Source organism: Colwellia sp. E150_009, assembly GCF_053543955.1.
The window spans coordinates 1-57,134 of the sequence record NZ_JBHFOM010000008.1 but is presented as its reverse complement, the minus strand read 5'-3'; the positions used below and the strand labels follow the sequence as shown (position 1 = coordinate 57,134).

The window sequence follows — 57,134 nt, the reverse complement described above, 5'->3', positions numbered from 1 at the left end:
TTCTAATGTTTTTTCACAATAAGCAATGTCTGCTTTGTTGCTTGATACCAAGCCTGCTTCTTCTAACGGTTTTAATATAGATTCATCGCCTTTGATTAATTCGTTAGGCTCGAACGATGCGCCTAAAATTGACACTGCTATTAATGTTCGTACCACTAATTGTTTTTTAGCCATGATATTGGCTCCTTTATTTTTCGTTTTGATGTGAGTTAAAACCATCTCGTAAACATCAACGAGATGGTTTGTTTTTTGGTGTTTACTAACTACTGATTAAAACTGCTTAGGTTGCGCTGTTTTGGTAGTATTTGATTGCACCGCCAACATCAATATAACGGCCACCTGTGCGCATAAATGCTAAGAAACCAACTTGACCTTTACGTGAGTACGCGCTGTCGGTAAAGCGGAATAATAGAATTTGCGAAACATCACGAACAATGTATTTAGAAAAATCACCAAAGGCTATCGACTTAGCATCGGCTTCCATTGTTGGTAGTTGTTGATTAACAGCATAAGGACGGCCCAATATTGCATTTGGCTCACCTGACTCAATGCCAGGTAACCAAATTGGACGCCCAGTGGTGTCTTTTAGCTTTTTAATTACTTTTAATGAAGTGTCGTGCATCATAAAACCACATTTACCACTGCGACGGTATGCTGGATCAACACTGTGTTCTAAATCAACCAAATCATCATAAATTATTGATGCAGTTTGACCTGTAGTGCCAACTTTACCCGCAGTAATGTCGGCTAATAACCCATGGGGTTGACCTGTGCCGTTACCATTTATAAAAGCGTCTTCACTTGTGCGGCCAATACGATTTCCAATTTGCTCATTAATATAAGCTTCAAGATTAAACATATTGTCTTGTAATAATTGGAACGGTACCGCAATTACTTTAGAGCTAACCATGTGCGTGTCGATATTACGAACACCAAACGTGGTGTCGGCATCGCCAGCCGTAGCGTTTTCTGCTAACCATTCGCCTGTTTCAGCCGTGGTATTTGCTGTTGGCCACGGAATAGTTGAACCTGTGGCCGTTGGAATTACCGTTGCCATTTGGCGCATACCGCCAAAATCTTTCATTGCTTGTGAAATGCCTGGTGCAATTTCATCACCGGCTAAATAACCACCTTCTGAGCCTGTTCCTGTGCTCATTGTGTTTTTAGGGCTATCAATACGCGCTTGAACGGCAGCACGTTGTTCTTCGTTAAGTGCTGACATTCCACCGCGCAAGTACGCGTTAAAACCTGCTTTTTCGTTGGCGATTTGGTGCTCTGCTTCATCTGTTGAAATGCCGTTGTTATCTGCACGGCTATTTACAACTTGTTTAGATTTAGCGCTGATGTCTAACACTTTTTGTTGACGATCAATGCCCGCATCCAGATTATCGATTTCTTTAACTAAACCGTCATATTGTTTTTGATGATCAGTAGTCCACTCTGAATCTTGTGGGTGGTCTTTAACTAATGCGTTTAGGGTTACAGCCAATTGTTTACGCTGCTCTCGTTGTGCTTGGATTGACATAGGGTATTTCCTCTATTTTTGATATAAAAAAAGCACCTGTTACTAAAAGTAATTAGGTGCTTTGGTTTGTTGCCAGCGCAAACTAGCCAGTTTTAAGCAACATGTTGGCGAATCGCTCTAACCGTTCACGTTGCTCGAATTTGTGTTCTTGTTCGGGTTCATGTTTAGGGAGTTTTGGCGCGTTTTTATATGCGGTTAAATCCCACGTTTTATTTGATAGTTTGTTATCAGTGCCATTTTTACGTTGAATAATACTGTTAACAAAGCCATGTTCTACTGCTTCTTGAGCAGTAAACCATGTTTCGGCTTCCATCCAGTCGCGTATTTGTGTTTCATCTGCATTGGCTTTGTTCACATAATCGGCAACAATGGTGTTGTCTACTTTGTCTAACATGTCTGCTGATTTACGCATTTCTGATGCGTTACCAAAACCCATTGTCCATGCGTAGTGGATCATATACATGCCAGATTCGGCTATTTCAATGGTGTCTCCTGCCATAGCAATGCGTGTTGCTGCACTGGCTGCTACACCGTCTATGTGAATGTGAATTTTTGCTTGGTGAGTTATTAAGCTACTGTGAATAGCAGTTGCTTCAAAAACATCACCACCAGGGCTGTTAATGAAAACATCAATGTCGGTAGCGTCAGGAATGCTAAGTAATGCTGTTTTAATCATTTCAGCCGAAACGCCCCACCACGGGTCAATAACGTCATAAATTAGTAACGCGGGACGATTTTCACCTTCAACGGCGAGCGGTGATTTTTGCTGTAGTTTAAAATCAGGCTTTGCATTGTTTTGGCTATTACGTTGAATTAACGCCATAAGTCTGCGACTGTTATTCATTAGTTTTCATCCTGTTGGTTACTGTTAGACGAGGCAATTGGGTCGTATGGTTCGTCAAACTTGCTATTTTTTATTGCGGGTAAATTTTCTAATTTTCGAACTTCGTTTACTGTCATCCATCCTGGACCTTGTGAGCCACCAACCGCCTGACGATAAGCTTCATTACGTTCTTTTAAGGTTAAACGCATCAGACTTGCTGTAATGTATTCAGCAAATTGAGTTTTGTTAATGAATAACTTTCGATTAATTTCTTGTTGGAACCTGTTTAGGTGTGGCCCAAGTGTGTAACGAAGAAAAGATAAACCTATTTCGCCAATGCCGCTGCCCCAACTAGTAGATTTTTGCTCTTGGTTTACCATAAAACTAGGTAGGCCGAATGCCCTGGCTACGTCAGTTATTTGAAATTCACGTGATTCTAATAATTGTGAATCTTTAGCTGATAAACTTAATGTTTTTATGTCAGTGCCGCTGTCTACAACTAGTGGGTATTTAGAATTTTCAGTACCACCATAGGTTTTAACCCAAGCCTCACGAAACGATTGCTTTTGTTCATCGCCCCATTTACCTTGTTTTATTACTGCTACACGTTGCGTTGAACCCGATTTGAAAAATTCACCGCTGTGTTGTTCCATGGCAATTTCAAGACCAATGCTATTAAAAGCACCCCATTGAATAACCGACATAGATTTTAACCCGTTAAAACCAAATCCAGGAAAATGTAGAATATCGTCTTGATCAAAACCTTTTGCTTGACCGTTGAGTTGGAAAAAATAGGTTAGACGCCCTTGCCTGTTCTCAATGGTTACACCTACGGGGCTAATTGGTAGTATTTCTTCGATATCACCATCGTAATTACGTAGTAATACGGCATAGCCGTCACCATGTAATAAGACTGAGGCAACAATATACTCCCAAAAAGCCGCGGCACTCCAAGCCTTGTTTGGTTGAAGATTAAATAGTTGTGATAAATTATGGTTAGCTATTCGTTGTTTATCACCGTTTTCAAGTTGGTCAAATATATGTACGGGCATCTGTGCTATTGCACCAGAAATCAGGCGTACACAGGCAAAAACAATTGAAACTTTCATTGATGTTTTAGGTGTAACACTTGGCCCTGCAAGCGATGGCATCATGCCAAAAAGTTCACCTAATCGATCAATGTCAGTTATGCTAATATCATTGGCGTCTGCAATGTTTTTAACATTAGCTATGTTGGTGTTTTGTTCGCTGTCAGTATTTTGTTTACTGTTGCGACTGAAAAGCTTTTTAAACATTAGAGTTCCAAAAATTCTTGGTTAGAGCCATCTTCTTCGTCTGGAGTCCAAGCTCCGATGAATGATTGCAGCATTGCTATTGCCGTATCTATTTTATTGTCTTTGTGTTCTTTTACTGGGCGAATGTATTTACCGTCCATTGTTTCTTTTGCTATTACATTACCTAAACACCAGGTTAAAACGGGGCAACCTGTATGATGTACACGCTTTTGTCTCAGTAGGTTTTCAAATTCACGCATTGCTGGTGAAAAGTTTGTATAGTTTTGAGCAATTTTAATAGGTTCAATACCTGTTTTGTTATGTACACGTTGCGCGATAGGTGCAGCACCCGCAGGGTCATAAAACAAACCTGTTACAAAACACTCTTCGTTGTCTGCTTCTATGGCACGTTCTACTTCGTCATAATCAATGCTTGAACCATCACATTCTATTAAGTGTTCAGCTTCAATCCAGTCACGGTAAATATCTATTTCGTCTGCTTTCGCTTCAGTTACATATGTGCGAGGGAAAAAGTAGTAATGCGTTTTGCCGTTAATTTCTCTTGTGAAACAATTCACATCAGCGGTTAAATCATCAGATTCTGATAAATCTACGCCTTTAGTGCATTCTTCACCGTAAAATTGTTCTGTTCGTAATTCATGATCAGCTGCTGCGTTCCAATCTTCCATGTTTAACCAAGACTCACGAGCACCAACCCACAAGTTTAAATGCTTAGTTTTAAATGCGTTTTGCTTGCGTGCAGACTGTTTAGCTTTATTAAGCTGAATTTTTATCCCGTCAATATCGACTGATACGCCATAGTTGGGATTAGCTTTTATTAATGAGTTTTCATCTTGCCAGTCGTCTTCCTTATCCATTGTGTAAATGATGCAGAACACAGATTCATCTGTTCGTGTTCCTTCAAGAATTTCTTGGCATTCTTTCCAGTGTTGCCCGCATGGACCAAACCAATTAGAGCCTGCTGTGGAAATTATCCATTCAAGCGGCTGTTCTCGTGCTCCCATGCCTGTAACCATTGTGTCACGTTGACGTTCATCAGGGTGTTCGTGATATTCATCACACAAATAACAACTAGGTGAACCACCATCGCCAGGATCACCAATTAATCGTTCAAACTTACCACCATCTGCAATGCTAGAAATTTGCTGAGCAAGTAATTCTATTTTGAATTTACGTCTAAAAATTGGCTGTTTGGCCGCCATTTTATGCGCGGGCTGAAATACTTCGTTGGCTTGCTTTTGGTTAGTTGCACCGCAGTAAACTTCTGCACCGGGTTCATTGTCATTCGACAACATATACAAACCAATTGGAGCAATCCAAGTTGATTTACCATTTTTACGTGGTACATAAACAGCAGCAGAGCGAAAACGTCGGCGCTGAGTTTTTATGTGTTTCCAACCAAATATTTGAGCAGTACACCATTTTTGCCAAGGACTTAATGATATTAATGATTCTTTGCCTGTTGCCCTTGCCCATTTCCCTTTTACATGATTAAAAGTTTCAATGAAGCGAATAACTTTGTTTGCTGCTTCAATATCAAAATAATAGGGGAATTCTTCTGTGCCTGCGCGTTCTAAATCTCTACTTTCGCGCTCTATTGCTAAACGTTCATACTTGTTAGCAATACGTTTGCCGCTTATTACATCAGCAGCATATTGTTCTATATCAGCAATATGATCTTTCTGAAATGTTGGGTAGTTATTTCGCATTTAGTAAAGATCATCAAAAAGACCGGGCTGTAAATTGTCAAAACGTTTATCTGTTGCTGGACTGCCACCAAGTTGATTAATTAAACTATTAAGTTTACGCCAATCGTCATTGTATTGTGCTACACCTGGTCGAGCTTTAAACTGTTCACCATTACGGCCAACCGTTTTATATTGCCAACCATCCACATCTAACTTTGCTTTAGTGGTTTCCATTCTAGCAACAACAATACAATATTCTTTGAAGAACCTAACAAAGTGTGCTTTCAACCGATTAATTTTCACATAGGCAGGAATATCAGTTTCCCAGACCTTTTGCTCTGGTTTAGACATTCCACGCGGACGCGATTGGAGCGCGATTTTTTTCGCCTCTTTATCACTCATTTCCGCCTTTTCTTCTGCACCAGGAAAAGCAACAACTTTAGATGTTGTATCTTCTGCTAGTTGTGGGTATCTACCTGCCATATAATTTAACCAATTCGTCCTATACTAAGTGGGCTTTTTCTTTTCAAAACCGCCTCGCAAAAAAGTTATCCTACAAAGGCGGTGTACGCTGGGAAGCAATGAACTATTGATACCCCCCTGTTTTCTGTGTTTGTAACGATTCTTGTAATGTTTTCTCTCTATCACATTGTTGGCAAATGGTTTGTAGATTGTTATGGCTATCACCACCACCTTGAGCAATAGGTATGATGTGATCACACACGCCATGATTGCCACCATGCAACTCAACGGAAACTAATTCACCTTTCTTTAAATGTATTTGGCAAAGGAAACGATCACGATTAAAGATGAACTCTCGCGTTCTTTGCCATGCTCGACCACCACGGCCTGATTGTTGGTTACTGCCACGCTTACGTTGAAATGGTTTACGATGAGGGCATGTTTCAGCTTTATGAACTTTACGACACTTGATACACCATGAACCCGGCTTGATTGGCATTACTGATCCTTTGTCCAGTCTCTTAATAGTTGCTTATCAAAATTGCACACGCTTATTGATTGATAAAGTTTTCCAATGAGTTTGATTAAGTCTTGGTTGGTAGCTAACGGCATCACGGGAATAAGACAAGGCTGTATTAATTGTTGTGGTGGCTTCACCTTCTGCACCTGAATCAATGTTACTGTTTTTGTCTCTGGCGTCGATAAGCAACCCGATAACAGCAGTAGGGATAGGCTCATTAGCCCAGTCTTTAACTTGCTCATTAGTGTGCTCCAGTACCGTTAAGTCTTGTTCAAATTGTGTTAGTTGAGAACGTAAGTCTTTTAGCATAGCTAAACGTTGAGCTGCTAATAGCTCTCTACTTTCTATTTCTAACAGTGCTAATTTAATTTCATTGTTTGCTTGCTCAACACTTAAGGTAAGTTCTGCAACCTCTGCACTCTTCCTTATAAGCTTTTGATTTTTATTGATAATTACAAGCTGTTGATTTTCTATTGTATTATTTAAGCTGGACGTGTAGAACCATACTGAACCTGCCAACGTCGCAGCAACTACATACTTAGTTACCGGTGCTGACCATAAGCCAGTAATACCGCTTAATATGCTTAACATAATCAATAGTCTCTTTGCTGTGCTTGCCTGTTATGCTGGGCAAACAATGAATAATAGGTTGATAAAACACTGCGCCACCACACTTAGTTTGTGCTGCTAATATATTGCCAAAGCCTGCGTTATAAGAGGCTAACGCTAATTTGTAGCGTTCTGTTTGTGGTCTAGGGCTGCTCCATCCTTGGTTAAGTTGCTTCATGTAAAGAGCTGCTGCTCTAATTGAATGCGCTGGTAACCAAGGATTATTTAATTTAGGATATTTTCTGGTCATGTCGCGCCAAGTGTTTGGCATGAATTGACATAAACCTTGTGCGCCTACTGGTGATACAGCAAGCGGCTTTAATCTGCTTTCTTGGTAACATTGTGCTTTAAGTAAACGCCAATTTGCACCTACTGGTAAATGAATAGCAGCGTTTTTAAATTCTTTGTCGTACTTATCAGGAAAGAGCGAGGCCGACCAAGAGACACACGGCAACAAAACGCAAGCCGTAATACACAGCTTTTGCCATATCATCTGCTTCATTAATCCAACCTATAAACGGAGCTACACCGATAATGCGGTCGAACCACAATAAAGCGAAGCGAACGCCAACCAAAGCGAATAATGCAATGGTTAGCTTAAATAATAATTCAATAAATACTGCTTCAATGCCAAACATAATTAATTGCCTATTCTATTTTCAATTATGCGATCTAACTTGCCATTGATGTCGCGAAGATCAGTTTTAAGTTCTGAACGAGATAAATCTAAACGTTCTTCGATTCTGTTCACCATGTTTTGAGATTCTTCACGTATTTTGCTTAAACGTGCAGATTCTTGTATTTGTTGTAACTTTAAGTAATCAATAGATTGCGTATTTTTATCAACTCGACGGTCAACCGCAGACGCCCACGCAAATACAGAGCCAGCAATGATAATTGTACTTAACAAATGACCAATACTAATGGTTTTGTCTAAATGCCAATTTCTACGCTCATTGCCCCACGAATGAGGAGCCTCAGTTGTACCCGGTCGCTCTTTGTTCACTGTTTAAGGCCCTTAAAATAAAAAACCCGTTACAGCAACAAACCGTAACGGGTGAAACAACAACAATGGTTAAGCTTGAAAAGCACATACAAAAAAGCCCAAGATTTTTAATCTCGGGCTTTAGTGTATAGCTCTGCATAGCTTAACTAGAAATGTACAGTTTATCCGCGCGGATTTCAACACTTTTTACGCGGCATTTTGAATTAATATTCCTTTTGCTAACAAATGCCCTTCTAACCATGCTTCACCACTAACGAGTAATTGTTTTGTTTTAGTTTCGCCTAAACCAACGTTGATACCAATGTTTTTACAAGAACGTTTATTACGATAGTACATCATCACAATAGCTTTGGTTTTAGGTTTAGTAACACCTAAAAGCGCAATAGCTTTATCAACCAACAAGGCTAAATCATCATCAATATCAACGAACTCAAATTCGCACGGTGTGTTTAACGTTAATCCTAAACCTGCATTTGACCATTTGCCCCACTCAGTTAGTAAACTGGTTACCGATGTATTTATCTGCATGAGCCCCCCTTTTTTACTGTTTTATATACCTGTGTCATAGTGTCATAGAGAAAAAAACCGACCGTGACACAAAGTGTGACAGCCACAGCCCTTATCGCTACTGCTCTACATAAGAGTGTCATACTTGTCATAGTGATATGGTTATATACATTATGGAATTGTATTAAATAGAAAATAGAAAATACGCCTGCCCGCTCGTATGCGCGCGCGTGTGTGTGCGAAAGTACCGTGACACACTGTGACACTATGACACCCCATTTATTTATAAGGTCTGTAGCTGTCACTATTATTGTCACTGTCATGGTTAATAAGCTGTTTTTATTATTTTTCATGGATAAACTGCTCCCAAAAGTCGGTTGGAGGGAAATAAAAAGCAGGTCTCTTGCCATTTATTAATCTTTTCTTTTTGACGAAACCTAACCTATGCATGATCAAACCAACCCGTCTTTGTTCTGGTGGTCGCATTGCTTGAGGGTCCATATCAAGCGCTTCGCCCATTATGTCAGCACAAGAATAGTCAAGCCGTCGATTTTTACGTAACCATTCATGTATAAGCGGTTCCCATACATCAGAATCAAATCTATCCTCTTGTTGCTCGGCAAATAAATGATCGTAGCTCTCATCAGGCCACCAAGGCATGTTATCGACCTGGTACATATGTAATGCCTCAGCCCACAACTGATCTCTGTCGCGTTTTATAGCCTCTTGAGAAATTTTAGTACAAGTAACTGGCCAATAACGCCTATTACCGGTTGAGTCTTTTAGGTACCTGTCTTGGTTGGTGGTACCAACAAACACACATTGACGAGGAAACTCTTGTACCATTCTGCCGTAACTTGGCCGATACCTATCTGTTTGAGAGCCAAAAAACTGTTTTGCCTTAGTGTTTTCAGCTTTGTTAAATGAGTCTAACTCTGCTAGTTCTATCCCCCACATTCCCTGCATTTGTTGAAATGAATCTTTTTCACCTAGTACCATAGGCGTGTCAGTAAACCAGTCACCAAACAAATTATGCAACATAGTAGATTTGCCTAACCCCTGCAAGCCTTCAAGTATTAATACAGTATCAACTTTGACTGGTGGCCGAATAACACGAACAACTGCAGAAACTAAAAAAAACGTACCAACTAATGATGCATAATCAGAGTCTTCAACCCCTAAATATTCATGTAACCAACTAACAACACGTGGGTTACCGTCCCATTGCAGCTTGGTTAAATACTCTTTTACTGGGTGAAAGGCATGTTCCTCTGAATGAACAACAATAGCACCCAATACATCACTGACTTTTGGTGTAAAGCCATAGTTTTCAGATAGGTAAATTCTAAGGCGTTCAGTGTCGGTATCTGTCCACTCACCCTCATTTGACATTTTAAAAGGCGGTTTTTTACGCTTCATAATACGATAACTAAAACTACAATAACCCAAAACACCCTGAAAATATGGGTCGTTTTCTAGCACTAGTTTAGTATTACCAATATTAGCTAAGGGCGTACCTGAATTTGTTTTTTGGAAATCAAGCGTCCAATCGTCATTTACCCCCACTGAACGCTGCCGCGCGTTAGCGTTTTTCGGCGGGTTATTACTAACATCACCCATATTGTCGTTAGCAGAAGGTTGGCCAATAACAGAAAGCAGCTGTTCTTTAACTGCCCCTAACCCTAACTGCACGTGTAAATCGTTCCAGTCGTTAAAGATACTTTGGGTCATTATGCTGCCTTTTCTACAATACTTGAGAAATTAGGCACAGCAACTAACCCACCTACTGCTTCAGCAGCTTCATTGGCTTTAGTAATACCAGGATTACCCTTAGTGTTTGCATCATCGTCAGCACAAATAACAAACCGCTTATTTTTTAACTTGGCTTTTAACTGCGTAGCAACAGAAACTAGGTTACCCGCGTCTAACGCTACCGCGCAAGGCCATTTTGTTGCCATGTGAATACTAGCGCCAGTAGCATAACCTTCTGCCACGGCTATAACATCGGAATTTGATGCTTTACCAATAAAATGAAAACAGCCAGATTTTCGTCCATGCTTTAAAAATAACTTGGTACCGCTTGCTGTAATAATTTGAAGGTTCCAAAGCTTTTTGTTGATGTCAATTAACGGAACAACAAGATCGCCCCGCTTAATATGCAAAAAAGAAAACTCGCGTTTATCACTTGGGGGTAACGTGTCGAAAAAACCCTTGATATTAGGACCGCCACTGATCACATCAGTAGTAAAGTTAGGGTTAAAAACAGCAATAACCGCCATTTTAAAACTATACAAACCAAAAGAAGCCACTTTTTTATTAGTTAAATATTGATTAGAAGCAACAGGTTTAGTGAAATGCTCTACTAAATTACTGGAAAATTCAGCAATTACCCCGTGCCACTGCTTGCGCTCGGCTTGTTCTTTCTCTTCTTGCTTTGCTCTTGCCAATGCACGTTCAGCCTTTTGTTGCTCACGTTTAGCTTTTTCAGCAGGTGATAGTTCTGTTTTATCGGGTTTATAACCACCGTCAATTGCTAACTTAAATACGGTAGCAATAGTGGTACCTCCTGAGCCTTTAACGCTGGACCAGGTATTTTTAAAATCTGTAGTTTTATAACTGCCGGCTGTTTGACTCCATTGGTCTGCAATGTCGTAACCTGCATCACCAAACTCATTTTTAATACCCATTAATACCAGCACCCAATCGTCGCGTGGTACATCAGCATTAACAAAATTAAGCGCATTTTGTAAATCGATTAAACTTGGAAGTTGCATTGTTGTTGTTCCTGCTTGTTGTTTTTACTTACCCGCTTTATTTAACGTTCTTCTTTACTGATTCCGTCAATCCATGACTGAGTTATATCTACTGCATTACTAAGTTCTACTTGATGTCCGAACTGAGGGCAAACAGCTTCTAATAACTCAGCATTATTTCGCATTAACTTTTTTTGCTGTTTTAAGCCATTAATTAACTTTTGTTTTTTTTCTTCTTTACTCATATATCACCTGCTACTTACTTAAATTGAATGCCCCGTCTTCGGCTGATAATCTATACAACGACCAAGAAAACAAACTACCAACCAAAGACAAGGAAAAACTATGTACAAATACCGACTAAAATACCTATGCGGAGAAGGTGACGGCAATGAAAAAACCTATCAGTCAGAAACCCCCGTACAAGTAGGTGATGTTATTGAGTTGCATTTTTATCATCAGGTAACCCAGGTTCTAAAACAAAAGACAGGCGTTCGTCTTGATCTGTCCAAATCTTGTCAATCTGTTGAGGAGGCAAAGCTTGTAAGAGAGCAGCTAGAACATCAGCTAAAGTATTAGCCGCAAATCGCGCTACTTCGGCTTCATTGAATTCTCTATAAGGCCACATTAGTGTGGCTTGAGTTCCAATACCTGAATGATTAACTCCCATCGCAGCAATCCACGTAGCAGCGCGTACCTTTTGTTCTAAACTCGGTTGTGGTGTCACGAATCTATCGAGAATTCTGTGATGTTTATCTTCGCTAGGAGGTAAAATTCCAGCCCACACATTACTGTCTATACTGCGTAATTTTTCTATTAATTCATCTTCACTCATATATCACCTGTATATAAAAACATGATCCCAGCGGTAATTTCATCTAAACCTTGTATTAGCTAAAGTTCACTAATACAACGGGAAAGGAAAGCACCATGAAAACCATTCAATTAAGCCGCTTTATCTTCTGGTGGATAAATATCAGGTCTCAGAAAAGATCGATTAATTCCAAGCGAACTTTCTATTTGAAGAACTCTCATTACTGGAATTTTTTTATCTTTCCATTTACCAATAGCTTGCTCTGTAATACCGAGAACCTCAGCTAATTTTTTTTGAGTGCCACCAGCAGCCTCAATACACTTATTAAATTCTAACGACATATAAACCTCCGATTTACTACATAGTAAACCAATAGGTTATTTAAAGTAAACAAAAAAAACAATAGAATAGTAAACTACTAGTTTAGGGTTATGATATGAAAGAGAATTCTGTAACAAGCCGTTTGTGGCAATCAATGCAAGATAAAAATGTGAGCAAAGCCGATCTAGCAAGAGCTGCGGAGGTAACACCACAAGCTGCGGGGCGGTGGTTCAAAACAAACTCTATAAGTAAAGCCTCCTTAAACGCTTGCGCCAAGTATATGGGAGTTTCACTTACTTGGCTTATGACAGGTGAGGATATTCATTTAGATAAAGAAGCTTCCGAAGACAAGCCTAAATACAATATAAATACCCTACCCCAACACCCAGGTTTTTCTGTTTCCAGAATAGAATCTTGGGATAGCAAAACACCTTTAGATGAAGATGAAGTAGAAGTACCTTTTTATATGGAAGTTGAATTGTCAGCAGGAAATGGCTTTGCTAGCCAAATTGAACACAAAGGCCCTAAGTTAAGGTTTTCTAAATCTACACTAAAAAGACAAGGGGTTGATTCTAGTCATGCTGCTTGTGTACAAGTATCGGGTAACTCAATGGAGCCCGTTATTCCTGACGGAGCCACCGTTGGAATTGATACAGCAAAAAGCAACATTAAAGACGGCGACATGTACGCTATTGATTGGGATGGTGCCCTATATATAAAAACGCTTTATAGAATACCCGGAGGAGGCATACGTATTCGTAGCTTTAACATAGATGAATACCCCGATGAAAATTTAACCAAAGAAGAAGTCAAACACATTAGAGTTATTGGTAGAGTTTTTTGGTATTCAGTTTTAAGGTAAATTCAATGGCAAGGTTTAAGAAACGAGGATCTAAACATTGATATTGATAAAAGATAACCGCCTGATGAGTAATTTAAGAATTATCAATCAAAGTTAAGAATTCTGTATCGCTGAGTATTTCAATTTTTTGACCTTTTTCAATCAACTCTTCTGCTTTGCGGTGTTTGCTGCTTTTACTATATCCAACTAGCAAACTTAAATCTTGTTCGCCAACAACGAGCATCGTTGTCTTTTTAGTTACACTTGAAGAAACATTACACCCAACATTACTGGCTTTTTCAGCTGCTTCAATTTTCGACAAAGATAAATTCCCAGTAAAAACTATAGTTTCCCCGAATAAACGCCCTTTTTCGTTGCCTTTTACATTTTTTATTTTTTCTTGAAACGAGGGAGTAACTGGTTTTTTTATATGACTTAACCATTCTTTAATATCAGTTACGTTTTTAAGTTTACTTGCCTCAATTACAATAAAAGCAGCGGCCTTAGCATCTTCCTCAGCATTATGATGTTGAAATTCATAACCCAGCACATTACAAACATTAGCCAAGCCATAACCTGATGATCCAAATTCATTCTTCCATGCCCTACGTGTTATTTTTGCGGAATCTAACCAAATACAATCTATTTGAGGTAAACCGTATTTTTCAGCAACCTTTTTCATGGAGACTCTATCGAAATGAGTATGGCAGATCACATATTTCCCTGATAACGCATCCCTTAACGTATTATCATATCTATAATAGGGAGGACAACCTTTAACATCTTTTTTAGTGATACCGTGAATAGAGGTATTTATCGGAGAAAAATAGTCTTCTGGATCTATCAACCACGAGGCTGAATCAACAACCTCCCCATCAATCACCTCAGCGATTCCTATTTGACAAATAGAAGACATATCCTCATTTGCTGTTTCAACATCTAATGCTAAAAAACTAAGCCCTTTCATGATCAATTCCTTTTAATAAATTTAATTTAATAAAATCATTGTAATGACACAAAAAAACAATTGCAAAAAAATCTTTACTTTCAATAATATAAACCTTTTGTTTACTTTTATGCTATTTTATACTTGCAAAAACACATAACCCTATGGTTTACTATAAACCAAGGATTTACTTTTACAGGTTTTTATTATGCAAACAACACGAACAGAAACAGGTTACCAATTAGACAACATTCATGTTGATGCTAAACCATTTTCGCGTTTGCCTACTCAACAAGCGAGAGCCTTACTATTTATTGCTAAAGGCTTACCGCAAAAAGTTATTGCTAAAGAAATGGGTGTTAAACCTACCACCGTTAAACAAATGTGTAACGAACTTAGCTTTAAACTTTGTACTAACTCAATGCGCGAAACCGTACACCACGCAATACAACAAGGCATTTTACGCTATACGCTTTGCTTATTACTGTGTGTGTTAAGTGCAACCAACAGTGATTTAGACCGAAGTTTTAGAGTAACACGCGTAAACCGAACCACCAGAACTACCCGGGTGCGACGTTTGCGCGAATTACAAAACGATTTATTAGCCGCTTAGGAGTAACGCCATGACCAAAGTTTTTTTATTACCCGTACCACACGGGAAAAACAATAAACGTGTGTTAGAAAAAATAACACGAGCATCATCAGTAAGCCCTTTGCTGTTGGTGTTTCCTAAGAATGCAACAGCGGTTAATACTGTTGACAACCCACCCCCTGAGCCGCCGAAGGCTGCATAACCTAGGGTGTTCCTACGATTAGCTACCGTAAGTAGCTTATTTAAAACACAACAACAAACAGGAAGAATGGAAATGATTAAATTTGTAATGACTGCAATAACCATAGCAATGATCAACCGTTTAAAAAACCGTATAGCACACATAAACCGCACACTTCACGGTGAACAAATTTACGTGTACGAAACCAACACACAATATTGTGTAATTGCCTTGGTTAATACTACTACCCATCAAATATTGGCTAAATTTGCTGTAAATGTGCATTCACGTAGAGATATATGTTTGGCTAAATCTTTTATTGGTTTAATTGAATTAACTCGCGTTTCAAAACAACTACCCTTAATCGCCTAAGGGTAACTTATGACAAACACAGCACATATAACATTAACAATACCGCAAAACTTTTCAGCGGAAGGTGTGGCTTGGCTTTGGCAACATCCTACGTTAGATACTTTTGTTTGCGGTATTTTATGTGACCAAATAACGTTAAAAATTGACGATTTACGACTTTTTAAAGCCATTATAAACGAAACCAACATGATTATTTACGATTCTTGCGGCAGAACAGGAAGGCAAGTATCGCCACACGTTATAGATGATTTTATAGCAAAGTACCAACCCGAAGAACCTAACAACAAAACAACAACTTGAGGATATACCTATGAGTGAAAAAACCATTACCCCTTTTAGCCAAACGCTTTCTTTTTTAGAGAAAGGTTGTTTGGATGCTGAACTTACTGAGCAATTAGCGGAAGTAATTAAAGGTGTTCGTGAAACTGGCAAACAAGGCACCGTTACCATGCAATTAAAAGTGTCTTTGATGAAAGGTACCGAAGATACAGTAACTATTCAAAGCACTGTAAACAACAAAGTACCACAGTTAGACCGTGCACAAACCATTATGTGGTCAACTTACGATGGTGATTTGATACGTAGTGACCCAAGCCAACAGAATTTAGATTTACGTTCTGTTGAAACATCAAACCCAGCAGCCCCTTTAAAGTCGGCTGTTGGCCAAAACTAACCCCTACCCACTATAACCAATTTATTGGAGAATAATTTAATGAAAACAAATGAATTAGAAGTTCAATTTGAGAATGCAGCCGCTACACATATACACGAATTAACCGATAGCGTGCCATTTGTTGCGGTACCTAATAACCACAACTTAGAAAGCGTTGAGCAATTTTTAGATAACCCTGCACGTATTCGTAAAACGTTGAAAGTGTTAACCCCTGACTCATTTATTAAGTATTTTAATAAATATTGTAACGATGACAGCATGGTAGTGCTGAATGATGATAACCAGTCTATTACTGGTTTATTAGATTACCACGCCGTTGAACAACCTTCATGGTGTGATCATAAAGTGCAATATGCTTGCCCTAATTCGCGTGAATGGACTACATGGAACCGCTTTGATAAACATAAATTTAATCAACTAGAATTTGCTGAATTTATTGAAGAAAACATTAAAGATTTTGCTGAGCCGTCAGGTGGTGAACTGTTAGAAATAGCCACTAAATTTAGTGTTGTTAGAACTGCGGTATTTAGCAATAGCGTTAGGCTGCAATCAGGTGAGTTTGAATTTCAGTTCAGCGAACAGAACAACAGCAAAGGTACCATTACCGTACCCGAAAAAATTGCCGTTGGTATTGCGCCTTTTCATAACGGTGAAAAATATCGTATTGAAGCACGTTTACGTTATCGCTTACGCGATGGCCAATTAACTATTTGGTATGAATTAATTGAACCTGAAAAAACATTAGAAGATGCTTTTAATGAAGTTAAAACCGTTATTCGTAACGGAATTGACAAAGTTCTAATGGTAGAAGCTGCTGCTTAACGTTTAGTAGTTACTGACAGCTAATTCATTATGAGTTAGCTGAATTGTAATTATTGAGAGTAAAGTATGCATAAACAAACAAAAATGGATTCTGTATTAGAAGCACTTTTTAATATTTTAATAGGTGCTGGTATTGCCTTGGTTGCTCAGTTTATTTGGTTTCCCATTTTAGGAAAAAGCTTCACCCTTGGTGAAAACTTAGCAACTACCGCATTTTTTACCTTAGTAAGTTTTATTCGTAGTTATGGTATTAGACGCGCCTTTAATGGCCGTAGTATTTACCAATTATTAAAAGTTAAATTAGGACGATAGTAATGAGTACTTCCCTTTCACACACGCCAGTTAATGAAGTTATTGAACTATTAATCCGCAGTTATAACAATGAAGCAGTAGAATTTGATCTCATGGTTGATCAAATTGAAAAACTGCATGATGAAAACGAAAAATATGTTGCTGTAATTAAAGATTATGAAAAAGGTGCCAGTGGTTTATTGGCTGCCGCTGAAAAATCTGATCAAATGCTAGCGCAAGCGAATAGAGAACGTGATCAGGCGATTAATAAAACTAAAGATTTAGAAATTCAATTACGTGCTTTTAAAGAAATAGCATCAACCCCTAAAAAAGTTCGTGAAAAAATTAAAGGTTACCAGGAGCGCATAGAAAAACAAAAAGCTGATATTGAATCACTATCGCATGGTAGTTAAAAAATGACAGATTTTGAAAAAGCAACACTTGAACAGTTAGTTAGTTTTTATTCGAAAAACGAAACTGACATTGAAAGACTACTACAGTGTGAAAATATGAAAAATAAGGCGATTGCTTATGTTCGCTCCTGGAATGAACAACGAATTAAACTAGGGTTAATTCCCTGGTAAAAAAGGTGTAAAAGTTTTGAGAAAACAGATAAAAAAACGCAGACAAACTGCAAAGCAACAAAAGCTGCTATGGCAGTTTTATCATAATAAATCAAAGTTGTTAGCTAAAAAAAATAAGGCGATAGAATAATGAAATTAATTACATTGCAAGAATGGGCCAACAATCATTTTAGCGTTAAATTTGGTGATAGCACACTAAGCAAATGGGCGCGTGATGGTTTAATTTCCCCCCCTGCTAAGAAAATAGGTAAACGTTGGATGGTACACCCTGCTGCCCAATATGTTGAAACGACTATTGAAGCGCAACGAACTGAACACGCACAAAAAGAATTAAAACAGCTTAAACCAACCAATATTGTGTTAAGTGAGAAGTTATTAAGGATAGTAAACAATGTCTCCAAAGCCGCGTAATTCGTTGAACTTACATCGTATTAAAAACCTTTATATTAAACGTGATACACGAAGCAAAACGGGCTTTAGTTGCCAATATAAAGACCCGCGTTTTGGCGATCCTCGTTTTCCTGATGCTAAAAAACAGTTTCACAGTTTAGGTTCAAACGTAGAAACAGCTAAAGAAGAAGCAACTACACTAAACGCGGTGCTGTATGGCCAAATTGCCAGTGCCAAAGTGAATAGAATTATTGCTAAACCATCTAACACTTGTACTGGTATTCAGCTTAAAGAGTGGATTGAACAATATCTTTTATATTGTCGAAATAAATTAAAAAATGGCGACATGAAACCCAACACATTTAGAACTAAAAAAAATATTGTTCAAGCTATTGAAAATGCACATGGTCAGTTATTTTTTGCGGATATTAACGTTTTACAAATAGATGAATTAATTAATAGTTATGTTAACGCTGGTAAAAATAGAATGGCGCAATCTGTTCGTTCTGTTTATATCGACATTTACAAAGTTGCACTAGGCAAAGGCATACCTTATTTAACCCAAAACGTTGCAGATAAAACACTGAACCCTACGGCTAAAGTTCAACGAGAACGTTTGACGTTTGAACACTTTGAAAAAATCATTAACGCTTACACATACAAACCACACAAATTGTCCGCATTACTTGCTGTAATGACAGGACAACGCCGCACTGATTTATGTTTAATGCGAAAAACAAAAGGTAAAGACTGGGACGAACGCTATAAAGCATACCGCAGAAACCCAAATCATTTTGTGAAAGGTGAATACACCAGTTTTGCTAATTTAGTGCAATACGCCCCCTACTCTTTTATTGAAAAAGATCAGCTGTGCATTTTCCAATTAAAAACTGGGAATTTATTAAGAATACCGCTGTCGCTAACAATGAATAAATTGGGGTTATCAGTTGGTGAAGTAATTAACCAGGCTAATTTATTTGCATTTTCCCCTTTTGTTTTGCACCACATTACTGCAAGAGCGCAAAATAAAAAAGGTGACCCATTGCATGCTGATACAGTATCACGCGCCTTTGCCCGTGCAGTAAAAGCAACAGGAATTAAATACACGTTAAACCAACCAACTTTTCACGAGCTTAGATCATTAGCTGAGCGCGAGTATAGAGAACAAGGCATTAACACACAAAAGTTACTTGGCCATAAGCGTGAAGCAATGACAGAAGTTTATAACGATGTGCGTGGTTGTGATTGGTCTAAAGTTGCAGCGGTATAGTTTTTAAAGTGAGGTAATGTATGAGTACACACGAAATAGAATTAAGTAAAGAAAACCAAGGCCGCGAGCAAACTGTTAGTGGTCGCGTTGAACCCGTTGTTAGTTTGCCGATTAAAGCTATATGGACGCTTGAGTTAAACACAGTATGCCCCAATTGCGGTGAACATTTAGATCTTTTAGATGACGGTGATTTTTGGGAGGAAAACAGAATACAAGCTGGTGAGCATGAAACGGAACAGAGTAAAAATATAGATGCTTGGTGTAAAGAATGTGAGCATGAGTTCAAAGTTGATTTGGCATACTAACCATTACAAACAGGTGCAAATGTTAGCACCAGAGCGAAGCGACAAGCTGTTTTTGTCGCATGATTTGAGTTATTAGTTTGATTAAAATGCAATTAAATATTGATTTTGATGGCGATAAGCCCGAATGGTATTGGAGATACCTTGACTGGGGAGCTCCAGAGTTTTTACTGCACAAAGTTATGACTCGAGATAGTTCTGTATTAGTCAGATATAAAGTAAAGCGGCACGACAAGTGTGAAAACTATCACATCATCAAATCCATGGGGAGTTTATGCGGAACCGTCTTCGGTAGTAATGTTAAAACATTAGATGTTTCATTACCTAGATTAACATTAAAAGAACAAACACAACTTAATGTAACGCAATCAACCTAACCATTAGCCAATATAAGAGTAGTAAACCCCACAATCATAAATTTATTTCTATAATTGAAATAAGCTTCACTTGTTTTAGCTCGTGTGGAAAAATCGTCTTTTATTGCTGAAAGGATACCTTTACATTCATCAATTGTTTTTTGCGAATTTTCTTTTGTAATTACATCACCATTACTTAAGTTATGTGAAACACCATTTTTTTTCACTTCACATGCAGCTACTAATAACTCTTCTTCTTCAGCTTTTTTTAATGAAATAGTTTGAATAGCTAAATCAATTTCTAGTCGTTTTATCCCCAGATAAAGTGATATAAATAAAAAAATTATTGCTAATAGCTCAAACGAATTTTCTGAGAATGCTACTTTTTGAGGAGTATATTTACTTACACTATAAGTAAATATTGCAGCAATTAAACCAACTATATAATAATCATATTTGAGTTGGGCACTTTTCCATAATTTATATGCTTCCAAACTTATTTGTACCATAAGAACTCCACCTTAAGCGGCAATAAAATAGCTGGCTAAAATTAGCGAGGAACGAGCAAAAGCCAGCTGTTTTTTGTCCGTTTGAAGGTCTTATTATATTTTTATTATACGAGGAATCTGCTCTAAAGGACCTCTGTGAAGTTCATGATGCATGGCTTCATGCACTCTTTCTCTTGTGAAAATGTCAACAGATTCCCATAACTCTGGCCCTAAACAAATATCTTCTGACTCACAAATGGCTACATAATTAACAAAATTTTCTAGCTCTTTATCCATTATATGCTCAATCCATTCATTATCATCTGAATACTCAGCCAACCAAGAAACTACTACATGAGTTTGTTCATCAGTTGGAACTAAATTAAATGTAGACATCACTTGCGGGGAAACCATTGCCTGATGATAATATCGTTCTTGAGTGTCTCTCATTGGTGAGAATACTGTACAACTTGATGCCTTAATCATTTTATTGATGACAACCCACTTAGTTTTTAAAATGCCTAATTCGGGTGAGTTATAAGCTAAATATGCTTTATTTAGATAAAATGGTAAGTCATTGTCTATAAATTTTTTCTGCCCCAAGTTTTGAAGTTTAAATTTTTCGAATACAGGTTTAGGAAGTAACTCTTCGCAACGTTCCAGTATCTTTTGCGTTTGAAAATAGGCTAGTTTTTTTCTTGTAATTTCATAAGTGATGGCTCTTAAAAATAATGTTGATGCTTGAAAATAGTCATTTTGAAGTAAGGGTTTCTTCTCAATGGAGGAAAAAACTTGTCCATCATGAGTTTGGCAAAATCCAGGGTAAATAGATGCATTTTTGATTCTCGTTTTTTTTAATGAAAATGCACTTTGACCTTTAGTAAGCACATCATACATATTAAAGTTCATAGCATAAACTTCATCATTAGTGCTTATTGCTTTTAGTTGTCCGCCTCGTTGCTGAGAGTGTGAACCAATAGATTGACTAGAGCAGTTAGGAAAGTTGCATTTAAAGGTCTTTCTCTTCTTAAGCTTTTCAATTTTTCCAATTTCTTTCTTTAGCCGATGATCCACTCAAATCTCCAGAAAAATATAACGAGCCTGTAGAATTTCTCTTTTAGAAAAAACAGCCTCAAAAATTATTAAAAATTAAACCCAAAAACGTGTTGCTACGTGAAATCTGAGGCAATATCCTATTAAAAAATGACTTTTATAGGTTCTCTGAACATAAAATTCATCCGTTATTTTCCGCTTTAGAGAAATTCTACGCCCGCTTAAGCGGACGAAATTTGTTAGCATTATTTGAGTTCACATTGATACCATTTACTTAGTAACTCAACGACAAGTTCTCGATCGTGATTAAACAAAGTAATTCTCAAGTGCTCCTTTATCTTTCTAGATCTGACTGTTCCAATCATGCAAACTACGACAATGACCCCATCTAAAAACATCATTGAATATGGAATAAAGACGGTATCTAGTACATATAAATGATATAAGCCAGAGATAAGCATAAGTGAAGCAAATATTGAAGACATAAAAAAGAAAATATACATAGAATAATAATATTCTAATTGGACACCAAAAGCAGGTGATTTTTCTCTACACTCAATTTCTAATGCATGTAGAGTAGCATGAACTTGCTTGTGGTTAAGTTTATCGATACTTAGTCTATTATTTATGTAATGCTCGCCACCTCTTTCGGATGCCCTAATTTGCGGTTTTGCATGCTCTTGAATAGATTCAAACCACTGATAACTTGCTCTGTAATTTTGATCTTGTTTACGAAAGAAATACTTCTTTATAGGGAATAATAAATCAAACATTAACATCGAGATAAGATGTGAAATACTTATTCCTGCTGTACCCAATGCAAGAATTCCAGCTGTAATTACACTAATACTCAATTTTCCTTTTTCATCAAGAATAAAAGGTAGAATAAAGTCATTATAATTCATCAGTGTAATAATGAGGAGCAACGTGCCTAGAATGGGAATCCTGGGAAAATCAAATTTTACTGTTTTGGAAAACTCCATCAGCTAACCTCCTTTTAATGCTAACGAGCTTGTAGAATAACTCATTTATTATAAATTCTCCCATAAAATAGGGTTGCTAAATGCATTGCCTGTGTCGAGTTAAGCGTTTACAGTACGATACAGGAGCTCAAAAAATTCGTCATTTTGACTGAATTAGTTATTCTACATCCTCAACCGCCTCGTTAGCTGTATTACTCTATTGATTGAATTACCATAACACCGTTTACATTTTTTATAACAATGTTTTTGTTTTTAATTTTATCTAGTTGTACACCACCAATTTGAGCAAGACCACCCATTTGTAAGCCTTTACCCATAGACACACCGCCAATTTTTATTGGATGTTTAGGAGTGTATTGACCGTTATTTACTGCAGTAAAAAGTTGATTAAACTCAACAGTACTAATTTCCCCTTGATTTGGGATTTCACCTGAACAGGCTATCAATAAAAATAAAGACAACGATATTAAAATTTTTCTCATCTGCTTGAAACTCCTAAATACAGCAACAATTTATTAATACTCACTTTACTACTTATCTTATTTGTAACAAATAACATAAGACTTTGCCACTTAAAGATTTTATTAAATTAAGTATAAATCGTTATTGTATGAAAATGCCCCATTTGCGCATTTACCTGAATAGGAGGAGAAACTTGTAAAAACGGTGTATCACACACAGTCACTGGAAAAAATAAATATGAGAATCATTAAATAGAATGTAAGTGTTTTTTCAGGTGAGTAATAAGCTATCCTAGAAGTATTAAACGGTTAATACAGCTTTGTGAATGACGGCTTTGGTGGCAAGGTAGGTTAAACCCCCTAAAGCCAATGTATCAGTTCAGGTTTGAACTAATACTCTAGAACAATGCTCAATATACAACGTTGCAATTTCAACGGAACCGAACACCCTATCAAGCTTGTCTTGAGCTGATGATTTTAAATAGGCTATTTCAGGATTATTATTAGTAGCCAAATATATCCAAGTTGACACAAGTATTGGAGGTGGGAATCCATTCATATATTGGAGGTGGGAATCCATTCATAATTTAATCATCCTTAACTAATCTTTAATTAACTATAGGATGTTTTTTTATAAATGCTAATTTCCTACCTCTTTATCTAATTATTGCATGTTTGAGCATAATGTTATTCATTTTTCAACGCTATACTAATAGGAAAATTACAGTTTGGTTATAATACGCGTAGCGCGATCCAACTGTAATTTTCTGTTTAAGCTCCTTAGTAGGCTTACTTTTTACCGTCTCTGTGTGCAACAGCGAAAATAAACGACACAGGTTTGAATTTACCATCCATTGCTCGTTCTTTTGCTTGTTGATATTCTGCTTTTGCTGAATTAGAGAGAATAGTGTAACTAGCCTTAGCTTCAACAGCTGTTAAAGTTTCAACTACCTTATCAGATGTCCATGAACCACTTACTGTGATTACACTTATACCTGTTGAGACATCCATATCTTTAGGCGTTTTAGCTAAACAATCTTGTAAATGCGCATCCATAAATTCTGTAGTTAAATCGATACGTTTATACTCTAATTGAATTTTACTTGTGTCTGTATTTTTTATTTTACTTTCAATTTCTGCATTAATATCTGCAGATACTCCAGGAGGTACTGGTACTCCATTCATCTGAACAAGAGCAACGATATCTGCACTTAGCTTGTTTGAAAATTTAGTTTGCTCATCATCTTTGAGGGTACCTGTCACATTTTGCAAACCTGATACAACTACGTCAGAATCAGTAATTACGGCTTCAACACAAGCTGATGTTTCAAAAAAGCTTTTAAAGCTTCTCCCTAAATAATTCTTAGGTTTTCCATCATAATCTTTTCCACTTTTGACCTTAGAGTATTGCTGACTTGAATTTGGTTGACAATACGGTGAGGGGTAATCACCGCAAACATATTCTGGGTCAAGGTCGTCATAGTAGGGAACAGATATTCCGCAGCCAGATAATGCCAATACGCCTATAGCTAGTAAGTTATTTTTCATTTTATATCTCCATTTATTAAAATGCCCTCATAGACAACTTACTTCCTATGTAATTCGGCGGTTATTTTTACCTATCGAATGAACTCAATACCCTCTCATAAGCTTAATAGTTTAAAAAGATTACTTGATTGTCATGATTAGATCAATAAGTTAAAAAGCGTTAATTTATTAATGTGAAAAAACAAGTAAAATTCGGTTTGAATTGGGGAATCGTTGGGGAATCATTGGGGAATATATATAAGTTATTGATTTATAAGTACACACGTATATTGCCCATACAGACAAAAAGTATACTCTTAATTTCTTTATAGTTCATAACCTTAACCATTACACTCCCTGTGTTATCTATTTATCAGCTGTTTGAAACTATTTTGGGCTGTTTTGCTTTAAAGGTAAAGTATAATTTTTAGCAATCAAATTTCAAGTAAACTATAAAATTTGATTATTGTTCAAAATGCTTTTATCAATAAGTTGTTTTAATAAATTAGCGCACTTAAGTTTCAAATGTTCCCTAAGTAATCTAACGGCTGGTGTTATTGATTGCCTACTGGGACAAATAAGCCATAGTTCGGTCGGCTTGGGCTTAAACCCCGTTAAAATAGGTACAATATTGTTTGCTAATAAATCGGTAGACAAATCTAAACTTGATTTAGTGGCAATTCCTTTACCAGCAACGCACCAACGCCTAACTATTTCAGCATCATTTGAAATACGATCACTTTTCATTTTAACGCTAATTACACCATCATAATCTTGGTGAGTAAATTCCCAAACATCATTCACCATGTCACGTAATTGATATAAAAGCCCATTATGATTAATTAAATCATTGGGGTGTATCGGTTCACCAAATTTATCTAAATAGCTTTGTGTGGCACAAAGTATTCTTGGTACATTACAAATTTTAAAACCATATAAGCCGCTATCATCAGGCGAACCATATCGAAAAGCAATATCAACGGGATCACGGTAAAAGTCGATTTTACTATCACTCATGTGTAATTTTACGCTCACCCCCGAATATGTCTGCATAAACTCATCAAGCCAAGGTAGAATGATATTGCGCCCTAAATCAGACGGCACCGAAATTCTTAACTCACCGTCAACAATATCTAAATCTTCTTTTACATTTTGTCGTGCTAAATCAAGCATCTGTAACGCTTGTTCGCAATTGGGAATATAACGTTCACCTGCGGCAGAAAGTCGCAATTGTCTGGTTGTTCTAATAAACAACTCTGCACCAAGCGACTTTTCAACTCGTTTAACTGCCGCACTAGCAGTTGCTGTAAGCATATTCAAACATTCGGCCGCTGCCGTAATACTACGAAATTCAGCCACTTTTAAAACCACGTTTAAATCTTCTAATTGCATAATTGTCAAATAATTATTGATAATGATTCAATTATTATGCTGTTTTTATTTTACCTTACAAGCTTTATTATAGCGTCATTAGATAAAACGTCTTAAAGCAATCCTGCTAACCCAATGGAGAAACATCATGAAAGCAATTGGCTATAATCAAGCTTTACCTCTAACAGATCCTGCATATTTAATTGATATTGAACTTCCTCAACCTCAAGCATCAGGCCATGATTTATTAGTACGCATTAATGCAGTTGCTGTAAATCCTGTGGATTGCAAAATCCGAAAACGAGTTACGCCTGAATCAGGTCAACACAAAGTGCTTGGTTGGGACGCTGTTGGTGAAGTAGTTGCCGTTGGTGAACTAGTAGAAAATTTTAAACCTGGTGATAACGTTTTTTATGCTGGTGATTTAAATCGTCAAGGCTGTAACGCAGAATATCAATTAGTTGATGAACGCATTGTCGGTAACAAACCTAAAAGTCTATCGAATAGCGAAGCAGCAGCCTTACCACTAACCGCTATTACCGCTTGGGAATTACTCTTTGAACGTTTAGCAATTAAAGCAACGCAACCGAGCATAACAACGTCGTCAAATGAGGTGCTTTTAATTGTAGGTGCCGCAGGTGGCGTTGGTTCAATTTTAGTGCAATTAGCGAGCAAATTAACGGGGGCAACAGTTATAGCAACAGCCTCACGCGAAAGCTCAGCAACTTGGGTAAAATCTTTAGGTGCTGATCACGTAGTTGATCATTCTAAACCTTTGGCGAGCCAAATTAAACAATTAGGTATTGGACCAGTAACACACATTGCTAGCTTGACTCATACAGATTCATACTTAGACAGCTATATTGAGATATTAACCCCAATGGGAAAAATCGCCTTAATTGACGATCCACAAGATCTTGATATTACTAAACTTAAGCCTAAGTGTATTTCTTTGCATTGGGAGTTTATGTTTACGCGCTCAATGTTCAAAACAACAGATATGAATGAACAACATAATTTGCTTAATAAAGTGGCTGACTTAATTGATCAAGATTTATTAAAAACCACCCTAGGTAAAAATTTAGGTGTAATTAATGCTAAAAATTTAAGTACCGCACATGAAATAATTGCGTCAGGAACGTCGATAGGTAAAATAGTGTTGGAAGGTTTCTAGTCTATAACCTTTAGGTTGGATTTCAATCCGACAAAAGGGGCAATAAATTACCCCTTACAGTAGGTTGGATTTCAATCCGACAAAAGGGGCAATAAATTACCCCCTACAGTAGGTTGGATTTTAACCCGACAAAAGGGGCAATAAATTACCCCCTACATTGGTTTTAAAACTTAATTATCACTGGCCGTTCGAGAAGAGCAATAGTATTTCAATAAACCTTTTGTTGAACTATCATGAGTTTCTTTAATTGTATTGGTAGAAAGCTCTTTTACTATTTCATTGGCTAAGCCTTTACCCAATTCAACGCCCCATTGATCAAACGAACATATTTGTAAAACAATACCTTGAACAAATATTTTTTGTTCATATAAAGCAATTAAACTGCCTAATGATTTAGGTGAAATACGCTTCATTAACAAGGTATTAGTTGGACGATTACCCTTGTGAACTTTATGCGGAGCCACTTTATCAATATAAGATTTAGGATGGCCTCTTGCCGCAAGATCGTCACGTACTTGCTGTTCATTAACCCCAGACATTAATGCCTCAGTTTGTGCAAAAAAGTTAGCCATTAAGGTTTCATGATGACCTTGCACAGGCGTAACACTTTCTACCGACCCGATAAAATCAGCTGGCACAACGTTATTACTTTGGTGTAAATACTGATAAAACGCATGCTGTCCGTTTATCCCTAATTCACCCCAAATTGACGGTACGGTTGGGTAATCAATTTCTTCACCATCCCAAGTAACTGATTTACCGTTACTTTCCATTTCTGCCTGTTGCATATAAGCAGACAGCATATGTAAATGCTGATCATAAGGTAATATTGCCTGAGATTGCGCCCCTAAAAAGGTACAGTTCCACACGCTTAACAAGGCTAAAATTACGGGTGCGTTCTGTTCTAATGGGGTTTGACAGAAATGTTCATCTATTTCATGCGCACCGTCTAATACCTCAAGAAACTTCTCAAAACCAATGTCCAGCGCAATAGGTAAACCAATAGCAGACCATAAAGAAAACCGTCCGCCAACCCAATCCCACATATCAAAAATATTGTCTTTATCTATACCAAAGGCCATTGCATTTTCTTTATTAGCACTAACGGCAACAAAATGTTTTGCTACCGATTTTTTACTAAATGAAGACGACGTTAACCAATTAACTGCCGTCATGGCATTGGTCATGGTTTCAGTGGTAGTAAACGTTTTACTCGACACAATAAATAATACGCGTTCTGGATTTAAAGGACGAAGCACTTCAGCAATTTGAGTACCGTCAACATTCGACACATAATGCACTTGAACACTATGGTCACTGTAATGTTTCAATGCTTCCGTAACCATTTGAGGACCAAGATTAGACCCACCTACCCCAATATTTACAATATCGGTAATACGCTTACCAGAGTAACCCAGCCATTTTCCTTGCCTAACTTGTTCGGTAAACGCGTGCATTTTTTCAAGCGCTTTTTCAACATCAAGCGTAATATTTTTACCGTCGAGCATAATCGGTTTTTTATCTCTATTACGAAGCGCTACATGTAACACTGCTCTGTCTTCGGTTCTATTAATACGATCACCATTAAACATTTTTTCGCGCCACTGCTCTACTTCACATTCTTTTGCCAAATCAATTAAATGAGCAATGGTTTTATCTGTTATCAGATTTTTAGAATAATCGAGTAATAATGACGGAAGTTGAATGGAAAACTTTGAAAAGCGTTCACTGTCTTGCGTGAACAGATCATTCATATGTTGTGTTTTCATTTCATTCGCGTGTTCAACCAGTGCTTGCCAGCTGGGAAGTAGTGTTCTTTTTAATGCTTGGTTATCTTTGCGCATAGTTATACTCTAATATTAATGAGTTAATGTAATAATGAACTAATGTGAAACTGAATATGAAACTATTATAAAACTGATAAATTACATAAAGTTTAATTCTCTCTATTTTTTTATTTTTTTATTTTTTTGACCATATACCTGGTTCAGTTTCTCCTTGTATTTCTACATCATCTAATGAAAAAGTAATTTTATCACTTGAATGTAGCTTTTGCCGAAAATCTTTTGTTAAATTAATCACCGTAGGCGTTAGTAAAATAATGGCGTATATGTTCACCAAGGTCATTAATCCTAAGGCCATATCAGCTAAACCCCACACTTCCTTTAACGTGGCACTTGCGCCCCAAAACACCATAATTAAATAAATACTTGTATAAAAAAGCCGCCCAGCTTTATTGTCTAATTTAAATAAATGCAAGTTACTTTCTGCATACGCATAGTTAGCAACAACAGACGTAAACGCAAATAAGGTAATAGCGGCAGCAACAAAGTAATTACCGCCAGCACCAAAATGACTCGTCATTGCATTTTGGGTCATGCCTATGCCTTCCATTTCACCACTAATACTAATATCTGACAACAAAATAACCACAGCGGTACAACTACAAAGCACCATAGTGTCTAAGAAAACACCTAACATTTGCACATAACCTTGAGCTACAGGGTGATTAGGAACCGGAGAAGCACCTGCCGCCGCATGAGGTACACTACCCGCACCCGCTTCATTTGAATACAAGCCACGTTGAATGCCATTTTTTATAGCCGCACCTAATGCGCCTGCACCTGCTTCATTTAAACCAAAAGCTGATGAAAAAATATCCATGAACATAGAAGGTAACAATTGAATGTTCATCAACGTAATAACGATAGCCGTACCAACAAACGCTAACCCCATAAACGGCACAATAAGTTCTGCAAAGCGAGCAATACTACGCATTCCACCCACTACAATACTACCCGCAAGTAAGGCAATAACAGCCCCTGAGTATTCACGAGGAATAGTAAACGTATTATTTAACGCATCGGCAATAGTATTAGCTTGCATGGCACTAAAGGTTAAACCGTATCCTAAAAAAAGGCATAATGAAAAAAGCACAGCAAGCCACGGTTTATTCAATCCAGAACGAATATAATAAGCAGGACCGCCTCTAAATTCTTTGTGTTCATCACGCACTTTATACAGCTGACCAAGCACACTTTCTGCAAAGCCAGTTGCCATACCTAACATGGCAATTACCCACATCCAAAATACTGCGCCGCTGCCCCCTAATGAAATAGCCATGGCAACACCCGCTAAATTACCCGTGCCTACACGGGCAGAAAGCCCAGTACACAGTGCTTGAAACGAACTAATTCCTGACTTGTCAGACTGAGTACTGCCCTTCATTACCGTAAACATGTATTTAAATTGTAATATTTGGATCCAACGAAGCTTAAACGAAAACCAAAAACCAGCAAAAAGTAGCAAGTAAATTAATATTTGACCTTGGCCCCATAGCACATTGTTAATAGAGCTTACAATTTCATTAATCATTACTTTCCTCTTTTATTGTTATTTTTTTTTGTTCTTCATACACTAAGCCCCAGTTTACAATGATATAGCGATGTAGACAGTTGAAGATATTACTAAATTTAAAATATCATAATATAGATTAACAAGAATACAATTATCTTTTTGATAAATGTATTCCAGCCAACATACATCGCACTGACCCACCAGCAAGTTCAATTACAGAAACATCAAGTGGTACTAGCTTTACACTGTTTTCAAGCAGGGCTATTTGCTCAACGGTTAACGCAGCGTAAGCCTTTCCTGAAAGTGCTAATATACGGCCAGATTTCCCAGTTAATTCAAGGGCATTACCACAAAAAGCATTTATTTGTTGTTCAGTTAAACTAATTATACGTTTACCTGCACTTTCAAACCGTTGAATAATTTGCGCACGTCGTTTTGGATCAGTCATCATCTCAAACCCAGCCATCACAAAATCACTGCCAATACACATTAAAACATTGGTGTGATAAACAGAAACCCCTTGCCTGTCTTGTGCATCAAAAACCATAGGTTCATAATTAAAGTGCGTACAGAAACGCTCAAGCACATGGGAATCTGTTCGCTTAGACCGCACAGCATAAGCAATACGTTCTATGTGATCTAAGACCATTGCCCCCGTACCTTCAAGAAATATGTCATCATATTCCAACCCCGAATAATCAACGACATCTTGAACCCGGTAATCTTTTTTTAACAGATCAATAATATCCGAACGACGTTCTTTTCTGCGATTTTTAGCATACATAGGGTAAATAGCAATTTGCCCCCCTGTATGTGTTGAAAACCAATTATTAGGAAACACTGAATCTGGTGTTTCTTCGCCTTCGTCTTCAAACCTATGTACAGTAATACCCTCAGCTTCAAGTATTTTGCCCACGGCTGACACCTGTTCGTAAGCTTGTGTTTTTATTTGTTGTTTATTCAATAACGTTTTCCCTTGAAAACTATTATCGAGCTCCGTTTCTTCATTTGGATAAAAATGATGCGGACGAATCATAACAACCGCACTAGGCGCCTGTGGAAATAATGACATGGTTTCTCCCGTAATCGATGATGTTGACAACACTTATACCGTTAAACCAAATAAGTTTCGTGGATTTTCTGGATTTGCTAACAACTCAAGCTGTGCACAATTACCCTGTTTTTTCACAAGATCATAAACGAACCTAAGCGCTGAATAATCTTCAACCGCAAAACCAACTCCATCAAAAATGGTCAGTTGCTGATCAAAAGTTCTACCGGGCTTTTCACCTCGAATAACATGATACATTTCAGTAATCGTCGAGTTTGCAGGCAGTTGCTGAATATCACCTTCAATACGTGTTTGCGGCTCATATTCAATAAAAACATCGGCACGATTTAATAAATCAGCAGCAAGTTCCGTTTTACCTGGGCAATCACCACCAATCGCATTTACATGAACACCGTCTGAAACCATATCACTGGTTAAAATCGTCGCATTTTTTTTGTCTGCAGTACAAGTAGTAATAATATCTGCCCCTTGAACCACCTCATTTGCCGAAGCACAAACAATGATATTTAACCCTTTATCAGCAAGGTTGTTACGACACTTTTCAATTGCTTGCTCGTTAATATCGTATAAACGCACCGTTTTTATCCCCAACAAAGAACTAAACGCAATCACTTGAAACTCAGATTGTGCACCACACCCAATCATCGCAAGGGTTGATGCATTTTTAGGCGCTAGGTACTTAGCCATCATGGCTGACGTTGCTGCCGTTCTTAGTGCCGTAAGAATCGTCATTTCAGACAACAATAACGGATAGCCGGTTGCCACATCAGACAACACACCAAACGCGGTTACTGTTTGTAAACCTGACAAGGTGTTTTTAGGGTGACCATTAACATACTTAAAGCCAAATAAGGTATCATTACCCGTAGGCATTAATTCAATAACCCCTTCTGGCGAGTGGGCTGCGAAGCGAGGTGACTTATCAAACGCCTCCCATTGTCTATAATCTTGCTCTAAATATTCAACCAAGCCTGCAATAAACTGCTCAGTTCCAATACGTTGTAAAAGCGCAATCATCTCGGTAACGCTTATAAATGCTACGTTAGCTGACTTTTCGTTAATACTATTTTTCACCTTAACCCCTTTAAATTTGCTGTATAAAACTAAAGCGCTGGCCTTCCAGACAAAATGTTCTACACACTATTAGTTACTTAAGTCATATATTATCGGTTGAACATACCAAACAAAATGGTAAAATATTGCAAAATTAGTACAAAGATTTATCATAATGAGCAATATTACTATCAAAATGATAATACAGCGTAAAAAAGGAAGTAAAAATGACCTTTGAAAAAACGGTAAAAAAACACGTTTACCTGCACGACTCAGTAGATAGATCACTTATCGCAATTTTACGTACGGATGCCAGAGCCTCTATATCAAAGCTGGCAACCTTGCTTCATGTTTCACGCGGTACGGTTCAAAATAGACTTGATCGGTTAATTAGCTCAGGTGCAATTTTAGGGTTCACCATTAGAGCGCACGACGAATTAGAAACTGATTTGATTAAAGCAATTATGATGATTGAAGTTGTTGGTAAATCAACCGCACAAGTAATTAGCAAACTGCGCGGTATACCACAACTTGAAAAACTGCACACAACTAATGGTGCTTGGGATTTAGTGGCGAATATTAAAACATCAAACTTGCTTGAGTTTGACCGAGTACTTCGCGATGTCAGAACAATAGACGGGGTGCTTAACAGTGAAACGAGTATCTTATTAAGTTCAATATAATGATCACTTCAAAAAATAAACCGAGCAACAAAAATACAGATGCTCGGTTATCAATTTTTATCACATGTTCGGTTTTACAAGACTGAATAGCTACATAGCCGCTTTAAAAATTTGGCAAATTTCCTCATGGCTTGCTTGTTTAGGGTTTGTTAAACCACACACGTCTTTTAACGCATTGTCGGCTAATAAAGAAATATCTTCTTCTTTGGCGCCTAATATTGTTAACCCTGCAGGAATACCTACAACCTTAGCTAATTTTTCAATGGCTTCAATAGCCGCATTAGCGCCCTCTTGTGCTGACATGCCAAGCACATCAACCCCCATACAATGGGCAATGTCTTTTAAACGTTCAGGGCAAACTTGTGCGTTATAACGTTGTACATGTGGTAATAACACAGCATTACAAACACCGTGCGGTAAATCGTAAAAACCACCTAACTGATGCGCCATTGCATGAACATAACCTAAAGACGCATTGTTAAACGCCATACCCGCCATAAACTGGGCATAAGCCATTTGTTCTCTTGCTTCGATGTTTTCACCATTTTTAACCGCTGTTGGTAAATACGCTTGAATAAGCTCAATAGCTTTTAGCGCAACCGCATCAGTAATTGGTGTAGCTGCTGTTGATACATAAGCTTCAACGGCATGAGTTAGTGCATCCATACCTGTTGCAGCGGTTAACGATGCTGGCATACCCACCATTAACGACGGGTCATTCACTGACAACACTGGCGTTGTATGCTTATCAACAATCGCCATTTTCACATGACGTGTTTCATCAGTGATAATAGCAAAACGTGTCATTTCTGATGCAGTACCCGCCGTGGTATTAATGGCAATTAACGGTAGTTGAGGCAGTTTAGATTGATCAACGCCTTCATAGTCAGCTATTTTACCACCATTACTAGCAACTAAAGCAATACCTTTAGCACAATCATGTGGCGATCCTCCACCTAACGACACAACAAAATCACAATCATGCTGTTTAAGAAGCGCTAACCCCTCATTAACATTACCAACGGTTGGGTTAGGCTGGGCTTTGTCGAAAATAATACTAGCAACCTGCTCTTTTTCCAATAAATCGGTGAAGTTTTTTACCACACCCAATTTATTCAAAACACTGTCACTAACAATTAATCCCTGTTTAAATCCTTGTTCTTTTATGTAATTTACAGCTTCAGCTAAGCTACCACTGCCCATAACATTCAAAGACGGCATATAAAATGTTGAACTCATTATAATTTCCTTTAATTAATTAACTATACAAATTGTTTTTAATACTTTATTTTCAAATCACTTCTCAAACTCATTATTAAATCCATTTGAATAATGACAAGTTGAATTGATAATAAGATATTGCTTTACTGTGAAATACTAAACGATGGTATTAATTTCTCTCATCATTTAGGATAAGTAATAATTTAATTACCTATTTTGTAACATGAAGCACAGATAAACAGTTTGATCTAAAGCATAGGGTTAACATTAATTTTCTACAATGACGACTAAAACACAAGAATATGACAATAAATAATAGCGTATTACCTGTAATTATAGCGGGGCCTATTGTACGTAAGGCAATAAATAAACAATTAATTTTTTGGTTAGTTACATCACAACAGTACAATTGTTGTGTAACTCTTTATGATGAAAACGAAAAAAGCATTTATTCAGCTACCTTAACCGATAAACAACATGCCTATATTACTGTGGGTAAACACGCTTTTATTAATTTACTCAACATTCACCTAACGGATGAACTGCCTGACAATACTTGGGTTAGCTACAATATAACATTAAAAAACAACACAGAAACATTCGGTTGCACTGAACTTAAAAACCTCTGTTATGAAAACCAAACATATCCGCGCTTTTGGTACAGCAAACAGGCCAATCATATTTTACACGGCTCATGTCGTAAACCTCACCATAAAAGTAGCGATGGCTTACTGGCCGTTGATACCCAAATAGCCAATGCAGTACAAGGTAAAAACCCTGCCCCCAGTTTATTAATGTTATCGGGCGATCAAGTGTACATAGACGATGTAGCTGGCCCTATGTTGTCGGCTATACATCAAGTTATTGCCTTACTTGGTTTACACAGTGGCAGCTGGCAAAATGAAGACATTGAAAATAGTGAGCAGCTGTTATCAAGCCCCGATTGTTATTATCAACGTGACAAAATATTGCCCTTATTTGAAGGTGACAATGACAATTTTATCGATTTTTTTAAAGGTAAAAAGAAACGTGTGTTTACCTCGGTTAGTGCCCATAACCATTTAATTTCATTTGCTGAAGTTATCGCGATGTACTTACTTGTTTGGTCACCCGAACTATGGCAATTTGTAACGTTTGACGACAGCAAAATAGACGCGAAACATCAGCAACGTTACCAAGACGAACAAAAAGTGATTGAAGAATTTTCGCATGGTTTACCTGCAGTTAGGCGTGCCTTAGCGCATATTCGCACGTTTATGATCCACGATGATCATGACATAACCGATGACTGGAACCTTACCCGTGAATGGGAAGAAATAGCCTACGGACACCCTTTTTCAAAACGCATTATAGGTAACGCGCTAACTGGTTACTGGTTATGCCAAGGGTGGGGAAACCAACCCGAAGCGTTTAACGAAATTTATGCACAAGCTAAAGATTGCTTTTCATCTGATAAAATGAATAACATTGATGAACTGATAGACACCCTACTGCACTTTAATCAATGGCATTATAGTGTAGAAACACACCCTAAAATGGTGGTTTTAGACACACGCACACAACGATGGCGCTCTGAGAAAAAAGCAAATCGCCCTTCTGGCTTAATGGACTGGGAATCACTCACCGATTTACAACGAGAACTCTTTGACGAAAAAGCCGTTATTTTAGTTTCTCCCGCCCCTATTTTTGGCGTTAAATTAATTGAAGTAATACAACGTATTTTCACCTTTTTTGGCTTTGCCCTAACTGTAGATGCTGAAAACTGGATGGCACATAAAGGCACAGCCAGCGTGATACTCAACATATTTAAACATTCTAAAACACCCCCTAATTTTATTATTTTGTCGGGGGACGTACATTATTCATTTGTTTATGACGTAAGCCTTAAACACAGCAAGCATAACCCGCATATTACTCAAATAACGTGTAGCGGTATTAAAAACCAGTTTCCTGAACAACTATTAAACTTTTTAGCTAAATGTAATCATTACCTTTATAGCAGCCAATCACCATTAAACTGGTTTACCAAACGACGTGATATGCTGATAAAAGCGCGCAGAGTTAACCATAAAAAATTACTGAATCAAAGTGGCATAGGCTTATTGGACATTGAAAGCGACTACCAAGTAATCGCCAAAGTGATAACCGCAGACAACAAAGAATATTTGTTTGAAAACAAAGCTAAACAATTGAGTGATTGAGGTATTTATAACACACCAACAATCGGCTCATCTATGGCGATTAATAAGCTGCCTGTGCGGCAGTGAACCCTGTAGGGCGGAATTTATTCCGCCACTAAATTTTCTAAGCTGCCTGTGCGGCAGTGAACGTACAGGCACTAATTTTTTATCTTGTCCTGAATTTCTAAGCTGCCTGTGCGGCAGTGAACCTTACACGATCGTGAGGTACACCTACTCAATATTTCTAAGCTGCCTGTGCGGCAGTGAACTTGTTGTCCCTGTTGTAAAAATGATGATGTAATTTCTAAGCTGCCTGTGCGGCAGTGAACAATATTCACTCGGTTTAATCATGGTATCGAGCTTTCTAAGCTGCCTGTGCGGCAGTGAACTATGGTTTGATCCACATCATAACGGATGGAGTTTTCTAAGCTGCCTGTGCGGCAGTGAACTGTCTGACCCAATATTAAAAATTTACCAAGCGTTTCTAAGCTGCCTGTGCGGCAGTGAACCATCAACAACAGCTGTGCCAACTTCGAGGTTATTTCTAAGCTGCCTGTGCGGCAGTGAACTACGTACCAGGTACTTAGGCAATATTCGTATTTTTCTAAGCTGCCTGTGCGGCAGTGAACTAACAAAATAGCTACTGATGGTAATGGTAATTTTTCTAAGCTGCCTGTGCGGCAGTGAACCTGAAAGCCCTAGGCTAAATCTGAAAGCCCTATTTCTAAGCTGCCTGTGCGGCAGTGAACTCTGCAAACCCCGCACATTGACCCTTTCGGGTTTTCTAAGCTGCCTGTGCGGCAGTGAACGACACGACATAATTGAGAATAATACCGATGTTTTTCTAAGCTGCCTGTGCGGCAGTGAACAGTAAACTGCACGTTAATAATTAAGGTTATACTTTCTAAGCTGCCTGTGCGGCAGTGAACCATGCCTTTCCCAAACTCAAGTTCGAGTTCCTGTTTCTAAGCTGCCTGTGCGGCAGTGAACTTTCTTCTTTATAACGTTGGTAAAATTTTTCGTTTCTAAGCTGCCTGTGCGGCAGTGAACAAACAGGTTTGTTTCTTTGGCGTAGATGGTTTTTTTCTAAGCTGCCTGTGCGGCAGTGAACTTCTGAGGGGAATCAGAATTATCTATCTCTTTTTTCTAAGCTGCCTGTGCGGCAGTGAACGCTCACGCTTGAAACTTTAGGTGCTGTACTATTTTCTAAGCTGCCTGTGCGGCAGTGAACATCAGTTTATTGCTTGGTTTTCTGATACCACATTTCTAAGCTGCCTGTGCGGCAGTGAACTCACTCATTAGTCAACTTCTTTAAATGTGTCGTTTCTAAGCTGCCTGTGCGGCAGTGAACGTTCATTCCGAGCAATTAAGTCAATCAACACTTTTCTAAGCTGCCTGTGCGGCAGTGAACAACTATTTAATAAAAATAATTTATGGATGGCATTTCTAAGCTGCCTGTGCGGCAGTGAACGTATTTCGGGGTTAGCATTTCAATTGTGATTTTTTCTAAGCTGCCTGTGCGGCAGTGAACAATGGAATAATAGCAAAAAAACAAACTACAACAAAGGCTAAGGTAATTTAAAGTGTTTTGCCCTAAATTTTTAGCCTATTTGTAACTTATTAATATTTAATCAAATTTTTAAAGAGCAATTATTTTGGTTTTCTATAATCAAAATAACAATTAGCGAGCTAATGCAACGAACGCTTAAACACCGCTTTAGCAACACTTTGTTTTTGATGTAAAACTATCAAGATTATAACTTGTTGTTTTTCTATTTTATAAATAAGGCGAAATGATTTGGTGAACATTTCTAAGCAATCATTATCTGTTAAATTTAATTCGAGTGGTAAAAAATTTCAGAAAGAAGTCTATTGCCCGTACGCAACATATAATGCTGATAAATGATTTCTAAATTTTTATTAGCGTTGTCAGTTAAGGTTACCGTATAGCTAGCCACTATAACCCTCTACAGTTTCGTAACTCAGTTAGAATCATTTTTACATCATGTACGTTGCCTTGTGCGATATCTTTATCTCTCTGTGTGATCATTTTTAGCATGGCTAATTTTAGTTCTATATAAATAAATTTATTTAAGCCCATTACGTTCAATGGACTTAAATCCATCTTTAAAACCAAGGTACTGTGGCTTTTTCTTTACTCAGTCCGTAACAAGTAAACTCCCCTACTGTGGTCTCATTTACCTTTTTTTGGTCTATAAACAATCTAAATTGTTCATTTTTAGAAAGGCTATTTACATTGATAAAAGGCAGTTTAGTTTGTTCATCGTTAAAATTGGCATAATGTTGTATAGCTTGCTCAAACGTTTCACCTTTGCGTTTTGCTCTACGTCGAGCGAATCGAGATAGATTTGTTTTACATTGCTTTCGTTTTACACAAACAAATTCATTGACCTTTTCAGGCACGGCCTTTATTGACGAAATATGCGTGTGATCGCTAAACCTTTTCAACCAGTTGCTTATGGCTAATTTTGTTAGTAACTCTTCAGTCGGTGCAAATATTCGCAATGTATTGCCTAACAGAAAATCAGTTTTTTTATCTCCAGTTAAAGCGTATTTAGGAAAAGCTAAAGCAATGGCTGAACTGTTTTGTGCTATTTTGTTTTCAGCAAGCGCAATATGCACTTGTTGATACACCTTTTGCCAAATAAAACCGAGCGTGATTTCGGAGTCTGGCAGCAAGGTTATGTCGAGATAATATTTCATTTATCTTTCCTTATTTGAAAATAAGCCATGCTTACTTATCACTTTCACCAAAAACACCACCGCGTACTAAAATAGCCATGACATAATGTTCATCTTCAATTCGTTCAAGCTCGGCACCACGTGCCCACTTATCAAAAAAAGTATAAAAATCTTGCTTATCTTTTGGTGTACGGTATGCTTTACCTAAATTAGTTACCGCGCCATAAGGTTCAATGGCTATAGGCCCAGCGGTAGCTTCAGCGTCGTCAAATTCAGGATACCAAGTATCTATACTACGTAATGCATTACCTATTTTTTGTGAGTGTATGGCAGCTATATCGTTAACTGAATAAAGAATTTTACTCTTTTTCGTTTTGCTATTGCCTTTATCTAATACTAATTCTTCACTTGGGTAAACCTCTTGTGCTTTACCTACTTGTGCATAGCAATTAATTTCTAACATTAAAAAGTCATCTTCACTTGCAAGCGCTTTGGCGATTCGTTCGCCTAACTCGAGTACTTGACTGTCCTCACAGTTAAAATGCTTTGTACTAAATTGAGTTGCATCAAATGTCCATGTTTGCTGTGAGTCTTTATTAAGCGCTTTAATTTGTACTTCAACATTTTCTGCACCTACGCGGTTACGCCATAAAAAACGTGCATTAGCTAAATTAACTGCATAGCGTTTACCTAATTCTGTAAAACCTGTTTTACCCGTATAGTCACGAACAGCACTGCTATAACTTTGTTTAAATAATACATTGTTACAGGCTGATGGCTGTTGCACGCCACCCAAAACTTTTAAGGTAAAATGGAGCTTTAATGTATCTTGCTCTGGTGCAAGTGCACAAGCATCTACGGTTTGTAAGTTTGCTTTTTCTACTTCTGCATTAAGCTTTACAGGATCATTTTTTATCGCCGCTTTCAAACGATTAGAAATTGTACCTCTTACTGATTTTTCGATTAACTGTAGAGGTGTTGTTTCGTTACGATTTGCCCATTGAGTGCCATACATATAACCGTCTGATGGTACTAATTTTTTTTCAAATGCTAATACTGATGCAGTGTCTTGATTCTTAGCCATGATAATTTTCCTTTATATTTATCGTAAATTTTTAAGTTAATATTGTTATTCGTCGTTGTTAAAGTGTTTTCACTAAGTGTTAAGTATATAAATCAGATAAAACATCTTCGGGTGTAGATTGAGTCTTACCTTGTTGTTTACATAGATATAAGTTATTCGGTTTATCTGCTTGATAACGCCATAATATTTCATCAATATTTTTAATATTGTGCGGCATTTTAAACTCACCAAGCGTAACTACACTTTCAGCGAAGCAATGTGGTGTATTGGGGTCACGTTGATTTTTAGCTTCGCCAAGTTCAGTTAACCCATGAAAGCCTGTGGCAATAGGCACAAGCCAACCTTTAGCTTTTCGGTTACTTGACCAAGCAACCTTTTCATTACCTTGTGCATTAGTCTCAAGAACGCATTTATGATGGATAACCAAGTAATCAAGTAATGCATCTATCGCATCTTGCCCTTGCTCCATAGCATCAAGCATTAAATCTTGGCGTTCTATTAGTGCATAACCTGGCATTATTTTTCTGGTTAATGAGTGAATGTCGCTTGGGTTACCATTTTCTATTTTAAAAAATTCTGGCGTTTTAAATGATGAAATATCACCGCCTGCCATTTTCATACTGCTGTGCAGAATATGTGCTATTTTTTCTTTTACTAAGGTTTCATCATCTTTTTCAATACCACTATATTCAATCACTAACGATATATCTAAATGACAACGTGCTTCTTCAATAAACGCGCTTCTTGCTCCTGTTTTATCTAACGGGTTTCCTGTACCAATTATCGAATGAACATAATCTCCGTCACCTTTATGTGTTTGTAAGTCACAAGTATGACTAATAACACCTACCCCATTAAGTTTACTCTTAGTAAAGCCACTGGCATTTAATTTTCGTTGTAGAGCATGCACCGCGCCTAGCCATGCGGTCATCGCAGGAAAACCGATAGTAAAAGGACTAGAAAGGGCATTGGCGTTATGTACTTTTATATGTGGTAGTAATACTATTCTTTTTATATTACTCATATTAAAAACTCCCTATTTTGTTCTACAATATTGGCAAATAATAAGCGTTCTTCTTCACCAAGTTTTACCGCTTGTTTGCCTAATACTTTTTCATAACGACGACTGAACCAGCGTGAAATTTCATGTACTAAGGTGTCTAACCATTGCGCTTCATTTTCTCTTTGTTCAGTAAGTTCACTTCGTAACCAAGTTCTTTGGTGACTAGATAGGTTAGACGAATCTTCATGAAACTGAGCTTGAGAAACTGCGCGTACAGCCCACATCTTTTCAATAATTAAATCGATAACTTGTTGCAAGTAACGGTCGCGTGCCTCACGCATATTAATGTTGTTATGATCGGCTTGGAACAGTTTATGTAATGCTTTAAAAATATCGGCGTATTCATATTGTTGAAAAGATTCAACAAAGAAATCACTTTTAGGGAAATGAATATTTCGTTTTTCAATACTTGGCGGTATTGACGAAAGTAAATGTGCTTTACCACCATTTTGATTATTCAGCACACTGATATTTTGTGGTTTAGTGCCACCATAACCAATAGTAGTTAAGCCATATATTTCGCTATAGCCTTGTTCACTAAATTCATTTTTTCGTTTTTTATCACGTAATATTTTAACTTCTTCTGAAAAGCGTAATTTATCGAGACGTGATCGTAGTTCGTAAACTATACCTGAATTAGTTAGCAGTGACAGTTGGTGATAATCGCCATCAACAGGAAAATACACTTGTTTTATTTTAGAGCTAGTAATACTTTCATCAGCGCTTTCAACCATGGCTAAAAACCCCTTTTTAAGATTTTCATAGCTTTCTGATTTTATGGTTAACAAATTTTTTGCTAATTCGGTATCTTGTTCGATATGCGTTAGTAGCGTGGTACCATCTTCCATGTTTAAAGTTAAGAATTTATAAACATCAAGGGCTGCTGCATTTCCTAAAGCGTCTGTTGCAGCACTTACATTACCGGTTTTTAAAAAGCCATCAGCTGTATGTTCAATAATTGATAAAACAGAAGAGACATAACCATTTTTGTTTTTTCTGGCACTTGGATGGCTAAAAGTACAAGGATGTGTAGACATGGATATTTGGCCCGCTCTTTTTGCTGCATTAGGTAGCCATTCACTGAGTGAGAATAACTGTTCACACTCTTGTTCTGTTTCCTTTATTTCGTGTTCAAGCATTGATGTGGTGATTTTTTTCTTTAGCCATGCTTCTTTTCTTTCAGATAAGAAACCAGCTATTGCGGGGTCTAACATGTTCCACCTCCATTTTTATTTATTTTAACCAGTCCAAACTGGTCGTTATATTCAAATTCTATATTTTCTCGTTCAACAAAGTTTATTTCACCATAACGTAACGATACTCGCTTAGTTGATATTAACCATGGTTCGCTAATGTACTGCGGTAATAATGCTTGATAATTTCGTTCTAACCATAAATTTTGACGTTCACTTTCACTTAATTCGACATGACTTATATTCAGAATACCTTCACGATTTATAGCCTGATTGTTTTCATCTAATAATGTTTTACCTGCTTCATCTTTTTGCGTGAAATAACAGCTGTCACTATTCTCGTTATAAAAGAGGAATAAATTAATACTCGCTTCGCTTTGCCTAAATGGTGTAAGCACCTGTGGCAAAGCAGTTAAATACCATGTTTCGGTTAGATAACTTTGTAATGTGTTGGCACCAACACTTTTAAAACTGGTTAAATCATTCGCTGTAACTTTATGTTCAACGGCGGCTAAAGCTTGTCTTTCTGACGGTGGTAATCTTTGAATACGAGGAATTGCATTTAAGTTAGTTGATATTTGCTCTTCATTGATTAATTGAGTTAAATCATGAAATGGTAACCCTAATCCAGACTGACTAATTTTCTTATAATCGTCTTCATAACCCGGCTTGATAAAATATGCTTCACCAGCCTTATCATTCGATTTACAAGCTCTGATGTTATATTGCATTAAACCAATATTGGCTTCCTCAACACCATCACTGCGGTGTCTACGTACACGACCAGCTAATTGCACAATAGAGCGATAAGATGAGGGTTCTACAATTGCCCAATCAAAATCATGATCACGCCCTACTTCTTCGACTGGCGTTGCCACTAAAATAAAAATAACATTTTGTACTTTTCTATTATTTTTACTGATGGTATCAAGATGTTTACGAATAACAGGGTTAGATAACGCTTGCTGTTCGTCACCTTCTTTTTCTTTACGTTTTAGTACCGCATCAAGATGTTTTTCTTGTTCGTGGCGTAATAACAACACTTGTTGGCTGTGGTATGCCATTACTTTTACTTGGGTGTTTTCTGGGTACTGCACTTGTAGTAAGTATTTGGTTAATGCAACGCACGGTGAAATATTTGCCATTCGCACTACGCCAAAGGATATTTTTATCGATGTTTTTTTATCAACGCTGTGATGTTGCGCGTGCTTAGTTAAACTGGCTTGTTGTATGGTTGAGAAATATTGCGCTTGTTTTGTTTCTTCGGTTGATGCAACTTGATTAGCATTTTTTTGACTATTTTCTTCATTATCAAACAAGGCGCAAGGAATAATTTCTGCTTTTCGTTTAGCCACTTGCTGCGTTAATTTTTCAACACGTTTTTCAATAAAAGCACTGTGGTGTTGCTGATATTCTATTAACACTCTTTCACTGTTTTTAACGTTAATAGAATCAACATTTGTGCGAAATTCATCTATCCAAGCACAGCCAATTTCGGCATTAACTTGGTCGCGGCTATGACAAAAAACCTGCCAACCTTCTTTATAAGCATTAAAATACCCCATGGCTAAATCAGGTGGAATAGTGGCAGATGAGATCATCACTTTACGCCCTAACATGCCAGCTAAATGAATGAGTCGACCAATGGCGATTAAGTCATCACCGGTAAAATCGTCTATTTCATCTATCACCAAATCTGATGACATTAAACGCAAGCTTGGCAAAATATAACGGCCACCACGTTTGGTTTCTGTTGCTGCCATTAAGTGATCAATGGTACAAGCGAGCACGGGCGCGTATAAAAATTGTTTATCTCTCTCGCAGGTTAATACCGTACTTAATCCCTCTTCGGGTATGTCACAATCAAAATCAATAAACTCGTCTAATAAAGCTTGTTTTGATTCCGAGCCTAGTACCTCTTCGGTAACTTCATTTTGCTCGAAAGTTTGATTGTTGTTTGCGTCATTTGTTGAGTTATGTAGCTCGGCTACAGCTCTTGAGCCAATTAAAACGGCTAATTGATATTTTGTTAACCCAATACGATCTCGATATTCATCGCCTGTTTGTAAGGTAAGTGTACGTAAACCAAGGGCTAAAATGTAACGTAAACTTTTACCGTCAACTGACAGAGCACGCATAACTTTGGCATTGGCAAAAGTTTTACCACACCCTGTACTTGCCATGTTAACAGCAAAAAAACCAACGACTTTTTTGTCTTGTAATTTTTTCCATTCAGTAATTTTTGTTACCGCTTTGTCTTGCCACTGAAAAGCACTAGGACTTGACTTTCTTAGCACTTGAATATCTGTTGCTACAGGCGGCTCTTGCTCAAATGCGGGTAGTAAATGTGCTGTATTTAACGCATTTCTGGCAACGCCAACTAAATGTTCATCTAATTTTTGTTTGAACTCACCTGTTTCTCGGTCGGTATTTGCAAATAAGCCTGTAGTATCTTTCCACTGTTTAGCAGCATCTTGCGACGAATAAAAATGGTCGCCCAACATTAAGCATAAACGCGCATGGTGTAATACTAAGCGATAGCTGCCATCTTGCATGGCGGAGTCAATCAACGGTAAGCAATGCAACAAGCTATTCGACCAACGTTTTACCTGTTTTAGCCATTCGCTTGATTGTGATAAAAACCCGTGCGGAAATTCAAAACAATTTTTAACGCGCTTTTGATATTCTTGCTCATCTGGTTTATTCTCATAACCCCATTCTTGAGTAATACGTTTAAGCACTGTCGCTAAATCAGGAGACTCAACACCAAGCCATTTATTTCTCGTTTCTTTACGCTTATTTGAAAAATTAGGTAAGCGGTGATGAGATACTATTAACCAAGCAACCAATTTAGCCGCAGAAGGTAACTTATCTAGGGCGACCACTTGTGTTTCTTCTAATGCTTGTTTAAGTTTTTGCTCTGCAATATCACCATTTACTAAATCGTTCAGCCATGTTTTATCATCTCGTTTTTGAATAAAGGTATTGAGTAATAAAACTGAGATCCATTCGTGCCTTATAGGATCACCTATGAATTTATTTTTACTGTTCAGATTTAATTTTTCCTGAAACAGTTTCGACGCTTTTCCCCAATCATGAAATAGTGCTGAAATTGCGGTTAAAGATTTTATTAATGGCAAATATTTCCAATCATTCTCTATCTCACTATTTAATAAATTTTTTCTTGTGCTATTTACAGGAATCACACCTTCAACATTAAACTTACTCTTATTCCCCACCACCCACAAAAACTGGCTTCTTGCTCGTGAACGTATCCAATGGCAACTAACAGCAGTGCTTTTACTAGCGGTTTGGCGTAGCATTTTTTTAACTGTAATTAGGCCGTCTTCAGTGATTACGGTTTGCCAGGTATTATCACCTATTCTGTTGGCAAACGCGTCGAGTACTCGCCTTGTTTTTTTAAGGGCATTTTTTTCACATTGGCTTACAAACGTAACCATCATAATGAGAAGTCGCTTTGTCTATGTAATACACCATCTATTTCTGTTCTGAACAATTCAAGTTCATAAAACGGTGCGCAATAACTTGTCATTAAGTATTTGCCTCAATTGGTTTACTGGTATGATTTTGTAGTGCAATTTGTTTTACGGCATCAAACATATAATCTAATGCTTTGTGGTCGGTAAAGGCTTGCAATATTTGTTGTCTAAACTCTTGTTCTGTTGCATTTTCTTTCGCGCAAATAAACGCCCAAGGGAGCACTAATGCGTCTTTTATTAAGTCTGCCACATCAAACACTAAGGCACCTCGTCTAGTTTTACCATGCATTACGGCAAAACCATGCGGTATACCTAATACCCATAAAGTACAAGCAGCAAGGCCATAAGCTAAGTAATTACCATGGTTCAAGAAGTCATTACCTAAATCAGAGCTTTGGTGTTGTCGAGTAAAATTATCAAGTTGGTATTATTGGCAGCAAACTTATAAAGTGCTTTGGTGAGCTGTGCTTCAGTTAGTAATAAATCAGATTGTTTACTGGCGGCTTCAGTCCGTTTTGTAAAAATGGCCAATGAACTTTGAATAGCATTATCGGTTATTAAAAAACCATTTTGTTTAAGATCTTTATCTTTGCTCCATACTCGGGATAGGTATTCAATACGTAACGTTTGAAATTGTTTAGCTGCATTTAATCGTTTTTCGTCATCGAACCAGAATTGCATCCATCCGTGTAAATATTCAGTTGGTCGGTATTCGCTTTGAGGTGTCATCCATTCAATAGCGTGCTCTACATTATTTGCCATGTAAAGTGGTGTGCCACCACCGCCGCTAAAGCCAACAAGTACACCAGCTTGGCTTAACATGCGTACTGCTGCTTGGGTAATTGATGTGCCATTGCCTAAAAGCAAAACAGTAGTATTGGCAATAGGAATGTTAAAATATAAATTTTCTTTTTTTGCTTCTGTTAAATATAAAACCCTGCCATCTTTTTGCATTACTCGACAGTATTCTAGGTAATAAATATTAGCGCGTTTTGAATGGAGAATACTTTTTAAGTTTGATGGTGACAAATCGTCCATACGTACCTTCTTCTTGAATCCGTTCTATAGTTATTTTTGGTTGTTACTATTACTAACATGTATTTATAACGCTGTTTCAACATATCAAAACGTATATTGAGAAGCAATCAAAATTGTCCTGTACCATCGTCGGGCATTTGTAATACAACGGTTTGCCATGACACGTAGTTTCTGCCAAGTTTGTCTGCTTCTTTTGGTGTTTCTAGTTTGGTAAATAAATAAGCCAACATCAGTTGCTAAGCGTTTTAATTCATTAGCGTATACGTCAAACATTTTTCGGGTTTTGTCGTTGTCTTCTGTTTGGTCATATTGAAGCGAAATAACTATTATTCCGCCGAGTTTAAGTAAGTGCATGTATTAAAAATCAATTTTTTACTGACACGTTCTCTTATTTTATTTGTTAATAATGCATCACCCATTCATTGTACTTATTACTTTATATCCCGTTTACACTCAACATGCTTAAGTGATGCTTGCAAAGCATGCTGTCTATTTAAATAATGATGTTCTTCTGCTATTAAGGTTAAAACATGGAATTTAGCTAATTGTTGCCTTGTTTCTGTATTAGGGCAAACTAGTAGCACTTCACATTGGGCATCAAGAGCATCTTTTATTGCATTTTCGAGTGCTAACCCTACGGTTACATCAATCATAGGAACATCGGTTAAATCTAATATCATCACTTGGTAATTAGCTATACTGGCATGCTGACGTGATATTGCTTTCGATACACTAAATATCATAGGGCCAGATAAGTAAAAAAATAGCACTTTACCGTCTGCTTTATCTAACATTTCACGTTCGCTATGACTTAACGGTACAACATTATTATCACCATCGCTAATAGCCTTCACTTTACGTGCTTGTACTTTGCTTAATTTGTCTATAATAATAATGTTAGAAATGAATACGCCTAGCCCAACGGCAGCGATTAAATCTACAAATACCGTGAGTAACATTACCCCATACATAATTACCATGCCTTGAATGCTGACTTTATGTGCGCGTTGAATAAAACTCCAATCTAAAATATTTAAACCTACGTAAACGGCAATACCTGCTAATACCGCCATTGGAATAGGTTCAGTTAACCCGCCTGCCACTAACACCACTAAGGCCAGTACAATAGCGCGAACCATACCTGAAATAGGACTTCGGGCGCCTACTTGTATATTGGTTACTGTGCCCATAGTAGCGCCTGCCCCCGGTAAAGCACCAAACAAACCTGAAATCATATTGGCAAAACCTTGACCACGTAATTCTTTGTCTGAATCATGTTCTTTACGGGTCAATGAATCACCAATAACAGCGGTTAGCAGTGTGTCAATACAACCTAACGTGCCTAAAACTAACGCATCTATTATCATGGTGGTAAACATATCTGCATTAAAATGAGGAATTACAACAGAGGGTAAACCCGCGGGTATTTCACCTATTCGGCGAATGCTGTCTGTATCAAACAATAAAATAGATAAAAGTGTCACAGCAACCAATGCAACTAATTGTGCAGGAACGTATTTTCGGTATTGTTTAGGAAAGTAAATTAATACAGCTAACGTTAATACGCCTAGAAATAGTTCACTAAATACGATGTTAGACAAGGTATCAGGCAGCGCAGAAATTGTACCTAAAACACCACCAGCTGGTGCTGAATGCCCTAACAATGGAGAGATTTGCAAGATAATTAATATAACACCTATGCCAGACATAAACCCAGAAATAACACTGTATGGCATTAAAGTAACATATTTTCCGAGTTTCAACGTACCTAACAATACTTGAAAAGCGCCAGCCATCATTACCACAGTGAACGACATTGCCATACCTGTTTCTGGGTATTTTGCCATCATACTGGTTAAAACAGCCGTCATGATGACAGTCATTGGCCCTGTTGGCTCTGAAATTAGTGACGTTGAACCTCCAAACAGTGCGGCAAAAAAACCGACCATAATAGCACCCCAAAGACCTGCTTCAGCTCCTGCGCCAGAGGCAACACCGAAAGCAAGTGCCAATGGTAAGGAAATAATAGCAGTGGTGACACCACCAAAGATATCACCTTTTAAATTTACATTTTCAAAACGATTACCAAGCAAAAGAAAAGCTCCTGTATGAAATATTCAATAAGCGGGACTTGTGTATTTCATAACCCACTTATTACAAACAATTAAAATGCATTACTTTGAATAATGCCATTTGTTGGCTAATTTTGCCTTGGGTTTTGTCAATAAAATTAATATAACCTAGTTTTATTAGTACTTTCACCGTGTCGTTGTACAATGTATAAAAACAAAGTGATTACTATACTATGAATATGAGGTGAAAAATTCATAACTCGTTTACGTTGCGATTTATTAACAAATAGTGAGGGAATATCGCGTTAAACCCTACAAAAATTTAACAGCAAAAATTCCTTTAATTAATTGATTATCAGTTAGCTAGGCTCTGTTAGTTGAGATGTTTTAATTAACTTGATATGTTACGTCTACGTTCGTCTCTTACCATACGTTTAGTCAAATACTTAACGATATTCGATATAACTAAAAGAAGAAGTTATGGCCACTTTATTTAACAAAGAAATGCAACAGCGTTATTTTTTACAATCCCACCATAGTTTTGGTCGGCTTAAAAATTCGGTAAATACTTTTATTGATGATTCATTTGTTTCTAAGGTTCATGCTTTTATTGAATGGAACGATAGATATTGGTTATTACGTGATGTTAGCAGTAATGGTACGTGGTTAAATGGTAATAAACTAAGCCGAAACCAAGTAGTTCAACTAAATGTTGGTGATGTGATAAATTTTGCTAGTAACTCAAGTAATGCGTTTGAAGTATTTGATATTAAGTCTCCATGTGATTGCCTTGTTCCTATTGAGCATAATAGCGAAGTAATTGAACTTGAGTATTTTCATTTATTACCAAATCAAGAATCCCATGAAATTTTACTGCGTTATAACAATCAATCCTGTTCTTGGTGGCAAGAAGTATTGGATGATGATTTGAGTGAGTCTGCAACGCCTATGGAATTGCGTAATCAAGAATATATTATATTTAACGGTTTAAAATGGCAGTTACAAATAAATCGCCCACTAGCTGAAACACAAATAGTGAAACCAAGTGTCACCTCACTTAATGAGCTAACATTTATTTTTCAAACAAGCCTTGATGAAGAAAGTACGCATCTTGTTATACAAACTGGCGACAGAAATATAGACCTGTTAGTACGTAGTCATCATTACCTCACACTATGTTTAGCACGACAACGAGTGAAAGATATAAAAGCAGGATTTGATAATAGCGAACAAGGATGGCTTTATGCAGAATCATTGGCTAAAGATTTAGGCGTAGATGCCAGCCACTTGAATATCCAAATTTATCGCATTCGTAAACAATTTGTAGAAGCACTCAATAACACCTGCGAAACCAGTAATATTATTGAGCGTAATACAGGGAAAATACGTTTAGCATCAAAATTTTTTAAGATTATAAAAGGCGATAAAGTTGAATACGATACTCGTTGTCAATAACCAATAAATTATTTAAAGCCTTACAGGTAGTTAAACAGTAATCAAAACGTTTAACTATTTTTTGTTATTTAAAAAACAACATCATTGATTTAGGAAGTCTGTGTAGCTTAGACAACGCTGTATTGATTTTTCTAATAATGGGCTGCGGCCTTTCTGGTTGTGCTAATAAATTTCGGTTTGCATTGCTCATTAATTTGTCTTGGCTATACACATCAATAATAGTCGTTACGCGAGTAGGAATTGGTGACTTGCCTTGTCTTTTGGGTTCTGTATTAATTTTTGCAGTCACATCATTACGTTCAGTTCTAGTGAAAAAACAGTACAAAGAGGTATTGTTTACATGCTCAATTTTTAAGTTATTTACTAGTGTATTATGAACAAGCGCATTAGAGGTATGCTCTTCAGGCGTTACCTTAGTGTTATCTAGACGTTTGCTCATTGTATTCTCCAATCTATCCATATTGTGTTGCCACCTATAGATAAACACTTATGAGTAAATCTATAAAACTTGGCAGTTATTGCATTTAAACTATGTACTATCATATCGACATGAAAGGTATATTGACCATTACACGGCATTACACGGTAAATCTAGCAATAGAGATTTAATTGCGAGAGCAGATTCCATCAACTATAAACGAAAAAACCGCGACTCGTTAAAGTTGCGGTTTTCTAAAATGTGGCAGTGAATCCAGATTTGAACTCTACTCAAAGGTTTAGCGCTACAAACCCAGTCTCTTTTTCCATAAACCCTGAAAAGAAAAACCCCGTTAATCTTTCGGTTAACGGGGTTTCTTGGAATGTAGCGGTGAATCCAGATTTGAACTCTACTCAAAGGTTTAGCGCTACAAACCCAGTCTCTTTTTCCATAAACCCTGAAAAGAAAAAACCCCGTTAATCTTTCGATTAACGGGGTTTCTTGGAATGTGGCGGTGAGATAGAGATTTGAACTCTAGAAGGGCTACAAACCCTTGCCGGTTTTCAAGACCGGTGCTTTCGACCACTCAGCCATCTCACCTGAAGTAAACAAGTAGCAAAACAATGCTTGCTTGAGAACGAGGCGAATATTAAAGTCTCGCTAACCGCTTGTAAAGTACTATTTTACAAATTATGTTAGTTTTAAGTTTGTTTGCTAGAAAATTAAGCATCTTGCTTTTATTTCAAACAAGAATATATGCAGAACGAGGAGTTTTTTATGAGTAAACCTGAGCATAACAATACAGTGTGTCGGTGCCCTTGGCTTGATATGTCAAAACCCGATTACGTTGCTTATCATGATGATGAGTGGGGTGTACCTGTTTATGATGATCACAAGCTATTTGAGTTTTTATGCCTTGAGTCTGCACAAGCGGGGTTAAGTTGGTATACCATTTTAAAACGTCGGCAAGGTTATCGTGATGCGTTTGCTAACTTTGATGTAAATATTGTGGCAACATTTGATCAAGACAAAGTTGAGCAACTTATGCTTAATTCAGCCATTATTCGTAATAGAGGTAAAATTAATGCGGCAATTAATAACGCAAAGTTATTTATTGAGGTTCAGCACGAGTTTGGCAGTTTCAGTAAATATATGTGGGGGTTTGTCGGTAATAAAACTATTGTTAATGAAAATAAAACATTAGCTGATTTTCCTGCCACAAGTGCTGAATCTGATGCGTGGAGTAAAGATTTAAAAAAACGTGGCTTTAAATTTGTTGGTTCTACTATTTGTTATGCACATATGCAGGCCTGTGGTATGGTGAATGACCATAGTTTGGATTGTTACAAACGGAAACACATTTTAGAAAAATATCAGCAATTGTGAGCTAGCTATTTGAAAAACACCATGTCATAATATGTCACAAGGTCGTTAACGATTGTTTAGCCAAATAACTTGAACTTTACGTAAATGCCCTTATCTTAGCTTATATAAAGTTATTATCATTAAGTTTTAAAGGAAGTTTTATGCAAACTAATATGAATTTTCAAACAGCAAGTAAAAGCTCAGCTATTGAAATAAACAAAGTATTGAAAAATACTTATATGCTTTTATCAATGACGTTAGCGTTTAGTGCGGTAACTGCTGGTGTTTCTATGGCAATGAACTTGTCTCACATGGCAGCGCTTGTCATGATGCTAGTTGCTTTTGGTTTAATGTTTGTTGTAAACAAAAAAGCCGACTCTGCTAGTGGTATTTATTGGATATTTGGTTTTACTGGGTTGATGGGTGCTTCGCTTGGGCCAATGCTTAACGCGTACGCTGCAATGCCTGGTGGCCCTGCTATTATTATGCAAGCGCTTGGTGGTACTGCATTAATATTTTTTGCCTTATCAGGTTATGCATTAACCAGCAAGAAAGACTTCTCATTTATGGGTGGCTTCTTAATGACAGGATTGATTGTTGTATTAGTTGCAAGTTTAGCTAATATTTTCTTTCAAATCCCTGCCCTTTCATTAGCCGTAAGTGCTGCGGTTATTATGTTAATGTCTGGTTTGATTTTGTTTGACACAAGCCGTATTATCAATGGTGGTGAGCGTAATTACATTAGAGCAACTGTTTCATTGTATTTAAATATTTATAATATTTTTGTTCACTTACTTCACCTTTTAGGTGTATTTGGTGGCGATGATTAACACAAGGTATTTTATTCCTTACGTTAAGCTTAAGCTAATTCGCTTTTAGTCTCCAAAAAAAACGTTATAATATCAAGCCTCGCCAACGCGGGGCTTTTTTATGTTCTTTTTTATGTTTATTGATAAAACTCAAATAGAGATTATTTTAGTGAAGACACTAGCCGTTATTGTTACCACACCACCATATAGTAATTTAAGTGTTACCGCGCTTGATTACATTGAAACAGCCCTTAAAACAGGTGTTGAGGTTATTGGTGTATTTTTTTATCAAGACGGTGTTATGCATGCTAGCACAAGTGTTCAAATTGCCAGTGATGAGTTTCAATATCTGCCCTGCTGGCAACGTTTATACAACCACTATAGTTTACCACTACATCTATGTATTACAGCAGCAGAAAAGCGCGGTATTAGTGATGAACATATACAGAACATTCATCCTATTTTTACCGTTTCAGGTTTGGGAGAGCTAGTTGAGTTATCATCAAAAGCTGATCGAATGGTGCAGTTTTAATGGTTAAATCAATAATTAAATCCTTAGCCATACTCAATAGTAAGGCACCCTACGGTAGTTCGGCAGGCAAAGACGCATTGGATATTGCCTTAGTGTTTGGCTCGTTTGAGCAACCCGTGTCGTTATTTTTTCAAGGTGACGGGGTATGGCAATTAGTGCAAGGGCAAAACGGTGCTATTGTCGCAGTTAAAGATTACCTTAAAACATTTGCTGCGTTTGAGTTTTACGATATTGAGGAGATATATGTTTGCCAAGCCTCGTTAATTGAACGCAACTTAGCCGATACCTTTCACATTGAAGCGGTACAGGTATTAGGCTCTGAAGCCTTTGCAGCGCAATTGACTTCTCATCATACTATTTTAAGGTTTTAGCATTGTTATTTTTTAGTTTTTCGGAAACCCAACTATGACTACTCTTCACATTGTTCGTCAAAGTGCTTTTACTACGAATGATTTCTATCAATGTATACAAACACTGGGCAATAAAGATTGCATTGTTTTTGCTGATGACGGCTGTTATAACCTACAGCATTATTTAATTAATACCATGAACACCGAAAAGAATAAAAACATCCAATTAATGGTGCTATCTTCCCATGCACAAGCACGCGCTATCACGATAAATACAGAGCTTTGTACTGAAATTGATATGACAGCGTTAGTGTCTCTTACCTTTAATAACGACAGAGTAATAACATGGCAATAAAATTTAATGGTAATGAAGTGGCTACTGACCAGCAAGGTTACTTGTTAGATTATACCCTTTGGGAAGAAGCGTTAGCCAATGAAATTGCGTTGCAAGATAACGTTGTATTAACTGATGCACACTGGGAAGTGATTCATTTTGTTCGCCAATTTTATCTCACTTACAATACTTCTCCAGCAATTCGTGCGTTAACTAAAGCAATGAAAGCAGAGTTTGGCGAAGAAAAAGCCAGTAGCCGTTATCTGTTTCGTTTATTTCCTGATGGCCCAGCAAAACAAGCAACTAAATATGCTGGCTTACCCAAACCTAAACGGTGTTTGTAACAGTTATGTATTAAAAAAGCGCCACACAAAAAATGTTGGCGCTTTTAAAATAATGACTTAGCTTATGCTTTCTAAGTTAATAACTACTTAACAGGTAATGTAGGTACAGTAATACCTGCCATTTCAAGCATAACACGTACAACTTGACAGCTATAACCAAACTCATTGTCATACCATACATATAACACAGCGCGATCACCATCAACAATTGTTGCTTGTGAATCAACAACACCCGCATAACGTGAACCAACTAAATCGGTTGACACAATTTCACTTGAAGCAGTGTAATCTACTTGGTTTTGTAAATCAGATTTCAATGAAATTTCACGCAAGTAATTGTTCAAACTGTCTTTATCTGTCGATTTTTTCAAGTTTAAATTCATAATAGCCATGGAAACATTTGGCGTAGGTACACGAATAGCATTACCCGTTAATAAACCTTTTAATTCCGGTAACGCTTTAGCAACCGCTTTTGCAGCACCTGTTGTACTAATAACCATATTTAATGGCGCACTACGTCCACGACGTGGTGCTTTATGATAGTTATCAATTAGGTTTTGATCATTAGTATAAGAGTGAATCGTTTCAACATGACCATTTTTAATACCAAATTCATCATTCAAAGCTTTTAGTACAGGTGTTATTGCGTTGGTAGTACAACTTGCTGCCGACACAATGTTATCTTCTGGCAAAATCATATTATGGTTAACACCATAAACAATATTTTTTATGTCGCCTTTAGCTGGCGCTGTTAGTAATACTTTAGCAACACCTTTAGATTGTAAATGTTGCCCTAAGCCTTCTTCATCAGACCAAATACCTGTATTATCAACAACAAGCGCGTTTTCAATATCGTGCTCAGTGTAATCAACTTCTGACGGTGAATTAGCGTAAATAACTTTAATAAAAGCACCATTTGCTTTAATTACGTTGTTATCTTTATCAATGGTAATACTACCATTAAAGGCACCATGTACGGAGTCGCGACGTAACAAACTGGCACGTTTTGCCAAATCGTCACCGCCTTTACTTGGACGTAAAACAATAGCACGAAGGTTTAATTTGGCGTTAGGGCCTGTTTGTTCTATCAATAAACGGGCTAATAAACGGCCAATTCGACCAAAACCATATAAAACAACATCTTGGCTAGCCGCTTTATCTTTCGCACCACTCACTGCTGTTAGTTCTTTTTCTAAATATTGATCAATTGACAAGTCATTTGACTGCCCTTGAAATAAGTAACGATATGCTAATTTGCCCACATCAATACGCGCTGGCGATAATTCCATTTTGCTGAGTGCTTCTACAAATGGAAAACTTTCACGTAATCGTAATTTTCTCTCTTCATGTAAAGCGACAGATTTATGCGCTTTAATAATATCAATAGGAGAAGCATTGAGCAGTGGACGACCATAGACAGATATTTCAATACCTTTATTTCTAAATAGTTGACCAATAATGGGTTGCATATTTTCTGCGAAGGTTTGGCGTTCTTGCCAACTTGTTTGATATTCTTCCTCAAGATGAGACGTCATTAGTTAAGCCTTATATTTCAATCAATTGAACGATAATTTACTGTAATCATAATAATCTAATTATTAAAAATAAAAAACTAGACTATGGTAGAGGTTTATTGCGCGCATATTGTAATGCAAGACGTAATAATTCTCTATAGGTTACAAAAATATTTATTGATAAAAATCATATTAAATGGGCTGAAAAGTTAAGCTGAGCGAGTTTACGCAGTATCTTTTACCCGTGGGCTTAGGACCGTCATCAAAGACATGACCAAGATGAGATTGACAGTGCTGACATTGAATTTCAGTACGGATCATGTTGTGGCTTATATCATCTAAATAAGCCACATTGCCGTCAATAGACTCATAAAAACTTGGCCAACCGCAGCCCGCATCAAACTTATGTGCGCTTTCAAATAACGGTTTGTCGCAACAGGCACAAAGATAAGTACCTGCGAGCCAATGATCATTATAAATACCCGTAAAAGGGCGTTCTGTAGCAGCAAGTCGGCACACTTTGTAAGCTTCGTCACTGAGCTTTTTTTTATAATGATCGTTCATAGTAATTACTCCAAACTTTAAAATATACGTTAGCGTATTAGATTGATGATATTAGGGTTTGTTGATCTTTGCTGATTATTTTTGCAGCAGTTTATACCAATTTGATTAAATTTCTTCCCAACTCAGAGCTTCATTAGCGGGCTTAGAACAAGGAAAATTGATTAAACATAGTTACTCTATATTTCTTCAATTTTGCGATGTTATCAGTTTGCTAATGAGCTCCCAAAGGG

Annotated in this window: 63 protein-coding genes, 1 tRNA gene, 1 pseudogene and 1 CRISPR repeat array (1 of these 66 running past the window's edge); of the genes and pseudogenes, 24 read left to right on the top strand and 41 right to left on the bottom strand. The window is 37.3% G+C overall.

The window, feature by feature from the left end; translation table 11 throughout:
• From ACE1OF_RS05810 to ACE1OF_RS05730, 17 genes are all read right to left on the bottom strand, one after another.
• On the bottom strand, positions 1–174 hold the 5' portion of the coding sequence (locus tag ACE1OF_RS05810) for a hypothetical protein (protein ID WP_448893305.1). It extends 144 nt beyond the left edge of the window; only the first 174 of its 318 coding nucleotides appear in the window; its start codon is at positions 172–174; its stop codon lies off the left edge, out of view.
• Positions 175–280: 106 nt separating this feature from the next.
• On the bottom strand, positions 281–1,525 hold the full coding sequence (locus ACE1OF_RS05805) for a phage major capsid protein (RefSeq protein ID WP_448893304.1): 1,245 nt from the start codon (positions 1,523–1,525) through the stop codon (positions 281–283).
• An 82-nt stretch (positions 1,526–1,607) separates the two neighbouring features.
• Positions 1,608–2,369 (bottom strand): head maturation protease, ClpP-related, encoded by a 762-nt coding sequence (locus ACE1OF_RS05800; RefSeq protein ID WP_448893303.1) that lies wholly within the window; start codon positions 2,367–2,369, stop codon positions 1,608–1,610.
• Positions 2,369–3,643 carry a phage portal protein gene (locus tag ACE1OF_RS05795; protein ID WP_448893302.1) on the bottom strand — a complete coding sequence of 425 codons (1,275 nt, stop codon included), beginning with the start codon at positions 3,641–3,643 and terminating at the stop codon, positions 2,369–2,371. The genes ACE1OF_RS05800 and ACE1OF_RS05795 overlap by 1 nt, the downstream gene beginning before the upstream one ends.
• A complete protein-coding gene (locus ACE1OF_RS05790; RefSeq protein ID WP_448893301.1) occupies positions 3,643–5,352 on the bottom strand; it encodes a terminase large subunit in 1,710 nt (569 codons plus the stop codon). Before ACE1OF_RS05790 ends, ACE1OF_RS05795 begins: the two co-directional genes overlap by 1 nt.
• Positions 5,353–5,814: a P27 family phage terminase small subunit gene (locus ACE1OF_RS05785; protein WP_448893300.1), complete on the bottom strand. Its 462-nt coding sequence runs from the start codon at positions 5,812–5,814 to the stop codon at positions 5,353–5,355.
• Between the two features lie 103 nt (positions 5,815–5,917).
• On the bottom strand, positions 5,918–6,292 hold the full coding sequence (locus ACE1OF_RS05780) for an HNH endonuclease (protein ID WP_448893299.1): 375 nt from the start codon (positions 6,290–6,292) through the stop codon (positions 5,918–5,920).
• Positions 6,292–6,531, bottom strand: coding sequence for an Rz1-like lysis system protein LysC (lysC, locus tag ACE1OF_RS05775; protein WP_448893362.1), 240 nt, complete (start codon positions 6,529–6,531; stop codon positions 6,292–6,294). The genes ACE1OF_RS05780 and lysC overlap by 1 nt, the downstream gene beginning before the upstream one ends.
• Before the next feature lie 320 nt (positions 6,532–6,851).
• Positions 6,852–7,379, bottom strand: coding sequence for a transglycosylase SLT domain-containing protein (locus tag ACE1OF_RS05770; RefSeq protein WP_448893298.1), 528 nt, complete (start codon positions 7,377–7,379; stop codon positions 6,852–6,854).
• Positions 7,339–7,560 (bottom strand): hypothetical protein, encoded by a 222-nt coding sequence (locus ACE1OF_RS05765; RefSeq protein WP_448893297.1) that lies wholly within the window; start codon positions 7,558–7,560, stop codon positions 7,339–7,341. The genes ACE1OF_RS05770 and ACE1OF_RS05765 overlap by 41 nt, the downstream gene beginning before the upstream one ends.
• Positions 7,561–7,562: 2 nt before the next feature.
• Complete coding sequence (locus ACE1OF_RS05760; RefSeq protein WP_448893296.1) at positions 7,563–7,928, bottom strand: hypothetical protein; 366 nt, start codon at positions 7,926–7,928, stop codon at positions 7,563–7,565.
• A gap of 186 nt (positions 7,929–8,114) precedes the next feature.
• Positions 8,115–8,456: a hypothetical protein gene (locus ACE1OF_RS05755; protein ID WP_448893295.1), complete on the bottom strand. Its 342-nt coding sequence runs from the start codon at positions 8,454–8,456 to the stop codon at positions 8,115–8,117.
• A gap of 321 nt (positions 8,457–8,777) precedes the next feature.
• Positions 8,778–10,166, bottom strand: coding sequence for a VapE domain-containing protein (locus ACE1OF_RS05750; protein ID WP_448893294.1), 1,389 nt, complete (start codon positions 10,164–10,166; stop codon positions 8,778–8,780).
• Positions 10,166–11,209, bottom strand: a complete 1,044-nt coding sequence (locus ACE1OF_RS05745; protein WP_448893293.1) for a PriCT-2 domain-containing protein — start codon at positions 11,207–11,209, stop codon at positions 10,166–10,168. The genes ACE1OF_RS05750 and ACE1OF_RS05745 overlap by 1 nt, the downstream gene beginning before the upstream one ends.
• Positions 11,210–11,250: 41 nt before the next feature.
• Complete coding sequence (locus ACE1OF_RS05740; protein WP_448893292.1) at positions 11,251–11,433, bottom strand: hypothetical protein; 183 nt, start codon at positions 11,431–11,433, stop codon at positions 11,251–11,253.
• Positions 11,434–11,624: 191 nt separating this feature from the next.
• Positions 11,625–12,023: a hypothetical protein gene (locus tag ACE1OF_RS05735; protein ID WP_448893291.1), complete on the bottom strand. Its 399-nt coding sequence runs from the start codon at positions 12,021–12,023 to the stop codon at positions 11,625–11,627.
• A gap of 110 nt (positions 12,024–12,133) precedes the next feature.
• Positions 12,134–12,343, bottom strand: coding sequence for a Cro/CI family transcriptional regulator (locus ACE1OF_RS05730; RefSeq protein WP_448893290.1), 210 nt, complete (start codon positions 12,341–12,343; stop codon positions 12,134–12,136).
• A 95-nt stretch (positions 12,344–12,438) separates the two neighbouring features.
• On the opposite strand from ACE1OF_RS05730, the gene ACE1OF_RS05725 reads away from it, so the two are divergent.
• A complete protein-coding gene (locus tag ACE1OF_RS05725; protein ID WP_448893289.1) occupies positions 12,439–13,185 on the top strand; it encodes an XRE family transcriptional regulator in 747 nt (248 codons plus the stop codon).
• 73 nt (positions 13,186–13,258) lie between these two features.
• On the opposite strand, the gene ACE1OF_RS05720 is transcribed toward ACE1OF_RS05725, so the two are convergent.
• Positions 13,259–14,131 (bottom strand): exonuclease domain-containing protein, encoded by an 873-nt coding sequence (locus ACE1OF_RS05720; protein WP_448893288.1) that lies wholly within the window; start codon positions 14,129–14,131, stop codon positions 13,259–13,261.
• A gap of 187 nt (positions 14,132–14,318) precedes the next feature.
• Here ACE1OF_RS05720 and ACE1OF_RS05715 point away from each other — a divergent pair, with 187 nt between their 5' ends.
• The 13 genes from ACE1OF_RS05715 (at position 14,319) to ACE1OF_RS05655 (ending at position 19,964) form a co-directional block, all read left to right on the top strand.
• Positions 14,319–14,723 carry a helix-turn-helix transcriptional regulator gene (locus ACE1OF_RS05715; protein ID WP_448893287.1) on the top strand — a complete coding sequence of 135 codons (405 nt, stop codon included), beginning with the start codon at positions 14,319–14,321 and terminating at the stop codon, positions 14,721–14,723.
• Positions 14,724–14,733: 10 nt separating this feature from the next.
• On the top strand, positions 14,734–14,904 hold the full coding sequence (locus ACE1OF_RS05710) for a hypothetical protein (RefSeq protein ID WP_448893286.1): 171 nt from the start codon (positions 14,734–14,736) through the stop codon (positions 14,902–14,904).
• A gap of 72 nt (positions 14,905–14,976) precedes the next feature.
• The gene (locus ACE1OF_RS05705; RefSeq protein WP_448893285.1) at positions 14,977–15,255 is read left to right on the top strand and encodes a hypothetical protein; all 279 of its coding nucleotides are present in this window, start codon (positions 14,977–14,979) and stop codon (positions 15,253–15,255) included.
• 9 nt (positions 15,256–15,264) lie between these two features.
• Positions 15,265–15,555 carry a hypothetical protein gene (locus ACE1OF_RS05700; RefSeq protein ID WP_448893284.1) on the top strand — a complete coding sequence of 97 codons (291 nt, stop codon included), beginning with the start codon at positions 15,265–15,267 and terminating at the stop codon, positions 15,553–15,555.
• Between the two features lie 10 nt (positions 15,556–15,565).
• Positions 15,566–15,928 carry a hypothetical protein gene (locus ACE1OF_RS05695; protein WP_448893283.1) on the top strand — a complete coding sequence of 121 codons (363 nt, stop codon included), beginning with the start codon at positions 15,566–15,568 and terminating at the stop codon, positions 15,926–15,928.
• Positions 15,929–15,967: 39 nt separating this feature from the next.
• A complete protein-coding gene (locus tag ACE1OF_RS05690; protein ID WP_448893282.1) occupies positions 15,968–16,750 on the top strand; it encodes a DUF2303 family protein in 783 nt (260 codons plus the stop codon).
• A gap of 66 nt (positions 16,751–16,816) precedes the next feature.
• On the top strand, positions 16,817–17,062 hold the full coding sequence (locus ACE1OF_RS05685) for a DUF7220 family protein (RefSeq protein ID WP_448893281.1): 246 nt from the start codon (positions 16,817–16,819) through the stop codon (positions 17,060–17,062).
• 2 nt (positions 17,063–17,064) lie between these two features.
• Entirely contained in the window at positions 17,065–17,454 is a 390-nt protein-coding gene (locus ACE1OF_RS05680; RefSeq protein WP_448893280.1) for a hypothetical protein, read from the top strand.
• 3 nt (positions 17,455–17,457) lie between these two features.
• Entirely contained in the window at positions 17,458–17,625 is a 168-nt protein-coding gene (locus ACE1OF_RS05675; protein WP_448893279.1) for a hypothetical protein, read from the top strand.
• A 129-nt stretch (positions 17,626–17,754) separates the two neighbouring features.
• Positions 17,755–18,036 carry an excisionase gene (locus tag ACE1OF_RS05670; protein ID WP_448893278.1) on the top strand — a complete coding sequence of 94 codons (282 nt, stop codon included), beginning with the start codon at positions 17,755–17,757 and terminating at the stop codon, positions 18,034–18,036.
• Entirely contained in the window at positions 18,017–19,285 is a 1,269-nt protein-coding gene (locus tag ACE1OF_RS05665) for a tyrosine-type recombinase/integrase (RefSeq protein ID WP_448893277.1), read from the top strand. The genes ACE1OF_RS05670 and ACE1OF_RS05665 overlap by 20 nt, the downstream gene beginning before the upstream one ends.
• A 20-nt stretch (positions 19,286–19,305) precedes the next feature.
• Entirely contained in the window at positions 19,306–19,590 is a 285-nt protein-coding gene (locus tag ACE1OF_RS05660) for a hypothetical protein (protein ID WP_448893276.1), read from the top strand.
• 77 nt (positions 19,591–19,667) lie between these two features.
• The gene (locus ACE1OF_RS05655) at positions 19,668–19,964 is read left to right on the top strand and encodes a hypothetical protein (RefSeq protein ID WP_448893275.1); all 297 of its coding nucleotides are present in this window, start codon (positions 19,668–19,670) and stop codon (positions 19,962–19,964) included.
• Here ACE1OF_RS05655 and ACE1OF_RS05650 read toward each other — a convergent pair.
• The 6 genes from ACE1OF_RS05650 to ACE1OF_RS05625 form a co-directional block, all read right to left on the bottom strand.
• The gene (locus ACE1OF_RS05650; protein ID WP_448893274.1) at positions 19,961–20,452 is read right to left on the bottom strand and encodes a hypothetical protein; all 492 of its coding nucleotides are present in this window, start codon (positions 20,450–20,452) and stop codon (positions 19,961–19,963) included. The genes ACE1OF_RS05655 and ACE1OF_RS05650 overlap by 4 nt on opposite strands.
• Before the next feature lie 93 nt (positions 20,453–20,545).
• Positions 20,546–21,505, bottom strand: a complete 960-nt coding sequence (locus ACE1OF_RS05645) for a hypothetical protein (RefSeq protein WP_448893273.1) — start codon at positions 21,503–21,505, stop codon at positions 20,546–20,548.
• A gap of 224 nt (positions 21,506–21,729) precedes the next feature.
• A complete protein-coding gene (locus tag ACE1OF_RS05640; protein WP_448893272.1) occupies positions 21,730–22,467 on the bottom strand; it encodes a hypothetical protein in 738 nt (245 codons plus the stop codon).
• Positions 22,468–22,658: 191 nt separating this feature from the next.
• Positions 22,659–22,949, bottom strand: coding sequence for a hypothetical protein (locus ACE1OF_RS05635; RefSeq protein ID WP_448893271.1), 291 nt, complete (start codon positions 22,947–22,949; stop codon positions 22,659–22,661).
• A 768-nt stretch (positions 22,950–23,717) separates the two neighbouring features.
• Positions 23,718–24,476 carry a hypothetical protein gene (locus ACE1OF_RS05630; RefSeq protein WP_448893270.1) on the bottom strand — a complete coding sequence of 253 codons (759 nt, stop codon included), beginning with the start codon at positions 24,474–24,476 and terminating at the stop codon, positions 23,718–23,720.
• A gap of 429 nt (positions 24,477–24,905) precedes the next feature.
• Positions 24,906–25,847, bottom strand: coding sequence for a LysR family transcriptional regulator (locus ACE1OF_RS05625; RefSeq protein WP_448893269.1), 942 nt, complete (start codon positions 25,845–25,847; stop codon positions 24,906–24,908).
• Positions 25,848–25,974: 127 nt separating this feature from the next.
• On the opposite strand from ACE1OF_RS05625, the gene ACE1OF_RS05620 reads away from it, so the two are divergent.
• Positions 25,975–27,000 carry a zinc-binding alcohol dehydrogenase family protein gene (locus tag ACE1OF_RS05620; RefSeq protein ID WP_448893268.1) on the top strand — a complete coding sequence of 342 codons (1,026 nt, stop codon included), beginning with the start codon at positions 25,975–25,977 and terminating at the stop codon, positions 26,998–27,000.
• 170 nt (positions 27,001–27,170) lie between these two features.
• On the opposite strand, the gene pgi is transcribed toward ACE1OF_RS05620, so the two are convergent.
• The 4 genes from pgi to ACE1OF_RS05600 form a co-directional block, all read right to left on the bottom strand.
• Positions 27,171–28,844 carry a glucose-6-phosphate isomerase gene (pgi, locus tag ACE1OF_RS05615; RefSeq protein WP_448893267.1) on the bottom strand — a complete coding sequence of 558 codons (1,674 nt, stop codon included), beginning with the start codon at positions 28,842–28,844 and terminating at the stop codon, positions 27,171–27,173.
• Between the two features lie 118 nt (positions 28,845–28,962).
• Positions 28,963–30,375: an alanine/glycine:cation symporter family protein gene (locus tag ACE1OF_RS05610; protein WP_448893266.1), complete on the bottom strand. Its 1,413-nt coding sequence runs from the start codon at positions 30,373–30,375 to the stop codon at positions 28,963–28,965.
• Between the two features lie 133 nt (positions 30,376–30,508).
• Positions 30,509–31,429 (bottom strand): citrulline utilization hydrolase CtlX, encoded by a 921-nt coding sequence (gene ctlX, locus ACE1OF_RS05605; protein WP_448893265.1) that lies wholly within the window; start codon positions 31,427–31,429, stop codon positions 30,509–30,511.
• 33 nt (positions 31,430–31,462) lie between these two features.
• The gene (locus tag ACE1OF_RS05600; RefSeq protein WP_448893264.1) at positions 31,463–32,503 is read right to left on the bottom strand and encodes an ornithine cyclodeaminase; all 1,041 of its coding nucleotides are present in this window, start codon (positions 32,501–32,503) and stop codon (positions 31,463–31,465) included.
• Positions 32,504–32,709: 206 nt separating this feature from the next.
• On the opposite strand from ACE1OF_RS05600, the gene ACE1OF_RS05595 reads away from it, so the two are divergent.
• Positions 32,710–33,165 (top strand): Lrp/AsnC family transcriptional regulator, encoded by a 456-nt coding sequence (locus tag ACE1OF_RS05595; RefSeq protein ID WP_448893263.1) that lies wholly within the window; start codon positions 32,710–32,712, stop codon positions 33,163–33,165.
• 90 nt (positions 33,166–33,255) lie between these two features.
• On the opposite strand, the gene yiaY is transcribed toward ACE1OF_RS05595, so the two are convergent.
• Positions 33,256–34,404, bottom strand: coding sequence for an L-threonine dehydrogenase (gene yiaY, locus ACE1OF_RS05590; RefSeq protein ID WP_448893262.1), 1,149 nt, complete (start codon positions 34,402–34,404; stop codon positions 33,256–33,258).
• Between the two features lie 284 nt (positions 34,405–34,688).
• On the opposite strand from yiaY, the gene ACE1OF_RS05585 reads away from it, so the two are divergent.
• Positions 34,689–36,587 (top strand): alkaline phosphatase family protein, encoded by a 1,899-nt coding sequence (locus tag ACE1OF_RS05585; RefSeq protein ID WP_448893261.1) that lies wholly within the window; start codon positions 34,689–34,691, stop codon positions 36,585–36,587.
• A 40-nt stretch (positions 36,588–36,627) separates the two neighbouring features.
• A CRISPR array of direct repeats spans positions 36,628–38,097; the repeat unit is 28 nt; unit sequence TTTCTAAGCTGCCTGTGCGGCAGTGAAC.
• 596 nt (positions 38,098–38,693) lie between these two features.
• On the opposite strand, the gene cas6f is transcribed toward ACE1OF_RS05585, so the two are convergent.
• The 8 genes and pseudogenes from cas6f to ACE1OF_RS05545 form a co-directional block, all read right to left on the bottom strand.
• Positions 38,694–39,290 carry a type I-F CRISPR-associated endoribonuclease Cas6/Csy4 gene (gene cas6f, locus ACE1OF_RS05580; protein ID WP_448893260.1) on the bottom strand — a complete coding sequence of 199 codons (597 nt, stop codon included), beginning with the start codon at positions 39,288–39,290 and terminating at the stop codon, positions 38,694–38,696.
• A 31-nt stretch (positions 39,291–39,321) separates the two neighbouring features.
• Positions 39,322–40,353, bottom strand: coding sequence for a type I-F CRISPR-associated protein Csy3 (gene csy3 / locus ACE1OF_RS05575; RefSeq protein WP_448893259.1), 1,032 nt, complete (start codon positions 40,351–40,353; stop codon positions 39,322–39,324).
• A gap of 79 nt (positions 40,354–40,432) precedes the next feature.
• Positions 40,433–41,377, bottom strand: a complete 945-nt coding sequence (gene csy2, locus ACE1OF_RS05570; RefSeq protein WP_448893258.1) for a type I-F CRISPR-associated protein Csy2 — start codon at positions 41,375–41,377, stop codon at positions 40,433–40,435.
• The gene (csy1, locus tag ACE1OF_RS05565) at positions 41,374–42,630 is read right to left on the bottom strand and encodes a type I-F CRISPR-associated protein Csy1 (protein ID WP_448893257.1); all 1,257 of its coding nucleotides are present in this window, start codon (positions 42,628–42,630) and stop codon (positions 41,374–41,376) included. The genes csy2 and csy1 overlap by 4 nt, the downstream gene beginning before the upstream one ends.
• On the bottom strand, positions 42,624–46,073 hold the full coding sequence (gene cas3f / locus ACE1OF_RS05560; RefSeq protein WP_448893256.1) for a type I-F CRISPR-associated helicase Cas3f: 3,450 nt from the start codon (positions 46,071–46,073) through the stop codon (positions 42,624–42,626). Before cas3f ends, csy1 begins: the two co-directional genes overlap by 7 nt.
• Before the next feature lie 88 nt (positions 46,074–46,161).
• A pseudogene (cas1f, locus tag ACE1OF_RS05555) lies at positions 46,162–47,147 on the bottom strand (type I-F CRISPR-associated endonuclease Cas1f).
• Between the two features lie 107 nt (positions 47,148–47,254).
• The gene (locus ACE1OF_RS05550; protein WP_448893255.1) at positions 47,255–47,377 is read right to left on the bottom strand and encodes a hypothetical protein; all 123 of its coding nucleotides are present in this window, start codon (positions 47,375–47,377) and stop codon (positions 47,255–47,257) included.
• 201 nt (positions 47,378–47,578) lie between these two features.
• Positions 47,579–49,240: a SulP family inorganic anion transporter gene (locus ACE1OF_RS05545; RefSeq protein WP_448893254.1), complete on the bottom strand. Its 1,662-nt coding sequence runs from the start codon at positions 49,238–49,240 to the stop codon at positions 47,579–47,581.
• 459 nt (positions 49,241–49,699) lie between these two features.
• On the opposite strand from ACE1OF_RS05545, the gene ACE1OF_RS05540 reads away from it, so the two are divergent.
• On the top strand, positions 49,700–50,674 hold the full coding sequence (locus ACE1OF_RS05540; RefSeq protein WP_448893253.1) for an FHA domain-containing protein: 975 nt from the start codon (positions 49,700–49,702) through the stop codon (positions 50,672–50,674).
• A gap of 64 nt (positions 50,675–50,738) precedes the next feature.
• Here ACE1OF_RS05540 and ACE1OF_RS05535 read toward each other — a convergent pair whose 3' ends face one another.
• Together ACE1OF_RS05535 and ACE1OF_RS05530 are read right to left on the bottom strand one after the other, a co-directional pair.
• A complete protein-coding gene (locus ACE1OF_RS05535) occupies positions 50,739–51,113 on the bottom strand; it encodes a hypothetical protein (RefSeq protein ID WP_448893252.1) in 375 nt (124 codons plus the stop codon).
• Between the two features lie 488 nt (positions 51,114–51,601).
• A tRNA-Ser gene (locus ACE1OF_RS05530) sits at positions 51,602–51,692 on the bottom strand.
• Positions 51,693–51,869: 177 nt separating this feature from the next.
• Here ACE1OF_RS05530 and ACE1OF_RS05525 point away from each other — a divergent pair.
• The 6 genes from ACE1OF_RS05525 (at position 51,870) to ACE1OF_RS05500 (ending at position 54,826) form a co-directional block, all read left to right on the top strand.
• Positions 51,870–52,478, top strand: coding sequence for a DNA-3-methyladenine glycosylase I (locus ACE1OF_RS05525; RefSeq protein WP_448893251.1), 609 nt, complete (start codon positions 51,870–51,872; stop codon positions 52,476–52,478).
• A gap of 140 nt (positions 52,479–52,618) precedes the next feature.
• Positions 52,619–53,287 (top strand): Bax inhibitor-1/YccA family protein, encoded by a 669-nt coding sequence (locus tag ACE1OF_RS05520; protein WP_448893250.1) that lies wholly within the window; start codon positions 52,619–52,621, stop codon positions 53,285–53,287.
• A gap of 100 nt (positions 53,288–53,387) precedes the next feature.
• Positions 53,388–53,798, top strand: coding sequence for a sulfurtransferase complex subunit TusD (gene tusD, locus ACE1OF_RS05515; protein WP_448893249.1), 411 nt, complete (start codon positions 53,388–53,390; stop codon positions 53,796–53,798).
• Positions 53,798–54,169: a sulfurtransferase complex subunit TusC gene (gene tusC, locus ACE1OF_RS05510; protein ID WP_448893248.1), complete on the top strand. Its 372-nt coding sequence runs from the start codon at positions 53,798–53,800 to the stop codon at positions 54,167–54,169. Before tusD ends, tusC begins: the two co-directional genes overlap by 1 nt.
• Before the next feature lie 34 nt (positions 54,170–54,203).
• Positions 54,204–54,503, top strand: coding sequence for a sulfurtransferase complex subunit TusB (tusB, locus tag ACE1OF_RS05505; RefSeq protein ID WP_448893247.1), 300 nt, complete (start codon positions 54,204–54,206; stop codon positions 54,501–54,503).
• Positions 54,494–54,826: a TusE/DsrC/DsvC family sulfur relay protein gene (locus ACE1OF_RS05500; protein ID WP_448893246.1), complete on the top strand. Its 333-nt coding sequence runs from the start codon at positions 54,494–54,496 to the stop codon at positions 54,824–54,826. Before tusB ends, ACE1OF_RS05500 begins: the two co-directional genes overlap by 10 nt.
• A gap of 83 nt (positions 54,827–54,909) precedes the next feature.
• Here ACE1OF_RS05500 and ACE1OF_RS05495 read toward each other — a convergent pair whose 3' ends face one another.
• Together ACE1OF_RS05495 and msrB are read right to left on the bottom strand one after the other, a co-directional pair.
• On the bottom strand, positions 54,910–56,361 hold the full coding sequence (locus ACE1OF_RS05495) for a glyceraldehyde-3-phosphate dehydrogenase (protein ID WP_448893245.1): 1,452 nt from the start codon (positions 56,359–56,361) through the stop codon (positions 54,910–54,912).
• 171 nt (positions 56,362–56,532) lie between these two features.
• Entirely contained in the window at positions 56,533–56,904 is a 372-nt protein-coding gene (gene msrB / locus ACE1OF_RS05490; protein WP_448893244.1) for a peptide-methionine (R)-S-oxide reductase MsrB, read from the bottom strand.
• Positions 56,905–57,134: the final 230 nt, after the last annotated feature.

Excerpts from the sequence above, each read along its gene's own strand:
- ACE1OF_RS05805 (WP_448893304.1), bottom strand. The coding sequence starts at position 1,525 with ATGTCAATCCAAGCACAACGAGAGCAGCGTAAACAATTGGCTGTAACC.
- ACE1OF_RS05800 (WP_448893303.1), bottom strand. The coding sequence starts at position 2,369 with ATGAATAACAGTCGCAGACTTATGGCGTTAATTCAACGTAATAGCCAA.
- ACE1OF_RS05795 (WP_448893302.1), bottom strand. The coding sequence starts at position 3,643 with ATGTTTAAAAAGCTTTTCAGTCGCAACAGTAAACAAAATACTGACAGC.
- ACE1OF_RS05790 (WP_448893301.1), bottom strand. The coding sequence starts at position 5,352 with ATGCGAAATAACTACCCAACATTTCAGAAAGATCATATTGCTGATATA.
- ACE1OF_RS05785 (WP_448893300.1), bottom strand. The coding sequence starts at position 5,814 with ATGGCAGGTAGATACCCACAACTAGCAGAAGATACAACATCTAAAGTT.
- ACE1OF_RS05780 (WP_448893299.1), bottom strand. The coding sequence starts at position 6,292 with ATGCCAATCAAGCCGGGTTCATGGTGTATCAAGTGTCGTAAAGTTCAT.
- lysC (WP_448893362.1), bottom strand. The coding sequence starts at position 6,531 with ATGAGCCTATCCCTACTGCTGTTATCGGGTTGCTTATCGACGCCAGAG.
- ACE1OF_RS05765 (WP_448893297.1), bottom strand. The coding sequence starts at position 7,560 with ATGTTTGGCATTGAAGCAGTATTTATTGAATTATTATTTAAGCTAACC.
- ACE1OF_RS05755 (WP_448893295.1), bottom strand. The coding sequence starts at position 8,456 with ATGCAGATAAATACATCGGTAACCAGTTTACTAACTGAGTGGGGCAAA.
- ACE1OF_RS05750 (WP_448893294.1), bottom strand. The coding sequence starts at position 10,166 with ATGACCCAAAGTATCTTTAACGACTGGAACGATTTACACGTGCAGTTA.
- ACE1OF_RS05745 (WP_448893293.1), bottom strand. The coding sequence starts at position 11,209 with ATGCAACTTCCAAGTTTAATCGATTTACAAAATGCGCTTAATTTTGTT.
- ACE1OF_RS05740 (WP_448893292.1), bottom strand. The coding sequence starts at position 11,433 with ATGAGTAAAGAAGAAAAAAAACAAAAGTTAATTAATGGCTTAAAACAG.
- ACE1OF_RS05735 (WP_448893291.1), bottom strand. The coding sequence starts at position 12,023 with ATGAGTGAAGATGAATTAATAGAAAAATTACGCAGTATAGACAGTAAT.
- ACE1OF_RS05730 (WP_448893290.1), bottom strand. The coding sequence starts at position 12,343 with ATGTCGTTAGAATTTAATAAGTGTATTGAGGCTGCTGGTGGCACTCAA.
- ACE1OF_RS05725 (WP_448893289.1), top strand. The coding sequence starts at position 12,439 with ATGAAAGAGAATTCTGTAACAAGCCGTTTGTGGCAATCAATGCAAGAT.
- ACE1OF_RS05720 (WP_448893288.1), bottom strand. The coding sequence starts at position 14,131 with ATGAAAGGGCTTAGTTTTTTAGCATTAGATGTTGAAACAGCAAATGAG.
- ACE1OF_RS05715 (WP_448893287.1), top strand. The coding sequence starts at position 14,319 with ATGCAAACAACACGAACAGAAACAGGTTACCAATTAGACAACATTCAT.
- ACE1OF_RS05710 (WP_448893286.1), top strand. The coding sequence starts at position 14,734 with ATGACCAAAGTTTTTTTATTACCCGTACCACACGGGAAAAACAATAAA.
- ACE1OF_RS05705 (WP_448893285.1), top strand. The coding sequence starts at position 14,977 with ATGATTAAATTTGTAATGACTGCAATAACCATAGCAATGATCAACCGT.
- ACE1OF_RS05700 (WP_448893284.1), top strand. The coding sequence starts at position 15,265 with ATGACAAACACAGCACATATAACATTAACAATACCGCAAAACTTTTCA.
- ACE1OF_RS05695 (WP_448893283.1), top strand. The coding sequence starts at position 15,566 with ATGAGTGAAAAAACCATTACCCCTTTTAGCCAAACGCTTTCTTTTTTA.
- ACE1OF_RS05690 (WP_448893282.1), top strand. The coding sequence starts at position 15,968 with ATGAAAACAAATGAATTAGAAGTTCAATTTGAGAATGCAGCCGCTACA.
- ACE1OF_RS05685 (WP_448893281.1), top strand. The coding sequence starts at position 16,817 with ATGCATAAACAAACAAAAATGGATTCTGTATTAGAAGCACTTTTTAAT.
- ACE1OF_RS05680 (WP_448893280.1), top strand. The coding sequence starts at position 17,065 with ATGAGTACTTCCCTTTCACACACGCCAGTTAATGAAGTTATTGAACTA.
- ACE1OF_RS05675 (WP_448893279.1), top strand. The coding sequence starts at position 17,458 with ATGACAGATTTTGAAAAAGCAACACTTGAACAGTTAGTTAGTTTTTAT.
- ACE1OF_RS05670 (WP_448893278.1), top strand. The coding sequence starts at position 17,755 with ATGAAATTAATTACATTGCAAGAATGGGCCAACAATCATTTTAGCGTT.
- ACE1OF_RS05665 (WP_448893277.1), top strand. The coding sequence starts at position 18,017 with ATGTCTCCAAAGCCGCGTAATTCGTTGAACTTACATCGTATTAAAAAC.
- ACE1OF_RS05660 (WP_448893276.1), top strand. The coding sequence starts at position 19,306 with ATGAGTACACACGAAATAGAATTAAGTAAAGAAAACCAAGGCCGCGAG.
- ACE1OF_RS05650 (WP_448893274.1), bottom strand. The coding sequence starts at position 20,452 with ATGGTACAAATAAGTTTGGAAGCATATAAATTATGGAAAAGTGCCCAA.
- ACE1OF_RS05640 (WP_448893272.1), bottom strand. The coding sequence starts at position 22,467 with ATGGAGTTTTCCAAAACAGTAAAATTTGATTTTCCCAGGATTCCCATT.
- ACE1OF_RS05635 (WP_448893271.1), bottom strand. The coding sequence starts at position 22,949 with ATGAGAAAAATTTTAATATCGTTGTCTTTATTTTTATTGATAGCCTGT.
- ACE1OF_RS05630 (WP_448893270.1), bottom strand. The coding sequence starts at position 24,476 with ATGAAAAATAACTTACTAGCTATAGGCGTATTGGCATTATCTGGCTGC.
- ACE1OF_RS05625 (WP_448893269.1), bottom strand. The coding sequence starts at position 25,847 with ATGCAATTAGAAGATTTAAACGTGGTTTTAAAAGTGGCTGAATTTCGT.
- ACE1OF_RS05620 (WP_448893268.1), top strand. The coding sequence starts at position 25,975 with ATGAAAGCAATTGGCTATAATCAAGCTTTACCTCTAACAGATCCTGCA.
- pgi (WP_448893267.1), bottom strand. The coding sequence starts at position 28,844 with ATGCGCAAAGATAACCAAGCATTAAAAAGAACACTACTTCCCAGCTGG.
- ACE1OF_RS05610 (WP_448893266.1), bottom strand. The coding sequence starts at position 30,375 with ATGATTAATGAAATTGTAAGCTCTATTAACAATGTGCTATGGGGCCAA.
- ctlX (WP_448893265.1), bottom strand. The coding sequence starts at position 31,429 with ATGTCATTATTTCCACAGGCGCCTAGTGCGGTTGTTATGATTCGTCCG.
- ACE1OF_RS05595 (WP_448893263.1), top strand. The coding sequence starts at position 32,710 with ATGACCTTTGAAAAAACGGTAAAAAAACACGTTTACCTGCACGACTCA.
- yiaY (WP_448893262.1), bottom strand. The coding sequence starts at position 34,404 with ATGAGTTCAACATTTTATATGCCGTCTTTGAATGTTATGGGCAGTGGT.
- ACE1OF_RS05585 (WP_448893261.1), top strand. The coding sequence starts at position 34,689 with ATGACAATAAATAATAGCGTATTACCTGTAATTATAGCGGGGCCTATT.
- cas6f (WP_448893260.1), bottom strand. The coding sequence starts at position 39,290 with ATGAAATATTATCTCGACATAACCTTGCTGCCAGACTCCGAAATCACG.
- csy3 (WP_448893259.1), bottom strand. The coding sequence starts at position 40,353 with ATGGCTAAGAATCAAGACACTGCATCAGTATTAGCATTTGAAAAAAAA.
- csy2 (WP_448893258.1), bottom strand. The coding sequence starts at position 41,377 with ATGAGTAATATAAAAAGAATAGTATTACTACCACATATAAAAGTACAT.
- csy1 (WP_448893257.1), bottom strand. The coding sequence starts at position 42,630 with ATGTTAGACCCCGCAATAGCTGGTTTCTTATCTGAAAGAAAAGAAGCA.
- cas3f (WP_448893256.1), bottom strand. The coding sequence starts at position 46,073 with ATGATGGTTACGTTTGTAAGCCAATGTGAAAAAAATGCCCTTAAAAAA.
- ACE1OF_RS05550 (WP_448893255.1), bottom strand. The coding sequence starts at position 47,377 with ATGTTGGCTTATTTATTTACCAAACTAGAAACACCAAAAGAAGCAGAC.
- ACE1OF_RS05540 (WP_448893253.1), top strand. The coding sequence starts at position 49,700 with ATGGCCACTTTATTTAACAAAGAAATGCAACAGCGTTATTTTTTACAA.
- ACE1OF_RS05535 (WP_448893252.1), bottom strand. The coding sequence starts at position 51,113 with ATGAGCAAACGTCTAGATAACACTAAGGTAACGCCTGAAGAGCATACC.
- ACE1OF_RS05525 (WP_448893251.1), top strand. The coding sequence starts at position 51,870 with ATGAGTAAACCTGAGCATAACAATACAGTGTGTCGGTGCCCTTGGCTT.
- ACE1OF_RS05520 (WP_448893250.1), top strand. The coding sequence starts at position 52,619 with ATGCAAACTAATATGAATTTTCAAACAGCAAGTAAAAGCTCAGCTATT.
- tusD (WP_448893249.1), top strand. The coding sequence starts at position 53,388 with ATGTTCTTTTTTATGTTTATTGATAAAACTCAAATAGAGATTATTTTA.
- tusC (WP_448893248.1), top strand. The coding sequence starts at position 53,798 with ATGGTTAAATCAATAATTAAATCCTTAGCCATACTCAATAGTAAGGCA.
- tusB (WP_448893247.1), top strand. The coding sequence starts at position 54,204 with ATGACTACTCTTCACATTGTTCGTCAAAGTGCTTTTACTACGAATGAT.
- ACE1OF_RS05500 (WP_448893246.1), top strand. The coding sequence starts at position 54,494 with ATGGCAATAAAATTTAATGGTAATGAAGTGGCTACTGACCAGCAAGGT.
- ACE1OF_RS05495 (WP_448893245.1), bottom strand. The coding sequence starts at position 56,361 with ATGACGTCTCATCTTGAGGAAGAATATCAAACAAGTTGGCAAGAACGC.
- msrB (WP_448893244.1), bottom strand. The coding sequence starts at position 56,904 with ATGAACGATCATTATAAAAAAAAGCTCAGTGACGAAGCTTACAAAGTG.